Genomic DNA, 57,671 nt, shown 5'->3' with positions numbered 1-57,671 from the left:
GTCGCCCTCGCGACGGTTGGTGGCGGTCCGGGTCGACTTCGGCCGGAGAGCATCGCAGCTCAGTGCGCGCACCGAAGTCGGTGTCCCCAGAGGATCGGTCCGCGCTCGGCTGGTGTCGTGCGACCGTGTGAACGTAAGTGAGGGCTCGATGTTCTCGCTAACAATCGTCGATCCGTCGCCGGGGCCGCGGCGCTGGGCGCTCCTGCCCCCGGGCCCCCGCCAAGCAGGCGCCGGCACCCCGTCCAGGCAGCCGGGAGCGCGAGGATGATGACCGCGAGTGATGCCTCTGGATCGGGCCACACGCTCCGCCTATCCTTCCGTTACTGAGCTGTTGTCGGCCGACGTCTTGACGGCGCTGTATGTGAGCGTTAACACTATGCCGGTCATTGATCGGAGGTGGACATGAGCAGTGTGGACGGTGCGGACGAGCGGTACGTGGTCGGAGTCGACTACGGCACCCTCTCCGGGCGGGCCCTGGTGGTCCGGGTTCGCGATGGTGCCGAGGTCGGGACCGCGGTGCACGAGTACCGCCACGGCGTGATCGAGGCCGTGCTCCCCGACGGCGGCCCGGCACTGCCCCCCGACTGGGCCCTGCAGGACCCGGAGGACTACCGCGACGTCCTGCGGCACGCCGTCCCCGCCGCCATGGCCGACGCCGGTGTGGACCCGTCGCAGGTCATCGGCATCGGCACCGACTTCACCGCCTGCACCGTCCTGCCGACGCTCGCCGACGGCACCCCGTTGTGCGAGGTCCCGGAGCTGCGCCACCGGCCGCACGCCTGGGTGAAGCTGTGGAAGCACCACGCCGCCCAGTCGCACGCCGACCGCATCAACGCGTTGGCCCACGAGCGGCACGAGCCGTGGATCGGCCGCTACGGCGGCAAGATCTCCGCCGAGTGGCAGTTCGCCAAGGGTCTGCAGATCCTCGAGGAGGACCCCGAGGTCTACCGCCGTGCCGAGCGATTCGTCGAAGCCGCCGACTGGATCGTGTGGCAGTTGTGCGACGAGGAGACCCGCAACGTCTGCACCGCCGGATACAAGGGCATCCGGCAGGACGGCCGGTACCCGTCGACCGACTACCTGAGCGCCCTCAACCCGGGCTTCGCCGACTTCGTGACCAAGTTGGACGGTCCGCTCCTGCCCCTGGGCGAGCGGGCCGGCGCCCTCAGCGCCCGCGCCGCCGCCTGGACCGGGCTGCCGGCAGGCATCGCGGTCGCGGTCGGCAACGTCGACGCCCACGTCACCGCCGCCGCCGCCCAGGCCCTGAGCCCCGGTCGACTGGTCGCCATCATGGGCACCTCCACCTGCCACGTCCTCAACGGCACCCAGCCCGCCGAGGTGCCCGGCATGTGCGGTGTCGTCGACGGCGGCATCAGCGCGGGCGCGTGGGGCTACGAGGCCGGGCAGAGCGGGGTCGGCGACATCTTCGGCTGGTTTGTCAGGAACGCCGCGCCGGCCGGGATCGCGTCGCACGAGCGGTTGACCGAACTGGCTGCCGACCAACCGGTCGGGGCCCACGGCCTGATCGCGCTGGACTGGTGGAGCGGCAACCGCTCACCGCTGGTCAACCACGACCTCAGCGGCCTGATCGTCGGGCTGACCCTGGCCACCCGGCCGCAGGACGTCTACCGGGCGCTGCTGGAGTCCACGGCGTTCGGCACGCGGATGATCATCGAGGCGTTCGTCGAGGCCGGGATACCGGTCACCGACCTGGTCGTCGCCGGTGGTCTCGCCTCGAACCGGCTGCTCATGCAGATCTACGCCGACGTCACCAACCGCCCGCTGGGCATCATCGGCTCCGCCCAGGGACCGGCGCTCGGCTCGGCGATCCACGCGGCTGTCGCCGCCGGGGCGTACCCGGACGTCCACCGGGCCTCGGCGGCGATGGGCCGGGTGGACGAGGGCGTGTACCAGCCGGACCCGGACAAGGCGCGGGCGTACGACGCCCTCTACGCCGAGTACCGCGCGCTGCACGACCACTTCGGCCGCGGCGGCAACGACGTCATGCTCCGCCTGCGGGCGATCAGGAACACGGCCCTGGAAGTGGCCGCGGCGCGGACCGACACGGTTCTGGAGGCGATCGGATGAGCACCGACGTGGCGCAGCAGGTGAGCGTCCTGCGGGAGACGGTGGCCCGCCTGCACGGCGAGTTGACCCGGTACGCGCTGGTGGCCTGGACCGCCGGCAACGTCTCGGCGCGGGTACCGGGCCAGGACCTCATGGTGATCAAGCCCAGCGGTGTCGACTACGACGCCCTGACGGCGGACACCATGGTCGTGTGCGACCTGAACGGGACGGTGGTCGACGGGGGCGGCACGCCGTCCAGCGACACCGCCGCGCACGCCTACGTCTACCGGGCCATGCCGGAGGTCGGTGGCGTCGTGCACACGCACAGCAGCTACGCCACCGCCTGGGCGGCCCGGGGCGAGTCCATCCCGTGCTGGCTGACCGCGCAGGCCGACGAGTTCGGCGGGGAGATCCCGGTGGGGCCGTTCGCCCTGATCGGTGGTGACGACATCGGCAAGGGGATCGTCAGCACCCTGTCCGGGCACCGCTCGCCGGCGGTGCTCATGCGCAACCACGGGGTCTTCACGATCGGCAGGGACGCCCGGGCGGCGGTCAAGGCCGCGGTGATGTGCGAGGACGTCGCCCGCACCGCGCACCTGGCACGGGCGCTCGGGCAGCCGCTGCCGATGGCGCAGGCCGACATCAGCTCGCTGCACGACCGGTACCAGAACGTCTACGGCCAACGCCCGGCACCCGACTGACCGGGAACGGCCCCTTCCCCGTACCAACCTCACCACCACACCGGGACACGCGCGCGCCACGTGTCCGGACCACCCCACCGAGGAGAACCGATGAGAACCAGGAGAACGGCACGCACCCTGCTCGCGGTCGTCGCCACCGTGCTGCTCACGGGCAGCGTGGCGGCCTGCGGCAACAGCGACACCGGCGGCGGCTCCGCCGACGACGGCAAGATCACGCTGGGCTTCTCGCAGGTCGGCGCGGAGAGCGGCTGGCGGACGGCGAACACCACCTCGATCAAGGAGGCCGCCGCCGCGGCGGGGATCGAGCTGAAGTTCGACGACGCCCAGCAGAAGCAGGAGAACCAGATCAAGGCGATCCGGAACTTCATCCAGCAGAAGGTCGACGTCATCGCCTTCTCGCCGGTGGTGGAGTCCGGCTGGGACACCGTGCTCAAGGAGGCCAAGGACGCCGGCATCCCGGTGGTCCTGACCGACCGCTCCGTCGACTCGGCCGACAAGTCGCTCTACAAGACGTTCCTCGGCTCGGACTTCGTCAAGGAGGGCCGGCTGGCCGGCGAGTGGCTGGTGGAGCAGACCAAGAGCGCCAGCGGGCCGGTGAACGTCGTCGAGCTTCAGGGCACCACCGGCTCGGCGCCGGCCAACGACCGCAAGGAGGGCTTCGCCAAGGCGATCGCCGCCAACCCGAACCTGAAGATCGTCGCCTCGCAGTCGGGCGACTTCAAGCGGGCCGACGGCAAGCAGGTCATGGAGCAGTTCCTCAAGGCCAACCCGAAGATCGACGTGCTCTTCGCGCACAACGACGACATGGGTCTGGGCGCGCTGGAGGCGATCACCGCGGCCGGCAAGGTACCCGGCAAGGACATCACCATCATCACCATCGACGCGGTGAAGGACGGCATGCAGGCCCTCGCGGACGGCAAGTTCAACTTCATCGCCGAGTGCAGCCCGCTGCTCGGCCCGCAGCTGATGGACCTGGCGAAGAAGGTCCATGCCGGCGAGGAGGTCCCGGCCCGGATCGAGACCGAGGAGACCACCTTCACGCAGGAGCAGGCCAAGGAGGCACTGCCCAACCGCAAGTACTGACCGACGCCGGGGTCGCCGTCCACTGACGGCGACCCCGGTACGTCGCTCGCTCCTGTCCTACCGACACCATCCAGAAGAGGTCCGATGGGATGACGGATAGCCGTCCGGTCCTGACCATGACCGGGATCAGCAAGACCTTCCCCGGGGTACGCGCGCTCCACGACGTCGACTTCCGGCTGTTCCCGGGCGAGGTCCACGCCCTGATGGGCGAGAACGGTGCCGGCAAGTCGACCCTGATCAAGGTGTTGACCGGCGTCCACGCCCTCGACGAGGGCACCGTCGTCCTCGACGGCGAGCAGGTCGCCTTCACCGGCCCGATGCAGGCGTCGGCCTCCGGGGTGAGCACCGTCTACCAGGAGGTCAACCTCTGCACCAACCTGTCCGTGGCGGAGAACATCTTCATCGGCCGGGAGCCCCGTCGTCTCGGCGCGATCCGCTGGGGCGAGATGCGCCGCCGGGCGCGGGCACTCCTGGCCCGGCTGGACCTCGACATCGACGTCACCGCGCAGCTCGGCACGTACTCCCTGGCGGTGCAGCAGATGGTCGCCATCGCCCGGGCGATCGACGTACGGGCCCGGGTGCTGATCCTCGACGAGCCGACCTCCAGCCTGGACGCCGGTGAGGTCGCGCAGCTCTTCCGGATCATGCGGCAGCTGCGCGACGAGGGCATCGGCATCCTCTTCGTGACGCACTTCCTCGACCAGGTCTACGGCATCGCCGACCGCATCACGGTGCTGCGCAACGGCACCCTGGTGGGGGAGTACCGGACGGAGGAACTGCCCCAGCTCAGCCTCGTCGAGAAGATGATCGGCAAGGAGCTCGACGTCCTGGAGCGCCTCGACGAGCAGCAGAAGCGGACCGCCGCCGTCCGGTCCGACGAGGCCCCGCTGGTGGACGCGTCGGAGCTGGGGCGCAAGGGCGCGGTCGCCCCCTTCAGCCTGCGGATCCACGCCGGCGAGGTGGTCGGGCTGGCCGGCCTGCTCGGCTCCGGTCGCACCGAGGTGGCGCGGCTGCTGTTCGGCGCCGACCGCGCCGACCACGGCACGGTCGTCGTCGACGGCGGCGGGACGCAGGTGCGCAACCCTGTCCAGGCCATCGACCGCGGCATCGCGTTCTGCTCCGAGAACCGCCGCGCGGAGGGCGTCGTCCCCGAGCTGTCGGTGCGGGAGAACATGATCCTCGCGATGCAGGCGGCACGCGGTTGGCTGCGGTCGATCCCCCGCCGCCGGCAGGACGAGCTGGTCGAGAAGTACATCAAGGCGCTCAGCATCCGGCCGGCGAACCCGGATCTGCCGGTGCGCAACCTCTCCGGCGGAAACCAGCAGAAGGTGCTCCTGGCCCGCTGGCTCATCACCGAGCCGCGCCTGCTGATCCTCGACGAGCCCACCCGGGGGATCGACGTCGGCGCGAAGGCCGAGATCCAGAAACTGGTGGTCCAGCTCTCCGACGACGGCATGGCGGTGCTGTTCATCTCCGCCGAGCTGGAGGAGGTGCTGCGGCTGAGCCACCGCGTCGCCGTGATGCGTGACCGGACGATGGTCGCCCAGCTCGACAACGACGACACCCTCGACGCCGACCGCGTCATGCGGACCATCGCCAGCGGCACCACCGGTGCGGAGGTGATCCGGTGAACGCCGTCGCCGACCGCCTCCGCCCGCTGACCGGCCACCGCCTGTTCTGGCCGGCGCTCGTGCTGGTGGTCATGATCCTGGCCAACACGATCTACCGGCCCGGCTTCCTCTCCATCGAGGTCAAGAACGGGCACCTCTACGGCACCCCGGTCGACATCCTCCGGCTGAGCGCACCGCTGATGCTGGTGGCGCTGGGCATGACCCTCGTCATCGCCACCGGCGGCATCGACCTCTCCGTCGGATCGCTCTGTGCCATCAGCGGCGCCATCGCCTGCCTTTACATCAGCGAGGCGCCCGACCAGAACAGCCCGGCGACCGTGCTCACGGCGCTCGCGCTGGCCTTCGGCGCCGCGCTCGCGCTCGGCGCCTGGAACGGGGTGCTGGTCGCCGTCATCGGCATCCAGCCCATCATCGCCACGCTGATCCTCATGGTGGCCGGCCGAGGGCTCGCGCAACTGGTCACCGAGGGCCAGATCATCACGATCAACTCCGGTCCGTACCGGGCGATCGGGCTCGGGCACTTCCTGACCCTGCCGCTGGCCGTCTTCATCGCCCTCGCGGCGGCCCTGCTCATCGCCGCCTTCACCCGGCGTACCGCGCTCGGTCTGATCGTCGAGTCGGTCGGCGGCAACGCCGAGGCGAGCCGGCTGGCCGGCATCCGGTCCAGCCGCGTCGTCTTCCTCGTGTACGTGGTCAGCGCCGCCTGCGCCGCGATCGCCGGGTTCATGATGACGGCGAACGTGTCCAGCGCCGACGGCAACGCCGCCGGCCTCTGGGTGGAACTCGACGCGATCCTCGCGGTGGTCATCGGCGGCACCGCACTCGCCGGTGGCCGGTTCTCCCTCGCCGGCACCATCCTCGGCGCGCTGATCATCCAGACCCTCACCACCTCGGTGTACGCCATGAACATCTCGCCGCAGACGGCCCTGCTGTTCAAGGCGGTCGTCGTCATCGCCGTCTGCCTCATCCAGGCGCCGGCGTTCCGGGCCAGGTTCAGCCGCCGCCGTCGCGGAAGCACCCCCGGGCCCACGGCGCGGCGACGGGAGAAGGAGCAGGTGCCGGCATGAGCAGCACGTCACTGACCACCGGTCGCGCCTGGCGACCCGGGGTGCCCCGGCGGCACGTCCCGGTCCTGGCCACCCTCGCCCTGCTGCTGGTCATGTACGGCGTCGGCGTGTCCCAGTACCGGGCGTTCTCCAACGTCCAGGTCGTCTTCAACGTCTTCATCGACAACGGCTTCCTGCTGGTCGTCGCGGTCGGCATGACCTTCGTGATCCTGACCGGGGGCATCGACCTGTCGGTCGGCTCCGTCGTCGCGATGACCGCCATGGTGTCGGCGTCGCTGCTCCAGGACGGGTTGCCCGCGGCCCTGGTGCTGGTCGTCGCGCTGCTGATCGGCCCGACGCTCGGGTTCCTGATGGGCTGCGCGATCCACTTCTTCGAGATCCAGCCGTTCATCGTCACCCTCGCCGGGATGTTCTTCGCCCGCGGCATGTGCACGTTCATCAGCGACGCGTCCATCCCCATCACCGACGGCTTCTGGACGGCGGTGTCCCAGGAGCGCATCGGCGACCCGCGCGGCAACTTCGTGTCGATCATCGTGCTGATCGCGTTCGCGGTGGTGCTCGTCGCCGCGTACGTGCTGGCGTACACCCGCTTCGGCCGCACCGTGTACGCGATCGGCGGCAACCCCCAGTCGGCGCTGCTGATGGGCCTGCCGGTCGGCCGTACCCGGATCGCCGTCTACACGGTCAGCGGGTTGTGCTCGGCCATCGGCGGCATCCTGCTGTCGTTCTACACGCTCTCCGGCGCACCGCTGATCGCCATCGGCATGGAGCTGGACGTGATCGCGGCCGTCGTCATCGGCGGCACCGTGCTCACCGGCGGGTCCGGCTACGTCTTCGGCACCGTGCTGGGCGTGCTGGTGCTGGGCGTGATCCAGACCCTGATCACCTTCGACGGGAGCCTCAACTCCTGGTGGACGAGGATCGTGATCGGCGGCCTGCTCTTCGCCTTCATCCTCCTCCAGCGCCTCATCGGCATCCGCTTCAAGTGACCGCCCATCTCGCGGAAGGCAACTGCATGGCAACGCACCCCCAACCCGAGGTCTGGTTCCTCACCGGAAGCCAGGGCCTGTACGGCGAGGACACCCTCCGGCAGGTCGCCGAGCAGTCCCGGCAGATCGCCGCGCAGCTTGACGACGCGCCGGGGATCCCCGTCCGGGTGGTCTGGAAGCCGGTCCTGACCTCCAGCGCCGACATCCTCAAGGCCTGTCGGGACGCCGCCGCGCAGGGTGTGGTCGGGGTGATCGCCTGGATGCACACCTTCTCGCCGGCCAAGATGTGGATCGCCGGCCTGGACGCCCTGCGGACGCCGCTGCTGCACCTGCACACCCAGGCCAACGTCCTGCTGCCCTGGGACGAGATCGACATGGACTTCATGAACCTGAACCAGGCCGCGCACGGCGACCGCGAGTTCGGCTTCATCCAGACCCGGCTCGGCGTCGCCCGCAAGACCGTCGCCGGGCACGTCAGCGACCCCCGGGTGACCGCTCGGGTCGGCGCCTGGGCCCGGGCCGCGCTCGGCTACTCGGCGATGCGGTCGCTGCGGCTGGCCCGCTTCGGCGACAACATGCGCGACGTCGCCGTGACCGAGGGCGACAAGGTCGAGGCGGAGCTGCGCTTCGGTGTCTCGGTCAACACCTACGGCGTCAACGACCTCGTCGCGGTCGTCGACCAGGTGGCCGACGCGCAGATCGACGACCTGGTCAAGGAGTACGACGACACCTTCCGGGTCGACCCGCAACTGCGGCCCGGCGGGACGCGCCACGACTCGCTGCGCTACGCCGCACGCCTCGAACTGGGCCTGCGCGCGTTCCTCGACGAGGGCGGCTTCCGGGCCTTCACCACGAACTTCGAGGACCTCGGCGGTCTGCGCCAACTGCCCGGCATCGCCGTGCAGCGACTCATGGCCGACGGCTACGGCTTCGGCGGTGAGGGCGACTGGAAGACCTCGGTGCTGGTGCACTCGCTCAAGTCGATGGCGGTCGGGGTCGAGGGTGGGACGTCCTTCATGGAGGACTACACCTACGACCTGACGCCCGGGAACGAGCTGGTGCTCGGCGCCCACATGCTCGAGGTCTGCCCGACGATCGCCGGTGACACCCCGAAGGTCGAGGTCCACCCGCTGAGCATCGGCGGCCGCGAGGACCCGGTCCGGCTGGTGTTCGACGCCGCGCCCGGCCCGGCGGTGGTGCTCGGCCTCGCGGACATGGGGGAGCGCTTCCGCCTGGTGGCCAACGAGGTCGACGTGGTGGCGCCGCCGCACCCGCTGCGCCGGCTGCCGGTCGCCCGGGCCGTGTGGCGGCCCCGCCCGCACCTGGCCGGCTCGGCGGAGGCCTGGATCACCGCCGGCGCCCCGCACCACACCGTGCTGTCCCAGGCGGTGGGCGTGGAGGAGCTGCACGACCTGGCCGAGATGGTACGCACCGAGCTGGTCGTCATCGACGAGCACACCGAGCCACGCCGCTTCGCCGACGAGATCCGCTGGAACCAGGCCTACTACCGCCTCGCCCGGGGGTTCTGACCCGCGCAGGAGGGCAACCACCAGCGCGCCCGTGACCTGGCCCGCCGGTCGATTCCGTCGGTGATACCGGGTGGTCCTCCCGTGCCGGGAGGGCCACCCGTCGGCGTTCCGGTCGCTGTCCCGCCTCGTGCGTGACGTCTTGACGAACGTCATGTTATCGCTCACAGTCGATGGATGGGGCGGTCGGCCTCCAAGGGCATGCCGGCCGAAGGAGTCCTTGCCGGGATCGTGCGAGCCTGCGTGTCATGACGGCGATGCGCGCCTGTGAGCGATCACATCCCACCCGGATGGCCGCCGCGGTGGCCGCAGGCGCCCGGGTCGCGCTCCCCGACGGATGACGTTCCTGTCAGCGCTCTCGAAGGAGGATCATGGTTGCCATCGGTGGGCCCTCGCGGGCTGTGCCCCGACGGCGTGGTTGGTTGTCGCGGGTTTCGGCCGCGGTGGTCGCGGTGCTCGCGGCGAGCGGGCTCGTCGCGGTGTCTCCGGGGCCGGCTTCGGCGGCGACGGTGGACACCAACGCGTGGTACGTGTTGGTGAACCGCAACAGCGGCAAGGTGCTGGACCTGTACAACGGGGCCACGAACGACGGGGCGCGGATCACGCAGTGGTCGCGCAACAACGGCAACGGGCAGCAGTGGCAGTTCGTCGACTCCGGCGGCGGGTACTACCGGTTGAAGTCCCGCCACTCGGGCAAGGTGCTCGACGTCTACAACTTCTCCACGGCCAACGGCGCCAGCATCGTGCAGTGGAGCGACGGCAACGGGACGAACCAGCAGTTCCGGCTGGCGGACTCAGCCGACGGGTACGTGCGGCTGATCAACCGGAACTCCAACAAGGTGGTCGAGGTGCAGAACGCCTCCACCGCCGACGGCGGCAACATCGTGCAGTACGACGACTTCAACGGTGGCCATCAGCAGTGGCAGTTGGTCCGGGTCGGCGACAGCGGCAACCCCGGCGGCACCTTCACCAACCCGGTCGTCTGGCAGGACTTCGCCGACGTCGACATCATCCGGGTCGGCGACGTCTACTACATGTCGGCCTCGACCATGCACTACTCGCCCGGTGCCCCCGTGCTGCGGTCGTGGGACCTGGTGAACTGGGAGTTCGCCGGGCACTCGGTGCCCCGGCTGGACTTCGGCACGAAGTACGACCTGGCCAACGGCGGCCACGGGTACGTCGACGGCATCTGGGCCTCCACGCTGAACTACCGGCCGAGCAACCGCACCTTCTACTGGGCCGGCTGCATCGACTTCGCCCAGACGCACATCTACACCGCGTCCGCCGTCGACGGCACGTGGAGCCGCCACACCACCATCCCCAACTGCTACTACGACGCCGGGATGCTCGTCGACGACAACGACACCATGTACGTCGCGTACGGCAACGGCACGATCAGCGTGGCCCAGCTGTCGGCGGACGGACGCACCCAGGTGCGGGCCCAGCAGGTGTACCAGACACCGTCGAGCATCGGCACGCTGGAGGGAGCGCGCTTCTACAAGCGCAACGGCGCCTACTACATCTGGCTCACCCGCCCGGCCAACGGCCAGTACGTGCTGAAATCGACAAACGGTCCGTTCGGCCCGTACGAGCAGCGCCAGGTGCTGCTCAACATGCCGGGCCCGATCTCCGGCGGCGGGGTGCCGCACCAGGGCGGACTGGTGCAGACCCAGAACGGCGCCTGGTACTACATGGCGTTCACCGACGCGTACCCCGGTGGCCGGATGCCGACGCTGGCCCCCATCACCTGGACCAGCGACGGCTGGCCCCAGGTGCAGACGGTCAACGGCTCCTGGGGCGTCAACTATCCCAACCCGCTGCCGTCGCGTCCGGTCAAGCCGCTCACCGGGACCGACACCTTCCCCGGCACCACCCTCGGCGTCCAGTACGAGTGGAACCACAACCCGGACAACAACCGGTGGTCGGTGGACAACGGGCTGCGCCTGCAGACCGCGACGGTGACCAACGACCTCTACCGGGCGCGCAACACGGTGACCCACCGCATCCAGGGCCCGACCTCGACGGGCACCATCGAACTGGACTACTCCACGATGCGCGACGGCGACCGGACCGGGTTGGCGATGCTGCGCGACACCTCGGCGTGGATCGGCGTCAAGCGCGACAACGGGGCCACGCGGGTGGTCATGACCAACGGCCTGACCATGGGTACCGACAACTGGAACACCACCGGCACCGGAACCGAGATCGCCAGCGCACCGGTGTCCGGCGGGCGGATCTGGTTGCGCGCCAACGCCGACATCCGGCCCGGCTCGGGGCGCCAGGCGAGGTTCTCGTACAGCACCGACGGGGTCACGTTCGTCCCGCTGGGCAACGCCCTGACCCTCAACAACGCCTGGCAGTTCTTCATGGGATACCGGTTCGGCATCTTCAACTACGCCACCCAGTCGTTGGGCGGCCAGGTGACGGTGCGCCGGTTCACCCTGACGACACCATGACACCGACGACCGTTCCCAGGCGTACGAGAGCCTGAGGATCGTACGGCGAATGCTCCGGGGCGGGGTGCGGGGAACCATCGGAAACCGCCCCCGCCCCGGGCGCGCGCCGCCGACAGCCCCGTCTGGTGCGCCGGCTCAGCCGCACCCTGGCCGACGGGACAACTGGCGTAGACTGTCGGCGTTTCCACCGGTCACCCGGCACACGTCGCCGTGGCGGAGGCAGCAACACGATGGCCGCTCCCGTCGACGGCGACGTGTGCGGTCGTCGACGGGCAGGCGGGGGAAGTGAGGTGGCCGTGCGCAGTCCCGCGATGACGGACGTGGCTCGCCTCGCAGGCGTCTCCCACCAGACGGTGTCCCGGGTCCTCAACGGGCACCCCAACGTACGCGAGCAGACCCGGCTGCGGGTCCAGGCGGCCATCGCCGAACTCGGCTACCGGCCCAACCGGGCCGCGCGGGCGCTGGTCACCGGCCGGTCCCAGGTGATCGGCGTGGTCGCGCAGAACACCACCCTCTTCGGCCCGGCGTCGCTGCTGACCGCGTTGGAACAGGCGGCCGCCGAGGCGGGCTTCGCGGTCAGCGTCGGCAGCGTCAGCGACCTCGACCACCAGTCGATCTCGGCGGCGGTGGAGCGGCACCTCGCGCACCGGGTCGCCGGCATCGTGGTGATCGCGCCTGTCGAGTCGGCCGGGGAGGCCCTCGAACGGCTCCCCAAGGACGTACCCCTGGTCACCGTCGACGGCGACCCGCGGCGGCCGATCCCGCTGGTGACGGTCGACCAGGTCGCCGGTGCCCGCGCCGCCACCCAGCACCTCCTCGACGCCGGGCACCGGACGGTCTGGCACGTGTCCGGCCCGCCGGACTGGTTCGACAGCGCGGGCCGCATCGAGGGGTGGCGGGAGGCCCTGCGGTCGGCGGGCGCCGAGGCGCCGCCGTTGATCCCGGCGGACTGGTCCGCGGCGGCCGGCTACCGGTGCGGGCAGATGCTCGCCCGGATACCGGAGGTCACCGCGGTGTTCACCGCCAACGACCACCTGGCGCTGGGCGTGCTGCGGGCGCTGCACGAGCACGGCCTGCGGGTGCCGGACGACATCAGCGTGGTCGGCTTCGACGATGTGCCCGAGGCGGCGTACTTCATCCCGCCGCTGACCACCGTACGGCCCGACTTCGCCGCGGTCGCCCGGGCGAGCCTGGACCTGCTGCTCGCCCAGATCGAGTCGTCGCAGGTCGCCGGCCCCCTGCGGCAGACGGTCGCGCCCTCCCTGGTCTCCCGCCGCAGCGTCGGAGCGCCGCCGCGCCGTTAGGGCCGGGTGGAGGTCCCGCGACACGGTTCATACGAACCGCCAACGCTGGTCGGCGGCCCCGCTGTCGGTGCCGAGGACGATCTGCGCGCCCTGGCTGCCGGAGCCGCCGCTCACCCCGAGGACCCGGCCGCCGTTGGCGCACTGGACGCGGAAGTAGCCGTTGCCGCCGTACCGCAGCCGCCACCGGTGGTCGTTCGCGCCGTTGTCGGCCCACTGCACGATCCGGGCGCCGGCGGCGCTGGCGCCGCCCTCGACCCCGAGCACCCTGCCGCTGTGCGAATTGCGCAGCCGCAGGTAGCCGCCGGTGTCCACGATCGCGGTCCACAGGTGGTCGGCGGTGCCGTTGTCGCCCCACTGGATTACGAGGCCGCCGTCGGCGGTGGACATGTCCCGCACCCCGAGCACGAGCCCGCTGGCGAGGTTCTGGATCCGGCGGGCGCCGTTGGGCACGAACCGCCACAGGTTGTCCGGGCTGCCGTTGTCCTGGTCCTGCACCGCCTGGGCGCCCTGGATGGTGGCGGCGCCGGAGATGGCGAGCAGCTTGCCGGTGTGCGCGTTGCGCAGCTTGTGCGTGCCGTCGCCCACGTCGACGGGCGTCCAGTCGTGGTCGGCGGTGCCGTTGTCGGCCCACTGGACGATGCGGGCGTTGTCGGCGGTGGACATGTTCTCCACGCCGAGCACCTTGCCGCTGTGGACGTTGCGCAGCCGGATCGTCGACCCGCCGGGCAGGAGCTGCCAGTCGTGGTCGGCGGTGCCGGTGTCGCCCCACTGGAGGGCGGGGCCGCCGTCGGCGGTGGACATGTCCCGGATGCCGAGCACCAGGCCGCTGGCCGCGTTGACCAGGCGGAAGCTCGCGTCGCCGCCGCCGTTGCCGGAGACGCTCCAGTAGACGGTGTAGTTGTGCCCGTGCGCGTCGTGGAACGGCCCGAGGGCGACCGGGGCGCCGTTGGCGACGGCGGTGAACGCGAGGGCGCTGGTGCTGGTCCGCGTGATGGAACCGGTGTTCAGCGCAGGCAGCCCGCTCAGGGCGGTGTTGCCGTAGTTGCCGGAGAGCACCACCGGGCCGTACGTGACGGCCTGCACCGCGGCGTTGTCGTTGGCGGCCGACATGACGACCCGCATCGGCAGCCGGACCGTGACCACGTCGCCGGAGGCCCAGGAGCGGGCGAGGCTGGCGTAGCTGCCGGGGGTCGTGGCGATGTTCTGCGGCGTGCCGTTGACGCTGACGCTGGCGCCGCTGGTCCATCCGGGGATCCGGATCCGCATCGTCCACGCTCCGCCGGCCGGGCCGGTCACGGTCAGGGTGGTGGTGTCGCTGACCGGGTACGAGGTGCTCTGGGTGACCGTGATCCCGCGCTGCGTCCAGGTGAGCACCGATGGCATGAACAGGTTCACCGTCAACGTGGTGCCGTCGTGGAAGTAGATGGAGTCCGCCAGCGTGGTGTTGGTTTCCAGGCCGGTGCCCTGGCAGCACCAGAACGAGTCGTAGTCGGTGCTCCAGGTGCCCCCGCCCCACGCCGGACCGACCCCGCGCCGGCCGCCCGGGTTCAGCGGCGTGAAGTACGTGACGTGGCCGTGGTCGTCGGCCGGGTTCTGCTGGCCGATCATGTGGTTGAGCAGCGCCCGCTCGTAGAAGTCGAAGTAGGCGGCCCGGTTCGGGTCCAGCAGCCACAGCTCCCGGGTCAGCTTCAGCATGTTGTAGGTGTTGCACGCCTCGCAGGTGTCGGTGCGCAGGTACCCGGCGATGGCGTTCGGGGCGCGGAAGTGCTCGGCCTGGCTGTTGCCGCCGATCACGTAGCTGTGCGCGTCGACGGTGAGGTTCCAGGCGTTGCTGGCGATGGCCCGGTAACGGGTGGTGCCGGTGGCCTTGAACTCCCGGGCCGCGCCGATCCACTTCGGCACCTGCGTGTTGGCGTGCAGCCCGTTGAGCTGGTCGGAGTTGGCGGCGAGGGGGTTGAACACGGCGTCGTGGTCGAACCGCTGGGCGGCGGTGAGCCACCGGGCGGTGCCGGTCTGCTGGTACAGGTCCGTCAGGACGGCGTTCATGCCGCCGAACTCGGTGCCCAGCATGGCCTGCGTCTGGGCGGTGGTGAGCCGGGCGGTGCGCCAGTCGACCCAGCCGGCGAGCGCCAGCAGTACGTCGCGGGCCTGGGTGTTGCCGACGAGGCGCCAGACGTCGAGCAGCCCGGCGAGTGTCTTGTGGACGCAGTAGTACGGCACGTTGCCGTTGCTCAGCGTCCGCGCCTCCAGGGCGGTGAAGTCGGACTCCGGGAAGCCGGACAGGTATCCGGCGTTGAAGCCGGCGGCCGCGTTGTTGGCCTGGCACTTCGCCAGCTCCGCCACCATACGGTTGGCCTTGTCCCGGCAGGTGGTGTCCCCGAGCACCGCCCAGGCGTGGGCCCAGGCGGTCAGGAAGTGCCCCTGCACGTGGGTGCGGAACGGGAACGTCGGCGCGTCCCAGCCGCCGGTCGGCGCGGCGCCGGCCGTGGAGAGGCGGTGGTTGGCGCGGAAGTTGTAGAGCAGCCGGTCGACGTCGACGAACCGCAGGTAGTTCAGCGTGCGGCTCTGGTTCTCCTGCCAGCGGCTCGCGGACAGCCGGACCTGGCCGGGCTCGAACGCGTGGGCGGACACGCCGATGTCGGGCCGGGCCGGGGGCAGGGCCGCGCTGGCCGTACCGCCGCCGGTGAGGGCGCCGAGGGCGGACCCGCCGGTGCTGGCGACGGCGACCACGCCGGCGGACCTGAGCAGGAGTCGACGGTTGAGGAAGGGAGTGGGCATCAGGGCCTCCGGGTGCGGCGGTCGGGGTGCTAGGGCGTGATCCGGAAGGTGGCGTCCTGCCGGTCGGCGACGCTGGACGAGGCGCTCAGCGGGTCGATGCGCAGCAGGTAGCCGGAGTGCCGGAGGTAGCGGTCCGGGAAGTTGTGGGAGCGCAACGACGTCCACGAGGAGTCGGCCAGGCCCGGCGTGCGGTGGAACGTCGCGTCGGCGCGGAACGTCGCGGTGCCGTTGTTCGGTTCGAGCCGGACGGCGTAGCCGCTGTGGCGCAGGAAGTTGCCGGGGCGGTTCACCGACTCGAACGACACCCCGGCGGGGTCGGCCAGGCCGGGCACCAGCCGCCACAGCTGGTCCTGGTACGGGTCGAAGGGGTACGCGTCGAGACGCCCGACGCCGTTGAGGTGCCGCACGAACCGGTCCGGGAAGTTGGTGGACTTCAGCCGGACCCAGTTCGGGGTGCCCCACCGGCTGATCGCGCCGGCGTACTCGGCCTCGGTGATGCCGAGGATCGAGCCGTGCTTGCCGTTCAGCGGCGGGGCGTAGTCGCGCTGGTTCAGCGGGGCCCACGCGTTGGCGGTGATGTTGCCGCTGGACCAGGCGTAGTAGTCGGCGTTCACCGGGGCGAACGAGTCGCCCCACAGGTACCAGCCGTTGCCGTCGTTGCGCTTGACCAGCAGCGGGGCCTCCATCGCGTCGCCCTGCCGCAGGCCGCCGGTGTAGGTGGTGAAGCTGTTCGGGGCGCCGGTCGACGAGCGGGCGCCGTACAGGTTCCCGTTGGCGAGGTTCTTGTAGTACAGGTAGGTGACGCCCCCGTCGACCACGATGTCGCCGTCCAGGACGCCGAATCCGGGGCTGAAGAAGACCTGCGGGGAGCCGACCGAGTGGAAGTCGGACGTGTGGTTGACCAGGAAGACGTCCCCGCTGCTGGTGTTGCAGGAATAGACGATGCCGTACTGCCCGCGGTTGGCGTCCCAGAAGACCGTCGGCGCCCAGGTGTGCGCGTTGTAGGTGTGCATCCGCAGCCGCCGGTACCCGGTGAAGCTGGTCAGGTTCGTCGAATCCCACACGTGCAGGTACTGGCTGTTGACGCCGAAGTCCGTGCCGCGCAGGTCCGTGGCGATCACGATGAACGTGCCGTCCTGCTTGCGGAAGATGAACGGGTCGCGAAGCCCCAGTTGGCCGGCCGTCGGGGTGACCACCGGGTTGTTCTGGTTGAGCGGGGTCCAGTTCAGACCGTCGCGGCTGACGGCGAGGTGCAGGCCGTAGTCCGCCCCGACGAAGTTCGGCGACTCGGTGAAGTAGGTCATCACGTAGCCGGTGTAGGTCGCAGCCGAGGCCGCCCGGGGGGCGATCGTCAGGCCGGCGGCGGTGGCCGCGCCGGTGGCGACCGCACCGAGGGTGAAGGCTCGTCGGGTCAGGGCCATGGGGGTGACCTTTCTCGATGGTGGCGGCGGAGCGGCGGTTGGCGGGCCGGCTCCGCGAATGCCCTTACGTCCTGGTTCTTCCGGGCGCTGGTATTGGGCCGGCCGAGTCAGGACGGGCCAGCCGTCGGCGGGTGTTCCGGCCGGCCGAAGGGCCCGGCGGCACGCCGTCGCCGGGGCGGGCGTGACGTCGGGGGAGAGGTGCGGGACGGGTGGTGCGTGCCACGGGCGCGGCGGTCGGAACGGCCGCGCGACCGTCCAGACGATCCATGGGAAAACATCGATGTTATCGATAACATAGTTTCCGCGTGACGCCCGCGCAAGACTCCTCGGACGGGACCGGGTACGAGATCGACCAGAAATATCCGGACGGCGATGTCGAGAACCCGGGACCGGCTCCGTCCCCGTGGTGGACGCGATCAGAATGGGTTCGCACCCGCACCGAGAGGGGAAACAGATGGCCAAGTACCTGCTGCTCAAGCACTACCGGGGCGCACCGGCCGGGGTCAACGACGTACCCATGGACCAGTGGACGCCGGAGGAGATCTCGGCGCACATGCAGTACATGCAGGACTTCGCGACCCGGCTCGAGGGGACCGGCGAGTTCGTCGACGGTCAGGCGCTCGCCCCCGAGGGGACGTTCGTCCGGTACGACGGTGAGGGGCGCCCGCCGGTCACCGACGGCCCGTTCGCCGAGACCAAGGACCTGATCGCCGGCTGGATGGTGATCGACGTCGACAGCTACGAGCGCGCCGTCGAGCTGGCCGGGGAGCTCTCGGCCGCCCCCGGGGCGGGCGGGAAGCCGATCCACGAGTGGCTCGAGCTGCGCCCGTTCCTGACCGCGCCGCCCACCATCACGGAGTGACCTGATGCAGGAGGCCCTGCTCCGGAGCCTCACCCCCGGCGTGCTCGGGGTCCTCGTCCGCCGCGGAGCCGACTTCGCGGCGGCCGAGGACGCCGTACAGGACGCGCTGGTCGAGGCGGTGCGCACCTGGCCGGCCGACCCGCCGCACGACCCGAAGGCCTGGCTGGTCACCGTGGCCTGGCGGCGGTTCCTCGACGCTACCCGGGCGGACGCCGCGCGCCGTCGACGCGAGGACCTCGTCGACGAGGAGCCCGCGCCCGGGCCCACGCCCACGGTGGACGACACGCTTCAGCTCTACTTCCTGTGCGCCCACCCGTCGCTGACGCCGGCGTCGGCGGTCGCGCTCACGTTGCGTGCCGTCGGCGGGTTGACCACCCGCCAGATCGCCCAGGCGTACCTGGTGCCCGAGGCGACCATGGCGCAACGCATCAGCCGGGCCAAGCGCACCGTCTCCGGCGTGCGGTTCAACCAGCCCGGCGACGTCGCGACCGTACTGCGCGTCCTGTACCTGGTCTTCAACGAGGGCTACTCCGGCGATGTCGACCTCGCCGCCGAGGCCATCCGGCTCACCCGGCAGCTCGCGGCCGCGATCGACCACCCCGAGGTGGCGGGGCTGCTCGCCCTCATGCTGTTGCACCACGCCCGGCGCGCCGCGCGGACCGCGCCCGACGGCAGCCTGGTGCCGCTCGCCGAGCAGGACCGCGGCCGGTGGGACACCACGTCGATCGCCGAGGGCATCGAGATCCTGCAGGCCGCCCTCGCCCGCGACCGGCTGGGCGAGTTCCAGGCCCAGGCAGCCGTCGCGGCGCTGCACGCCGACGCGCCCACCGCCGGGGAGACCGACTGGGTGCAGATCGTCGAGTGGTACGACGAGCTCGTGCGGCTGACCGACAGCCCGGTCGTCCGGCTCAACCGCGCGGTGGCCGTCGGCGAGGCCGACGGACCGCGCGCCGGCCTGGCGGCGCTCGCGGCGCTGGACGACTCGCTGCCCCGCCACGCGGCGGTGGCGGCGTACCTCCACGAGCGCGACGGTGACCTGGCGACGGCGGCACGGCTGTACGCCGAAGCGGCCCGGAAGGCGCCCAACCTCGCCGAACGAGACCACCTGACGCGCCAGGCCGCCCGGCTCAACGCCCGCCGGCGCCCCTGACCGGCCCAGGACGTCGCCGTGGAACCATTGTCCTAGGACGCTCTAGGGGGTGTGCGCCAGCGGGCACCGGAACAACAGGCTCTACGGGGTGTGCGCCAGCCGGCACCGGAACGACAGGCCGAACGATCGCCCCGGTGGGGGCGCCGCCGTCGACTCGACGGGCCCTAGCATTGCCGGCGTGGCGACGCGGCTGGTGCAGATCAACATGAAGGCCCGGGACGACTCCGCGCTTGGCGGCTTCTGGGCGGAGGCGCTCGGCTGGGGAGTCTCCAGCGAGGGGCCCGGCGTGACCAACCTCGAACCCGAGGGCTTCGTCTACCCCGACCCCGTCGCGGTCTGCATCGACCTCATCGTCTCCCCGGAACCCAAGACGGTGAAGAACCGCGTGCACGTCGACCTCGCCACCACCTCGGCAGCCCACCAGGTCGAAATGGTCGCGCGCCTGAAGGAGCTCGGCGCGACACCTGCCGACGTGGGCCAGGGCGACGTCCCGTGGACGGTGATGGCCGACCCGGAGGGCAACGAGTTCTGCGTGCTGGACCCCCGACCGCTCCACCGCGACACCGGACCGATCGCCGCGGTGGTGGTCGACTGCGCGGATCCGCGAGCCATGGCGCGCTTCTGGGGCGAGGCGACGGACTGGGCCGTGCACGAGGTGACCGACCACAGGGCGGTGCTGCGCTCCGCCAAGGGTGTCGGCCCGTACCTGGAGTTCATCCGTACGCCCGACGTGAAGACCGGATGGAACCGCGTCCACCTCGACGTCCGCCCGTACCCGGGTGACGACCTGGAGGCCGAGGCGGTCAGGCTGCGGAATCTCGGCGCCACCGCCGTCGACCTGGACCGCGATGTCCCGTGGACGGTCCTCGCCGACCCGGAAGGCAACGAGTTCTGCGTCCTCACCCCAGGCTGACCCGGCCAGCCGTGCGGGTACCGGGCGCGGAGGTCGGCGGTGGTCAGGTGGCGGCGGTCGCGGCCGGCCGCGGGTAGTTGTGGAAACCGCTGCCGCTCTTGCGCCCGTAGCGGCCCGCGTCCACCAGCTCCCGCAGTGTGCGCCCGGGCCGGAAGCGGGGGTCACCGGTGCATTCGAGCAGCACCAGGAGCGTGTCGACGACGGTGTCCAGGCCGATCAGGTCGGCGGTACGCAGCGGACCCGTCGCGTGGCCTAGGCACTCCTGGAAGATCCGGTCGACGGTCGCGGCGTCGGCGGTGCCCTGGCCGACGACCTCGGCGGCCTCGTTCACGGTGAGCATCAACACGCGGTTGATCACGAAGCCCGGCCCGTCGGCGACCACGATGCCGGTCTTGCCGATCGCGGCGAGCAGGTCGAGGGTGCGCTGGAGAGTGTCCGCGCTGGTCCGTGGCGCCCGCACCACCTCGACGCTGTCCCTGAGGGGCGCGGGGTTCATGAAGTGCGTCCCGACCACCCGGTCCGGCCGGCGGGTGCTGGCGGCGAGCCGGTCGATGGGGATGGCGGAGGTGACCGACGCGAGCACCGTCGTCGGTGGACAGGCGGCGTCCAGCTCGCCGAAGATCCGTTCCTTGAGCGGGATGCGTTCCGGTGCGCACTCGATCACGTACCCGGCCCGGTCGAGCCCGGCGGTCCGGTCGGTCCAGCTGATCCGCTCGACCACCCGGGCCACCGGCTCGCCCGCGCGGTGCGGGGCCAGCAGCCGGGCCTGCCGCAGCCCGGTACGCAGCCGGTCCACCGCCGCCGCCACGCCGGTCGCCGACCCGAGCGCCGGGTCGGCCACGACCACGTCGTACCCGCCCTCGGCCAGGCACTGGGCGATGCCGAGTCCCATCGTGCCGGCGCCGACCACCCCGACGGTTCCGCTCATGCTTCCCCCTCGCCGCGCCTGCTGATCCGTCCGCTGTGCCCGCTCACGCCGTCACCACCCGCACCGGGTGTGCCCGCGCGGCCGGCGGCCGGGCCGGGTCGATCGCAAGCGTCCACCGGTCGCCCGCGTCGTCCTCGACGGCGAAGCCGGCGAACCGCAGGGTGACCAGCATCTGCCGGTTGACCGCGGTGGGCACGAACTCCGCCACCGGCCGCCGGCCCGCAGCGAGCGCGGTGTGCACGAGGTGGTCGAGCAGGGCCGCGCCGGCGCCGCGGGACAGCACCCGGCACGACATCAGCAGCAGCCGCAGTACGGTCGCGGCCGGCCGCAGCTCGGTGACGGCCAGCCCGACGGTGCCGTAGGAGCCGAACCTGTCCCGCAGCCGCGCCACCAGCACCTCGTGCCGCGGCGACGCGCAGAGCGCGTGCAGCTCCGCCAGGCTGAACGTGACGCCGGTGCTGTTCAGCTGGTGGGTGCGTACGGTCAGCTCGTGCGCCCGGGCGAGGTCGGCCGGGCCGGCCCGGCGCACCTCCAGAACCAGCCCGAGCGAGGCGAGGAAGTCCGCGGGCGGCCCGGCATGCGTGGCCTCGGCGGCCCGGCGTCGCTCGTCGGTCCGGTAGAGCTGGCGGCGCTGCCGGGACTCCTCGGTGACGAACTCGCGGGTGAACTCGGGCAGGGCCGGCAGTTCGGCGACGGCGTCGGCCGGGTGGCAGCGCACGACCGGCAGCGCGGCGGCCACCTCGGCGCGCTCCACCGGGTCGTTGTCGACGAACGCGACGGTGTCCAGGCCGATGCCCAGGTCGGCGGCGATCCGGGTGACCGCGAGGGACTTGGCGCCCCAGCCCACCTCGACCCGGGTGAACAGGTCGAGCAGGCCGTGCGCGGCCAGGTGGGCGGTGGCAGCGGCACGCTCGCCCCGGCTGGCCACGGCGTGCAGGACGCCGCGCCGGTCCAGGGCGTGCAGCGTGCGTACGGCGTCGGGGAACGGCACCGGCTCGTCGCCCTCCAGCACGACGCCGTCCCACAGCGTGTCGTCGAGGTCCCAGACCAGGCACTTCACCAAGCTGGTCACGGCCGCCCTCCCGGCCCCGCCGCGCGGGCGCGCCGCAGCAGGTGGTCGGCGATGTGCAGCTCGGCCACCTGGGAGGAGCCCTCGATGATCTCCATGACCTTGGCGTCCCGGTAGAACCGGCCGGCCCGGCTGTCCGGGGCGCAGCCGGCCGCGCCGAGGACCTGCACGGCCGTGCCGGCGACCCGGGCGGCGGTGCGCGCCGCCGCGTACTTCGCCGCGACCGTGCCGGCGATCGCGTCGGGGGCACCGGCGGCCCGCCACCGGGCGGCCCGGGCGGCGAGTTCCCGCGCGGCGGCCGTCTCCACCGCGGCGCGGCCCAGCAGCCCCCGTACGGTCTGGTGCTCGGCGAGCAGGATGCCGCCCTGCCGGCGGGTGAGCACGTGGTCGGTCATGTCGCGCAGGCACGCCTCGGCCATGCCCACGCAGCCCCAGCCGACCGTGAACCGGCCGTGGTCCAGTGCGGTGGCCGCGACGTGCGACAGGCCGAAGCCGGGCGGTGCGACGCGGTTCGCCGCCGGGACCCGTACGCCGTCGAGCTGGATGTGGGCCAGCTGGGCGGCCCGCAGGCCGAGCTGGCCCACGACCGGCTGCCGCGTCACGCCGGCCCGGTCGGTCTCGACGAGCACGGCGGTGTGCCGGCCGTCCAGCACCCCGAGCACCAGCAGCACGTCGGCGACCTGGCCGAACGTCACCCAGCGCTTGGCCCCGGTCAGCTCCAGGGTCGGCTGCCGGCCCCCGCCGACGGCACGGATGCGGGTGTCGACGGCGGTCAGGTCGCTGCCTGCGCCGGCCTCGGTGGCGGCGAAGCCGGCGAGCAGCTCACCACGGGCGAACGCGGGCAGCCAGCGCGCCCGCTGCTCGGCGGTGCCCCAGCGCAGGACGGCCGCGGCGACCATGGCCTGCACGGTGACCAGCGCGCGCAGCGCGCCGCACACGCCGCCGAGCCGGGCGCACAGCTCACCGACCTGCGCCGGTGTGGCGCCGAGGCCGCCGTGCCCGACCGGCAGGTCAGCGGTGAGCAGCCCGGCGGCCGCCGCGGCGCAGCGTACCCCGGCGGGCAGCGCGCCGTCCCGGTCCCAGCGGGCCGCCTCGTCGCGCGTTGCCGCGGCGAGGTCGTCGCCGAGACCGTCGAGGGCCGGCGGCGCGACCGCGGCGGTCACGCCGGGATCCCGGCGCGGCCGGCGGTCTTGGCCAGCACGAAGTCGGTCAGCCGGGAGATCGTGCGGAAGTGGTCGAGGTCGAGGTCGGCCACCTCGACCTCGATGTCGAAGCGCCGCTCCACGAACACCACCAGTTCGATCGCGAACAGCGAGTTGAGCAGGCCGAGCGCGAAGTAGTCCTCGTCCGGGCCGATCGGTCCGGACACCGCCGGGGCGATGAAGTCGTGCAGCTCCCGCGCCACCGCGGGCCGGTCCGGTGCTCCCATCCCCACTCCCATCTCAGTCTCCCGCGACGGCCGCGACGGGATCGCCGTCGAACTCGACAAGCACCATGCTCCAGGCGGCCACGGGGCTGGAGCTGACCAGTACGGCCCGCTCGCCGGCCCGCAGCCGCCCGGTGCCGATCTCGGTCGCCAGGTTGAGCAGGACGTCGTTCGCGCCGAGGTGGCCCAGGTCGCGCAGGTTGTCGCGGCAGGTCGGGGCGACCGTCACCCCGAGCGTCTCCTCGACGAACCGGAACGCGCCCGCCGACAGGTTGTGGCTCACGTGCCGGGCGACGTCCGCCGGCGTCAGCCCGTTGCGGTCCAGCAGGCTCCGGTACATCGCGCGCAGCCGGTTGCGGCTCTCCAGCGCCAGCTGGAAGGAGTACTCCCGGGGGTCGCGGCACTGCTCGGTCCAGCGGGCCGACGGGCGGTCCCGGTAGTCCACCCGGAACAGGTCCCAGTAGCGGCCGTCGGTCTCCTGGAGCACGTCGCGCACCCGCAGCGGCCCGTCCCGCGAGACGACCACGGCCATGCCCCCGTCGCCGCTGACGGTGACGGGGTGCCGGTAGCGCCGGGGCGTGGCCGGCGTACTGCCGTGCACGACGAGGACGTCGGTCAGGTCCGGGTCGGCGGCCAGCAGGCCGCGCGCCACCAGCAGCGCCGGCGTGGTCGACACGCAGCCCAGCCCGCCGACGGCGAAGGTCAGGGCCCGGCCGGCGCCGAGGTACGCCTGTAGCCGGGTCTCGGCGGAGCTCATCAGGGTGGCCGGCGCGCGGGACTCCACCACGACCAGCGCCCCGATGCGTGCCGGGTCCAGCCCGGCGGCGCCCAGCGCCCGGGTGGCGGCTCCCGCGGCCAGGTCGAACGCGTCCAGCTCCGGGTCGGTACGCACCCGGTCGATACCGAGCCCGGCGCAGAGTTCCCGCTCGGCCGGCCCCAGGTACGCCAGCTCCGGCAGCTCCGCCACCGGGACCGACCGTTGCGGCAGGAACGACGCCATCGTCCGTACCGCGATCGTTCCGGGCATGTCGCCGCGCCTTTCGGTAGCAGGGGCCGTCGTCGGTGTCCCGTCCCGGGCGTCCGGACCCGCTCCTGCGTCCGGTGTGCCGCGCGCCGACTCGATGCCACTCTGCCGATCGCGGCTCGTGCCGGGACAGAGAAGGACCGGCAACGCCTCTGCCGGTCCTTCTCTGGTTCCGGCCCGCTCGCGTCCACCAGTCTCGATCCGACGCCGACCGCCGGTGAAGGGGAGACCGCCGATGCCGAGCCGGATGCCCGACCAGACGAACGCCCCGCCGCCGGGCGGCACCCGGATCCGGCCGGTGCCGCGCACCGGCGCGCTGCGGCTGTCGCCCGGACAGGAGCGGCTGTGGTTCCTCGACGGGCTGCACGGCGACGGCACCGAATACCTCGTCTGGCTGCGGATGCGCCTGCGCGGGCCGTGGGATCCCGCGGTGTTCGCCCGCGCCGTGACCGCGGTCGTCGGCCGGCACGAGGTGCTGCGCACCCGGTACCGGGACAGCGACGGCGAGCCGGTGCAGGTCGTCGACCCGCCCGGCCCGGCCGACGTGACGGTCGTGGACCTGACCGGGGGAGCGGACGCCGCGACCCGGGCGGCGGCGCTGCTCGACACGGTGGCGGGCCGGCCGTTCGACCTGCGCCGGGAGCACCCGCTGCGGGTCGTGGTGGTACGGCTCGCGCCGACGGAGCACCTGGTCGGCCTCACCCTGCACCACATCGCCGCCGACGCCTGGTCGTGCGACGTGCTGCTGCGCGACCTGGACCACGCGTACCGCGCGTTGGCGGCCGGCCGGCCCGTGCCGGCGCCGCCGACGGTGCAGTACGCCGACGTCGCGGCCTGGCAGCGGGCCCGGCGCGAAGCGGCCGGCGCGGCCGGCGTCGGCTACTGGCGCGACCAGCTCGCCGGGCTCGAACCGGTCCTGCTGCCCACCGACCGCCCGCGCGGCACCCGCCGCGACCCCAGCGGCGGCATGCTCACCGTGGACGTGCCGCGGCGCGTCGCCCGGCTGGTCGCCGCCGCCGGCGAGCGGCACGGCACGACCGCGTTCATGACGCTGCTGGCGGCCTTCCAGGTGCTGCTGGCGCACCGGACCGGCCGCACCGACATCGCCGTCGGGATGCCCGCCGCCGGGCGGGACGTGCCGGAGACCGAGGACCTGATCGGTTTCTTCGTCAACACCCTGGTGCTGCGGACCGACCTGGCGGGCGAACCGTCGTTCACCGAGGTGCTGGACCGGGTGCGCACGACGGTGCTGGCCGCGCTCCTGCACAACGACGTGCCGTTCGAGGACGTGGTGGCGGCGGTCCGGCCCCGCCGCGACCCCGCCCGCAACCCGCTGTTCGAGATCATGTTCCAGGTCCTGCACACGGCGGAGACGCCAGGCACGCTCGGCGGCGCCACGGTGTGGCCGCTGCCCATGAGCCCCACCGACGCCAAGTTCGACCTGGTGTTCACGGTCTGCCGCACCGCGGCCGGCGACCTGCGGTGCGTTCTCGAGTACGCCGGGGGCCTGTTCGACCGGACGACGATGCTCCGGCTCGCCGAGGACTACGTGGCGCTGCTGGAGCGGTCGACCCGCGAACCGGAGGCCCCGGCGGTCCGGCTGGCCCCGGCGTCCGGCGCGCCGGCCGGGCCGGCGTCTGCGGCCGTGCCGGCGGGTGCCCCCGTTCCGCCGGCACCCGCCCCGGCGGCGCCGGCCGGCCCGGTCGAGCAGGTCGTCGCCGGGATCTGGTCGCGGCTGCTCGGCGTCGACGACATCGCCGCCGACGACGACTTCTTCGACCTCGGCGGCCACTCGCTGCTGGTCGCCCGGGTGCGTACCGCGCTGCGGCAGACGTTCGCCGTCGATCTCCCTTTGCAGGTCCTGTTCGAGGCCACCTCCGTGGCCGGACTCGCGGCCGTGGTCACCGCCGCGGTCCGCGCCGACGTCAGCCGACTCTCCGACAGCCAGGTGCAGGACCTGCTGTCCCGAGCCGCCCGGGAAGGAACCCGATGACCGAGATGCTGGAGTCGCCCACCCCGCACGAGAAGCTGCTGGAGCGCCGGCTGCTCGGCCTCGCGCCGCTCCCCGAGCCGGGCATCCCCCCGGCGTCGCGGGCGGACCCGCCACCGCTGTCGTACGCCCAGCGCCGGCTGTGGATCCTCGACCGGCTTCGCCCCGGTGGCGTCGAGTACCTGGTGCAGATCGCGCTGCACATGACCGACCGGCCGGGCAGCCGGCTGGACGTCGACGCGCTGCGGGCCGCGCTGGACGGGCTGGTGGCCCGGCACGAGGTGCTGCGCACCCGCTACCCGGTCGGCCCCGACGGCGAGCCGGTGCAGCTGATCGACCCGCCCGCCCCGGTCCCGCTGCCGATCCGCGACCTCACCCACCTGGACGGCGACACCCAGTGCGCGTTGCTGAACCGGCTCGTCTCGGTCGACCGCGAGCCGATCGACCTGGCCGGCGGGCCGGTCCTCCGTGCGCTGCTCGTGCGGCGGAAACCCGACCAGCACCTGCTGCTGCTCACGACCCACCACATCGCGATGGACCTCTGGTCGGAGGGCCTGCTGCGCGACGAGCTGCGCCACCGCTACACCGCCGCGCTCGACGGTCGCCCGGCCGACCTCCCCCCGCTGCCCGCCCAGTACGCCGACGTGGCCGCCTGGCAGCGGCAGCGGACCGCCGAGCTGCGCGAGACCCAGCTGCCGTACTGGCGCCGCCAGCTCGCCGGCGCCACGCCGGTGGACCTGCCGGCCGACCGGCCACGGCCGGCGGTACGGGACTCCGCCGGCGACGTCGTGCCGTTCACCGTGCCCGCCGAGGTGGCGGCGGCCCTCGGTGAGCTGGCCCGTCGCCACCGGGCCACGCCGTTCATGGTCCTGCTGGCGGCGTACGCGGCCGTGCTCGGGCGGTGGAGCGGCCGGACCGACGTCACGGTCGGCACCCCGGTCGCCGGCCGTGGGCACGACGACGTGCAGGGCCTCATCGGGCTCTTCGTGGACACCGTCGTGGTGCGGGCCGACCTGGCCGGCGATCCGACGTTCGGCGAGCTGGTCGAGCGGGTCCGCGGTACGTCGCTGGACGCCTTCGCCCACCAGGAGCTGCCGTTCGAGCAGCTCGTCGAGGAGCTGGCGCCGGTCCGCGACCCCGCGCGGACGGCGCTCTTCTCGACGATGTTCGTCTGGCAGGAGGCCGGGTCGGACGACTTCCAGGCGCCCGGACTGGACGTCCTGTCGGTGCCGATCCCGTTCGCCGACGCCAAGTTCGACCTGACCCTGTCGATGGGCCCGGGCCCGGACGGCTCGCTCGCCGGCGCCGCCGTCTACGCCACCAGCCTGTTCGACCGCGCCACGATCGAGCGCCTCGTCGCACACGTCGGTCGGCTGCTGGCCGGCGTGGCGGCGGCCCCGGACGTCCCACTGGCCGACATCGACATCCTCCCGCCGGCCGAGCGCGAGCAGCTGCTCGACGGCTGGAACGACACCGCGACCGACGTGCCGGCCAGCACGCTGCCCGCGCTGTTCCGGGCCCAGGTGGCGGCCAGCGGGGACGCGGTGGCCGTGCGGACTACGGAGCGGAGCCTGTCGTACGCCGAACTCGACGCCCGCGTCACCGCGCTGGCGTCGCGGCTGCGCGCGGCCGGCGTCGGCCCCGAGTCGGTGGTCGGGGTGTGCCTGGAGCGCGGCCCGGACCTGGTGGCCGCGCTGCTGGCCGTGCTCACCGCCGGCGGCGCCTACCTGCCGCTGGACACCGAGAGCCCGCCGCAGCGGCTGGAGCAGCTGCTCACCGACGCCGCGGTACGGGTCGTGGTGACCGACCGGGACAGCGTCGGCACCGCCACGCGCACGCTGCTCCGGCCCGACGCGGACGCCACCGCCCCGCACGGGCCGCCGCCCGGCGACCCCGACCCGGACCACCCGGCGTACGTGCTGCACACCTCCGGCTCGACCGGCCCGCCCAAGGGCGTCGTGATCACCCACCGCGCGCTCGTGAACCGGCTGGCCTGGATGCAGCGCGAGTACCCGCTGAACGCCACCGACCAGGTGCTGCACAAGACCCCCTACGGCTTCGACGTCTCGGTCTGGGAGCTGTTCTGGCCGCTGGTCACCGGCGCGACGCTCGTCGTCGCCCGCCCCGACGGGCACCGGGACCCGGCGTACCTGGCCGCGGCGATCGCCGAGCACGGCGTCACCACGCTGCACTTCGTACCGTCGATGCTGCGCGCCTTCCTCGACACGCCCGTCGGCGAGCTGCCCTCGGTACGCCGGATCTTCGCCAGCGGCGAGCCGCTGACGGCCGAGCTGGCGGCGGCCGTGTCCGAGCGGATCGGCTGCGAGCTGCACAACCTCTACGGCCCGACCGAGGCGACGATCGACGTGACCGCGGCGCGGTGCCTGCCCGGGGAGCCGGTCACGATCGGCCGGCCGGTCGCCAACACCCGCGCCCACGTCGTCGATGCGGACCTGCGGCTGCTGCCGGTCGGCGTGCCCGGCGAGCTGGTGGTGGCCGGCGTCCAGCTCGCCCGCGGCTACCTGGGCCGCCCCGCGGCCACGGCCGACCGGTTCGTGCCGGACCCGTTCGGCACGCGGCCGGGGGACCGGCTCTACCGCACCGGCGACCTGGCCCGGCACCGCGCCGACGGGACGATCGAGTACCTGGGCCGGCTGGACCGGCAGGTGAAGCTGCACGGCCACCGGATCGAGCCGGGCGAGGTCGAGGCGGTGCTCACCGCGCACCCGGACGTCGCCGCCGCCGTGGTCACCGTGCACGACGACCGGCTCGTCGCGTACCTCGTCGGCCCGGCCGCCGAGGCCGGCGCCGGGCAGGTCGGGCCGGCGGTCGACCGGGACGGCGTCGCCGCGTACGCCAGGGCCCGGCTGCCCCGCCAGCTGGTGCCCGCGCGGTGGGTGGTGCTCGACGCGCTGCCGCTGACCGCCGCCGGCAAGGTCGATCACCGCGCGCTGCCCGCGCCGCCGAGCGACACCGCGCCGGTGGCGGAAGCGCCACGCACCCCGCTGGAGCGGACGATCGCGCGCGCCGTGGCCGACGCGCTCGGCGTCGACGCGGTGGGCCGGCACGACGCGTTCTTCGCGCACGGCGGCGACTCGATCCGGGCGATCCGCGCCGTCGGGGCGTTGCGGGCGGCCGGCCTGCCGGTGTCGGTGCACGACCTGTTCAGCCACGCCACGGTGGCCGAGCTGGCCGAACTGGTCGGCACCCGGGCGCCGGAGCAGCCGGCCGAGGTGACCGAGCAGCCGGTCGTGGCGCCGTTCGCGCTGCTGTCCGAGGCCGACCGCGCGCTGCTGCCGCCGGGCCTGGTCGACGCGTACCCGATGGGCGAGATCCAGGCCGGAATGGTGTACGAGATGCTGGCCGCGCAGCGGCCGGTCTACGTGAACGTCAGCTGCTACCGGATCGAGGACGAGGCGCCGTTCGACCTGGCGGACCTGCGTGCTGCCGCGGCACTGCTGGTGCGCCGGCACGAGATCCTGCGTACCTCGTTCGCGCTCGCCGGCTACACGCGGCCGCTGCAACTGGTGCACCGCACCGCCGAGCTGCCGGTGGACCTGGACGACCTGCGGGACCTGCCGCCGGCCGCGCGGCGCCAGGTCCTCGACGACTTCCTGCTCGCCCAGCGTGCCGCGCCGTTCGACCTGGCCGTGCCGCCGCTGCTGCGCTACACGGTGCACCAGACCGGCGAGCGCGAGTGGTGGCTCACCCACGTCGAGTGTCATGCGATCCTCGACGGCTGGAGCCACACGTCGGTGATCGCCGAGCTGCTCGGCTACTACCGGACGCTGCGCCGGGGCGACGTGCCCCGGCCGGCGCCGCTGCCGGCCGTCCGGTTCGCCGACTTCGTCGCCGCCGAGCAGGAGTCGCTGCGCTCGGCGGCCGACCGGGACTTCTGGGCGGCCACCATCACGGCCGCCGACAAGCTGGAGATCCCGGCCGAGTGGGGCGGTCAGGCGGACGGGGCCGAGGGGCCGGCCGGCGCCGACGATGCGCCGGAGCAGGTCGTCGTCGAGTACGCCGACCTGGAGCCGGCGCTGCGCCGGCTCGCGGACGACGCGGGGGCGTCGCTGAAGAGCGTGCTGCACGCCGCCCACCTCGCGGCCTGGGGCGTGGTCACCGGGCGGCAGCGCTTCTTCACCGGGCTGGTCGGCAACGGCCGGCCGGAGCGGCTGCGCGGCGACGAGGTGATCGGCATGTACCTGAACACGGTGCCGTTCCCGGCAGACCTGACCGCCGCGAGCTGGCCGGAGCTGGTGCGGGCGGTCTTCACGCGGGAGGCGCGGATGTGGCCGCACCGGCGCTATCCGATGGCCGCGATGCGGCGCGACGGCCGGCACGCGTCGGCGCTGGTCGACGTCAGCTTCACGTACCTGGACTTCCACATGCTCGACTGGAACTCCGGCATCGACCTGGAGGCCGACTTCAGCCCGAGCGAGCAGCCGTTCTCCGCGGTGTCGTTCCCCGGCCACCTGCGCCTGCTCGGCCGGCCGAGCAGGATCGACCGGCCGTACCTGGAACTGGTCGGCCGCACCTACCGGCAGGTGCTGGCGTCGATGGCCGCCAGCGCGGCCGGGCCCGGTGCCGCCCGAGACCCCGGCGCCGGTCCCGACGCCACCCCGGCTGTGTCGCCGTCGCCGCGGACCGTGACGCTGGCGCCGGCCGACCGCGAGCGGGTGCTCGTCGACCCGAACCGCACCGACCGGGCGTTCCCCACCGATGAGCCGGTGCACCGGCTCATCGAGCGGCAGGCCCGGTCCGCGCCCACCGCCGTCGCGCTGCGGCAGGACGTCGTCAAGGTCTACTACGCCGAGCTGGAGCTGCGCGCGAACCGGCTGGCGCACCGGCTGCGCGCGCTCGGCGTCGGCCCCGGCACGGTCGTCGGCATCTGCCTGCCGCGGACGCCCGACCTCGCCGTCTGCGTACTGGCCGTGCTGAAGGCGGGCGGCGCGTTCCTGCCGCTGGATCCGGCGTACCCGGTCGAACGGCTGCGGTTCATGCTCGACGACACGGCAGCCGCGGTGCTGCTCGCCGCCGGGCGGCTGCCGGTCGGCCTCGTCCAGGCCGGTCCGGCGGGCGTGCCGACGGTCGACGTGACCGACGAGTCGGCCCAGCTCGACATGCCTGTCACCGCGCCGGAGGTGACGGTGGCGCCGGACGACCTGGCGTACGTCACCTACACGTCCGGCTCGACCGGCCGGCCCAAGGGGGTCGCCGTGCCGCACCGGGCGCTGCTCAACCTCCGGCACGCCCAGCAGGAGGTCTTCGACGTCCGGCCGGGCGACCGGATGCTCCAGTTCTTCGCGGTGGGCTTCGACGCGTCGGTGTCCGAGCTGGTCGCCGCGCTCACCGCCGGCGCCGAGCTGGTGCTGCCCGCGCCCGACCGCGACCCGGGCGACCTGCGCGCCGAGGCGGCCACGCTGACCCACCTCTTCCTGCCGCCGTCGATGCTGAGCCGACTGGACCCGGCCGACTTCCCGCGGCTGCGGGTCACCCTGGTCGGCGGCGAGGCGTGCCCCGCCGGGCAGGCCGACCGGTGGGCGCGGCACGCCGCGTTCGTCAACCTCTACGGCCCCACCGAGACGTGCGTCGCCGCCACGTACGCGCCGGTCGCCCCCGGCTCGCCGGACCGGATGCCGTCGATCGGCACCCCGCTGGCGAACGTGCGGTGCCACGTCCTGGACGTCGACGGCCGGCCGCTGCCCGCCGGGGTGCGCGGCGAGCTGCACGTCGCCGGCGCGGGCCTGGCCCGCGGCTACCTCGGCCGCCCGGCGCTGACCGCCGACCGGTTCGTCCCGGACCCGTTCGGACCGCCCGGCAGCCGGATGTACCGCACCGGCGACGTGGTCTCCCGCGCCGCCGACGGCTCGCTGCGCTTCCACGGGCGCGGCGACCAGCAGGTCAGCGTCCGCGGCTTCCGCATCGAGCTGGGCGAGGTCGAGCACGCGCTGGAGGCGCACCCCAGCGTCGCCGCCGCGGCCGTCGCCGTCGCCGCGGCGGGCACCGAGGAGGCGACTCTCGTGGCGTTCGTCCGGCTCACCGCCGGCAGCTGCGGCGCCGCCCCGTCCCCGGCCGAGCTGCGCGAGCACGTACGCCGCCGGCTGCCGGCGCACATGGTGCCGACCCGTTGCCACGTCGTCGGGCAGTTCCCGGTCACCGCCTCGGGCAAGGTCGACCGCGCCGCGCTGGTCGCGGCCGAGCCCAGGCCCGCCGCCACGCGGATCGCGCCGGTGGCGCCCCGGACACCGCTGGAGCAGACCATCGCCGAGGCCTGGGCGCAGGTGCTGCGACTGGACCGGGTCGGCATCGACGACGACTTCTTCGACCTCGGCGGGCACTCGATGGCGATGATGCGGGTCATCTCGCTGTTGCGGGAGTCGCACGGCGTGGAGCTGACGTTCCGGGCCTTCCTGGAGCACCAGACCGTCGCGCGGCTGGCCGCCGCGATCACCGACGGCGCGGTCGGCGGCCCCGAGGCGCCGGCCGCGCCCGGCAGCCGCAACCGGGCACTGCTGTGGCTGCGGCGCGGCAGCGCCACGCCGCTGTTCTGCATCCACCCCGGCGGCGGCAGCGCCCACTGGTTCCAGCGCTTCCTGCCGTACCTGGACCCGGAGCTGCCACTGGCCGCGTTCGAGTGGCCGAAGCCGCACGGCGACCACGCCACGATCCCCACCGCCGCCGAGATGGCCCGCCGGCACTTCGACGAGCTGCGGGCCGCCCAGCCGCACGGGCCGTACCGGCTGTTCAGCTGGTGCGGCGGCAGCACCATCGCGGCGGAGCTCGCCACCCTGCTGCTGGACGCCGGTGAGGAGGTGACCTTCATGCTCCTCGACCCGGTGCTGGACGCGCAGACCCGGCCGAAGTTCTACGAGCAGATGGGCTTCGTGCGCCGGCTGGAGAAGCTGGTGCTGGAGATCGACCGGGGCGGGCCGGAGGCGGACACGCCCGAGCGGCGCGCCGAGATCATGGACCTCTACGAGCGGGTGGCCAACGACATCGACGAGAAGGAAGGCATGGCGCTGCCCGAGCGCGGCGTCGGCGCCGCCTGGCCACGGATGGTCCGGGTCTGGCGGGAGTCGTTGCAGGCGCTCATCGAGTACCCGAACCCCCGCTACGCCGGCAGACTGCACCTCATCGCCAGCGACGCGCTCGCCAACGGCCAGCACGTGGTGTCCTCCGGCCAGACGTTCGCCGACTACCTCGAACGCTGGGAGGAGCTGATCGGCGGCGGGATCGAGCTGCACCGGGTGCCGGGGGACCACATCGGAATCATGAAGCCGCCGCTCCTGGTGCACCTGACCGACGTGATCACCGCCGTGCTGGCCGGCAGCCGATGACCACCACGCCGGGCCGCCCGTCGACCGACCCGGCCGTGCCCCGACCTGCCGCATCCGACCCGGCCGCGCAGCAGCGCGCGTGGAACGCCACCGCCCGCGCGTACGCCGCGGACGGCCCGGTGCACCGGCTGTTCGAGGCACAGGTCCGGCTCCGCCCGCACGCCGTGGCGGTGCGCTGGGCCGGCGGCGCGCTCAGCTTCGCCGAGCTGGACCGGCTCGCCAACCGGCTGGCCTGGGCGCTGCGCGACCAGGGAGTCGGACCCGAGACGCCGGTGGGCATCCGGGTGCCGCGCGGCCCGCTGCTGGCGGTCGCCGTGTACGGGGTGCTGAAGGCGGGCGGCTGCTACGTGCCGGTCGAGCCGGCGCTCCCGACCGAACGGGCGCACACCCTACTGGCCGAGGCCGGTGTGCGGCTGCTGGTCGGCACGGCGGGCGAGGACGGCTGGTCGGCGCCGCCGGGGGTGCGCACGGTACCCGCCGACGCCCCGGTCCCGGACCGGCGCGAGCTGCGGAGCCCGGAGCCCGGCACCGGCGCGGACTCCACCGCCTACGTGGTCTTCACCTCCGGCAGCACCGGCCGGCCCAACGGCGTCGCCGTGGCGCACCGGTCGCTGCACAACCTCTTCGCCTGGTGCCGCCGCACGCACGGCTTCGGCCCGCACGACCTGGGCCTGTCGGTCACCTCGCTCGGCTTCGACCTGTCCGTCTTCGACCTGCTCGGCCTGCCCGCGTACGGGGCGGGCGTCTACGTCGCCGACGACGCGCAGCGGTGCGACCCGGAACTGCTGCTCGACGTGCTGCTGCGGGAGCCGGTGACGTACTGGAACTCGGCGCCGACCACGCTGGCCCACCTCGCGCCGCTGCTCGGCGCGCACCGGGGCGCCGCCGGAACCGGCGACCTGCGGCTGGTCTACCTCAGCGGCGACTACACGCCGTTGACGTTGCCGGACGAGGTGCGGTCGGTCTTCACCGGGGCGACGATCGTCAGCCTCGGCGGCGCTACCGAGGCGACCGTCTGGTCGAACTGGTTCGAGGTCGGCGCGATCGACCCGGCCTGGCGGAGCATCCCGTACGGGCGGCCGATCGACAACGCGCAGTACTGGGTGGTCGACGAGGACCTGCGACCCTGCCCGGTTGGGGTGCCGGGTGACCTGCTCATCGGCGGCGACGTCCTCGCCCTCGGCTACCACCGCCAGCCGGAGCTGACCCGGCAGCGGTTCGTCCCGGACACGCTCGGGCCCGACCCGCGCGGCCGGCTCTACCGCACCGGCGACCGGGCGAGCTTCGGCCCCGACGGGGTGCTGACCTTCCTCGGCCGGGTCGACGGTCAGGTCAAGATCCGTGGCGCCCGGGTGGAGCTGGCGGAGGTCGAGCACCGCCTGCGCGGGCACGCCGGCGTGAAGGACGTGGTGGCGCTGGCCCGGCCGGACCGCGACGGCGAGCGCGCCCTGGTGGTCTACGTCGTGCCGGCCCCCGGCTGCCGTCCGACCGTGCGGGAGCTGCGCCGGCACGTGGCCGCCGCGCTGCCGGACTACATGGTGCCGGCCGCGGTGGTGTTCGTGGACGGCTTCCCCGCCACCGCCAACGGCAAGCTCGACCGTGCGGCGCTGCCGTGGCCGGCGCGCACCGGCAGCACGCACGTGCTCGGGGTGCCGGGGTGAGTCGCCGGCCGGCCGCCGGTGGACGCACCGGGGGGAGAGGTGCGCGCACGACCGCGGGCCCGCGCCGTCGCCCCAAATCACGACGGCGCGGGCCCGCTCACCGGGTCAGCATGGGTGGATGTACCAGATCGGGTCCCAGTCGACGGAGACCGGGATGTTGTCCGGGTTGATCGCCTGTTTCGTCACGCTTTCTCTGTCGCTGAGGTGCGCGACCGCGTCGTCCGTCTGGTGGTTGACGGCGGCGCCACGGCCCAGGAAGTTCGTCAGGTTCCGATCGTCGCAGTAGTAGAGCTCGAAGAAGGTGTGCTGACCGTCGCCCTCTCCCACGGCGTAGCAGGAGTAGCCCGACCGGCAACTGCGCAGGTACTGGTTGCGGGCCTCCGTGCTCAGGTTGCGGGTCACGTACTCCCGCGGTCCGCTGCCGTTCCTGCCGTCGGAGAAGAACGGGCTGAGACCCGGTCTCACCTCCAGCGTGGTGTCCGCCCGCGCCGGGGACGCGGCGGCGGTGAGCAGCGCGACGGCCGCGGTGGCGATCGCCAGTACCCGGGTTTTCCGTAGATCTGCCATGGGTTCCTCCCGTCTGTCACGGACGTTGTGGAACGAGCATGCTGCCGCGGCACACGGCTGTCCTTACTGGCGCGTGCACACCTGTTGCGTCAGGGCGCACTCCTCGGTACCGCTGGGGTGTGTGCGTGCACCCGGTTGACGCCGTAGTCCCACTCTCACACTTACCAACCTATCGCTTGGTTGGTAGGCTCGGCATCAGGCGGGCTCCCAGATTCGCGCCGGGGAGTCGCCTCACTACGCAAGGAGACCTCACGATGAAGGTGCTCGTCGTCGGTGGAACCGGCATGATCGGGGCCCACGCCGCCCTCCACCTGCGGGACCGGGGAGACGACGTCACCGTCGCTGCCCGGGGGGCGGTCGACGCGGACTCGCCCGTCGCCGACCTGCCCGCCCTGGTCGGGGACTACACCCGCCAGACCTTCACCCGCAAGGACCTGGCCCCCTTCGACGCGGTCGTCTTCGCCGCCGGGCAGGACGTACGCCATCTGCCCCGCGACGTGGACGAGACCCAGTTCTGGAAGGAGACCCAGAGCGGGGGAGTGCCGGCCTTCGCCGCGCTCGCCAAGAGCGCGGGTGTATCCCGCTTCGTCCAGGTCGGCAGCTACTACCACCACCTGCGACCCGACCTGGCCGACTCCAACGCCTACGTCGCCGCCCGCCGCGACGCCGACGAGGGAGCCCGGGCGCTGGCTGACACCTCCTTCACGGTCTGCACCCTCAACCCACCCTCGATCATCGGTGCCATCCCCGGCGTCACGGCCAAGCGCTACCGCCGCATGGTGTCCTGGGCGGCCGGCAACGAGCCGCAGATCCCCGACCACGCACCGGCCGGCGGCACGAACTACCTGTCGGCCCGGTCCCTGGCCGAGGCGATCGGCGGCGCGCTCGACCGCGGCACGGCGGGCGCGGCGTACCTCGTCGGTGACGCCAACCTCACGTTCGCGCAGTTCTTCCAGTTGCTCGTCGACGCGGCCGGGGGCAACCGCACCATTGCCGAGCGCGACGAGCCGCACCCCTTCATGCCCGACTCGCTGATCGTCCAGGGCCGGGGCAACGTCCTCGCCTACGAACCGGATCCGGCCGAGACCGCACTGCTCGGCTACACCCGCGGTGACTGCGAGCGTGCCGCCGCCGAGCTCGTCGAGGTCGTGCGCGCGGCGACCGCTCCCAGGTCGTGACCGGCCTCGACGCGGCCCACCTCGCCGCGCTGCGCGTACTCTCCGAGACGTATGCGGCGGCCGCCGACGACCGTGACGCCGCCGCGGTCGGCGCGCTCTTCGTCCCGGACGGCGTCCTCGTCGTCCCCGATCCGCCGGCTCACCTCGACCCCCACGTGTCCCACGCCGGCCGCCCCGCCGTCGTGGCCGCGCTCGGGGCACTCGCCGGCACGCTGGCGACGACCCACGTCGTGGCCGGGGCCCGCTACCTGCCGACGCCGACCGGGGCCCGTGGCCGGGTCCGCGGCACGGCCCACCACCTGCTGCCCGGTCGCGAAGGGCCCTCGGACCTGGTCTGGTTCCTGCACTACGACGACGAGTACGCGCGCACCGACGACGGATGGGCCTTCACGCGTCGCGCCGTGACCATCGACTGGATCGAACGCCACCGCGTCTCCGCGATCAGGACCGACCAGGAAGGCGCCGGCGGATGAGCGCCACCCGCAGGCTCGAGGACCGGATCGCGGTCGTCACCGGCGGTGCCCTCGGGATCGGCGGCGGCATCTCCCGCCGGCTCGCCGCCGCGGGCGCCCACGTCGTCCTCGTCGACATCGACGGGGCGGCCGCCGTCGACACCGCCGCCGACATCCGTGGCGCCGGCGGCGAGGTCGAGGTCGTCCTCGCCGACATACGCACCGCCGACGGGGTCGCCGCCGCGGTCGCCGCCGCGTCGGCCCTCGACTCGGGGCGGGTCGACGTGCTCGTCAACAACGTCGGCGACTTCCGTCCGGCCTCAAGGACCTTCCTGCACTCCACCCCGCAGCAGTGGCAGGCCCTCTACGAGGTCAACCTGTGGCACGTTCTCGCGATGACCCACGCGCTGCTGCCCGGCATGGTCGAGCGGGGCCGTGGCGCCATCGTCAACAACTCGACCGTCGAGGCCTTCCGGGGCATCCCGGCGTGCGCCCCGTACTCCGCCTACAACGCCGGGGTCAGCGCCTTCACCAGGAGCCTCGCCGTCGAGGTCGCCGGCCACGGGGTGCGGGTCAACGCGATCGCGCCCGACCTCGCCGACACGCCCCAGACGCCGGCCGCGGCGATGCTGCGCGGACGCGACCCGGAGCTCATCCGCACGTGGATCCCCGTCGGGCGCTTCGGCGAGCCCGACGACTACGCCGCCGTCGTCGAGTTCCTCGCCAGCGACGACGCCCGCTTCGTCACCGGGCACACCATCCCCGTCGACGGCGGGACCCTGGCCGCCTCGGGCTGGTACGCGCGGGCCGACCGCAAGGGCTGGTCGAACATGCCCAACGAGGCCTGACCGGGGCCGCCGGACCCCACGCGGGGGTCCCGGGCCCGGGGCGCTGCGACCGGTGCGGGCGGACTCAGGCCTCGGACTCGACGGCGCGGGCGAGGATGTCGCGGCCCTCGTCGGTGCCGTCGAGTTGGCGGTTCCAGCGGTGGGTCACCTTCCAGCCCTCGTCGGTGCGGGTGAACTCCCACCGGTTGGAGCCGGTGCGCCAGATCCGGTAGCCGTTCTCGTCGGGAGCGCGGAGCACGAGCTGCGAGTAGTTCGTCACGACGGCCCGGTCGCCGTCGACGACGATGTGCGGCAGGCCCATGAGGTGGGCGGCACCGGAGTGGATCAGGGCCTGGTGCCGCTCACCGGTCACCATGCCGCGCAGCGCGTCCCGGCCGTCGAGCACGACCGGGTAGGTGTCGTACACGCCCTCCTCGGTCCACATCCGGGCGGTGACCTCGGCCGAGCCGCTGTCCACGGCGGGGCCGTAGCCGGCGACGATCCGCCACAGGGCGAGCTGGTCCTCGGCGGCGGCGAGGCGCCGTTCGGCCTGTTCGAGGCGGGCTTCGAGCCGGGCGAGCCGGTCGGGCTGCGAGTCGGTCATGGTGGGTTCCTTCCGAGCGGGCTTCTCGCGGGCCGATCCGGCCGGTGGCCGGTCAGGTCGTGGCCGCGTTCGTCTCGAAGCGTTCCGGGGTGAGCTCGCGCAGCGCGGCCATCTGCGCGAGGTGGTGGGCCGCCGAGGTGGCGACGAGGCTCGCGTTGACCGCGGTCGCCCCGACGGCATCGGCCGTGCGCAGGTGCTCGCGGGCGCCGTCCGGGTCCCCGAGCGGGTCCAGCGGCGGGATCTGCAGCACGAGGTCGAAGTCGTCCGGGCGCTCCACGGAGTTCCACAGGCGGGTCAGGTCCTGCGGCCCGAGGCCGAACGGCACCCACCCGGTGCCGTACGCGACGGCGCGGCGCAGCGAGCGGCGGGTACGCCCGCCGAACCACAGCGGCACCGTGGTGCGTGGCGCGTGCGGTTCGACGACGAAGTCGGTGAACGTGAACCGGGGCCCCTCGTGGTGCGGCACGGCCCTGCCCCAGGCGGCGCGCAGGGCCGCGATCGCCTCGTCCGCGACCGCGCCGCGCCCGGCGAATTCGGCGCCGAGCAGGTCGAACTCCTCCTCGAGGCTGCCGACCCCGACGCCGAGGATGACGCGCCCGCCGCTGAGCAGGTCGAGGGTGCCGTAGGTCTTGGCGAGGGCCAACGGGTGGTGGTAGCCGATGACGACGACGTTCGTCGCGAGCCGGACGCGGCGCGTCGCCGAGGCGAGGAACGACAGCGTGGCCACGGGGTCGAAGTACGTCCCGCCCCGCTCGGCGGCGATCGGGGCGGGCACCGCGACGTGCTCGCTGCACGTCAGGTGGTGGTAGCCCAGGTCGTCGGCGGCGCGGGCGATCGCCAGCAGCGCACCGCCGACGTCGGGGCCGGCCAGGACGTCCCGCTCCCAGGCGGCTGCGGTGCGCGGGTGCTGGACGACGACCGGGGTGAGCAGCCCGACGCGTGCGGTCATGACAGGGTCTCCGATCCGGTGCCGCCGCGCGTCGCGCCGGTGGCCTCGTCGCTGGGGCCGCCGGTCGCGGGCGGGTCGCCGGCCGCGGTACTCGTCGGGATGCGCCGGAGGCGTTCGAGCAGCGCGCCGAAGTCCTCGTCGTCCGCCGGGTCGAGCGGCAGCCCGAGCCCGAGCCCGTCGGCGAGCCCGCCGTAGGCCTGCTCGAGCACGTCCGGCAGCTCGGCGTAGGTGCCGTGCGGGATGAGCGTGGCCAGGGTCTCGTCGTCGAGGGTGTCGGCGAGTCCCGCCCAGCGCCCGGAGGCGGCCATCCCGGCGAGCCGTTCGCCGACCCGGCCCAGGCCGAGCCGGTCCAGGGTCGTCCGGTAGGCCGGGGTGGAGAAGAGGAACGCCAGCTCCTGGCGGGCGGAGTCGCGGCTCGCGGCGAGTGCGGCCGGCGTCCGCCCGGTGATCGACTTGGAGACGACGACGACCCGGGGGATCCCGGCGCGTCCGGCCCGCTCGGCCCCGGCGCGGAGTGCGGGGAGCACGACCGTGCGCAGGTGGCTCGGGTGCGAGTTCGTCGCGTGGGTGACGAAGCCGTCGGCGAGCTCGCCGGCCACCTCGCAGACGCGCCGGTTGACCCCGCCGGTGTAGAGCGCCGGGGCCGCGGTCGGCAGCGGGCCGGGGTTGAAGTAGGGCTGGAGCCGGGTGAAGTGGTAGTGGCTGCCCTCGTGCTCCAGGGGCCCGCCCGTGGTGAACGCGGCGAAGATCGCCCGGATCGAGGCAAGGTAGTCGCGCAGGTTCTCGGCCGGCCGGTCCCACGGCACCGAGAAGCGGCCGACGATGTTGCCGCGTACCTGGGTGGCCAGACCGAGCTGGAAGCGACCCCCGGAGAACCGCGCGAGGTCCCACGCGGCGTACGCGGTCACCATCGGGCTGCGGGGGAAGGCCAGCGTCATGCTGGTGCGTACGGTGATCCGGCTGGTGTGCTCGGCCGCGAGCAGGGCAACCGCCAGGGAGTCGTGCGTCGTCTCGGGGACGTGCACGGTGTCGAAGCCGAGCCGTTCGATGCGCGCCGCGACCGTGGGCACCTCGCGCAGCGCCGTCGTCGGCGGCAGCGTCGTGGCCAGCTCCATCCGGGCGGCAGGCGCCTGTGCCGCCGTCACGGGATGCGGCCCGCCAGGGCGGCGTCGACGACCTCGTCGCCGCTGACGATCCGGGCGAGCTTCTCCAGCCGGGGCGCGCGGCGCAGGTGCGCCCCGCCCTCGACTGGCAGGCACGCGCCGGTGACCCACGACGACTCGGGGCCGCACAGGAAGCGGACCGCGGCGGCGACGTCCTCGGCGCGTCCGACCCGCGCCAGGGGCTTCTCGGCGACGGTCGCGGCGGCCAGCTCGGGGTCGGCCAGCAGCAGGCCCGGGTTCTTCCCGTCGGTGGCGACGATGCCGGGGCGTACGACGTTGACCCGCACCGCGAGGTGGCCGAGCTCGTCGGCGGCGACCCGGACGAGCGCCTCGAGCGCGGCCTTGCTCACCGAGTACGACGGCATGAACGGGAAGGAGTGCCCGCCCGCGCTCGACGAGGTGCACACGATCGAGCCCCCACCACGCGCGGCCAGGGCCTGTCCGCCGTGCCGGATCGCGTGCAGCGCCGTCGTGACGTTGCGCCGGAAGTCGTGCTCGAGGGTCTCGGCGTCGAGGGCGAGCACGGGCCGGAAGGTGCCGCCGCCGACGGTCGTGACGACGGCCGCCAAGGGGGTCTCGTCGGCGACGCGCACCGCGGCGGCCACGTCCTGCTCGTGGGCGGAGTCGCCGACGCTGAGCCGCACCGGCGGCGCCCCGGGAGCGGCTACGGCGATCGTCGTGGCCGCCGCCCGCAGCGTCGCCTCGGTGCGCCCCATGATCGTCACGGTGGCCCCGTCGGCGGCCAGCGCGGCGGCGATGGCGCGGCCGAAGCCGCCACCCCCGCCGATGACGAGGGCTCCGCGGCCGGCGAGCGGACCGGGTGGGGCACTGGTCGGGTCGGGACTCGTGCTCATGCGTGCTCCCTCGGGAGTCGTCGGAACCTGTCCCGCGTCGACGGGTCGTCCATGAGCACGAAGGTGCCCGTGGCCGTGACGCACGTGAGGTCCCCGACGCGCAGCTCGCCGGAGCTGCGTACCTTGCGCCCGTCGCGCCCGTCGTGCCGGGCCAGGATCGTGATCGTCGAGCCGATCGGGATGGCCGCGCGGAAGGAGACGTCGAGCCCGACGGTCACCGCGGCGTACCCGGCGCGGGCGTTGGCGATGCCGAGGGCGTGGTCCATGAGCATGGCCGAGGTGCCGCCGTGCACGTGCCCCGGCGGGCCCTGGAAGGCCAGCCGCAGGGTGACCTCGCCGCGCAGTGAGCCGTCCGGCTCGACCCAGAGGCTCACCGGCGGCGACAGCGGGTTCTCGGTGCCGCCGGCGGGGTCGAAACGGCCCGGGCCGGGCTGGCGCCACATCGTCGCGATCCGCTCGGAGAGGTCCGGGGCGTGGGCGTCGATCCGGGCGGTGAGCCCGTCGAGGTCGGCCACGATCCGGTCGGCGTCGGCGTCGATGGCCCCACCCGCGCGGGTGATGGCGTCGACGAGCCGGCGGGTGGCCGAGGCGACGGCGTCGATGCCGGCGTCGCGGGGCTGTGCCGTGGCGAGGGTGGCTTCCACCGGGCGGACTCCTTCGGCCGGTCAGGGGCAACCAAGCGCTTGCTTGATCGCACCTTAGCGGCCCGGTGGCGTGCTGGCAACGGTGGCGTCCGCCCATTGACGCGCCCGCAGCCTGCCCCTACCGTCCCAATCGAGCGCTTGGTTGGCTCGCGGGGGCGCCGCATGCCGGCAGCCTCGGGGACGCCGCGTGCCGAGCAGCTCCAGGCGGGCAGCATGCCGCCGACGCCAACCACCACCCACCGTGACCACCGCGCCCGTACGGCCACTGCCGAACGGCCCGCCGGCACCCCGGCCGCGCGCCCCAGGCACCCGGGCACCCGCCACCGGCCCCGGAGCCGCTCCCGGCTCGGGCCGCAGGTCAGGAAGGAGCACCTTGTCCCGCCTCCCGTACCACCGACGCCTCGCCGTCGCCACCAGCCTGCTCGCCACCCTCGCCCTCGGAGCCTGCTCCGGCACTCCGACCAGCGACCCCGGCGCCACCGGCGCCGGCACGGGGGAGATCGACCCCGACGCCGTCCTGCGGGTCACGGCCTCGTCCCCGTTCCAGAACCTCGACCCGGCCCAGCCGGCCCCCGGCGGTTACCCCTACCTCACGCTGATCTACGACCGGCTGACCATGGTCGACTCCAGGGACGGGATCGTCCCCGGCCTGGCGACCTCGTGGACCTACGCCAAGGACGGCTCCCACCTCGAACTCGCCCTGCGCGACGACGTCTCCTTCCACGACGGGACGCCCTTCGACGCGACCGCCGTGAAGGTCAACATCGAGCGCGGCCAGACGCTGCCGACGAGCACCATCAAGCAGGACCTCGCCGCCATCACCGGCGTCACCGTCGTCGACGCGCACACCGTGCGCCTCAACCTCACGCCGGGCACCGGCGCGGTGCTCCCCTCGGCCCTGGCCACCGCCGCCGGCATGATGGTCTCGCCCAAGGCGATCGCCGACGGCGTCGACCTCAAGCGCGCCCCCGGCAACGCCGGCTCGGGCCCGTACGTCGCCACGGAGTTCGTGCCCAACGAGAAGTACGTCGTCAAGCGCGCCGAAGGCACCTACTGGGACCCGAACGCCGGGCGCCTCGCCGGGATGGAGATCACCCGCGTGCCCGAGGGCGCGACCAGACTCAACGGCGTCATCAGCGGTCAGACCGACCTCAGCTTCGTCTCCTCGGCCAACGAGGTCGTCCAGGCCCGCCAGCTCGGCGAGGCCGGCCAGCTCAAGGTCACCACCCGCCCGTTCCGCAACGTCCTCGGCATCCTGCTACGCGCCGACATGGGCGACCTCAAGGACAAGCGGGTCCGGGAGGCCATCGCCCGCTCGATCGACCCGGCCGCCATCCGCGCCCTCTTCGCCGACACCTGCACGCCCACCCGCAGCATCTACCCCGACAGCCCGTGGGCGGACCCGGCGGCGACCTACCCGTACGAGTTCGACCTGGCCAGGGCCAAGGCGCTGATCGCCGAGGCCGGCGGGGCCAAGGTGTCGATCAGCTTCTCCGCCGGCACCAACACCGAGCAGCCCGCCACCGCCATCCAGGCCGCCATGGCACAGGCCGGCATCGACGCGAAGCTCAACCCGACGCCGAACTCCGAGACCGAGGCCCGCTTCATCGCCGGCGACTTCGAGTTGGAGGTGTCCAACACCTTCAACCCACGCCTCGACCCGGCGGGCACGGTGGACAACTACCTCACCGGCAACTACAAGCTCGCCACCGACCCGGAGAGCGTCGCCCCGATCGCGGCCAAAGCCGCCGACCCCCGCTCCAGCGTCGGGGAGCGCGCCACGCAGTACCACCAGCTGTGGCAGCGGCTGTTCACCGAGGCGTGGTTCATCCCGCTCTGCAACCTCACCAGCGCCACCATCGCCTCCCCGAAGGTCGTCGGGGCCGAGCAGCTGCCGTGGACCAACCTCGGCCTGTTCGACCTGCGCACCGTCGCGATGACGAAGGGCTGAGCGCCAGGTCCCCACCCGTCGGCCGGCCGGTCGGACACCCGACCGGCCGGCCCGAAGAAAGGCAGCCAGAGCCAGTGACCCGTCCCACCGCCGCCACCCCCCTCCTGCCCGCCCTGTCCCGCCTGCTCGACGAGCAGCCGGACCTCGCCCTCACCCTCGCCGGCACCCCGTTCACCGTGGCTGAGCTCGATGCCGCGTCGCGTCGTCTCGCCGGGTTCCTCGCCGACCGCGTCGCTCCCGGCGACCGGGTCGTCGTCCTCGCCCGCAACGGCCGCCTGGCCCTGCTCGCCTGGTGGGCGACGACGCTCCGCGGCGGTTTCGTCGTCCCGCTCAACACCAGCAACCGTGGCCCCGTACTGGCCCACCAGGTGCTCGACGCCGACCCGGTCGCGATGATCGTCGAGGACGAGTTCGTGCCCGTCCTCGACGACGCCCTCGCCGGCACGGGGCTACGGGCGCCGGTCCTCGTCGGCGCTCCCGCAGCCGGCCGGTTCTCCTCGGGCCCGGCGCCCGCCTGGGCCACCGAGGTCGTCGACTTCGACACCGCCGTCGCCGAGGGCTCGGCGGTGACGACCACCCCGGACCTCGACGCGTACGCCACCAGCCACCTCATCTACACGGCCGGCACGACCGGACCGTCCAAGGCGTGCCTGGTCAGCCACGGCTACGTGGCGAACATGGCCCGCCAGATGCGCGAGAACCTCGAGCGGCACCCCGGTGACGTCCTCTGGTCGGCGATGCCGCTGTTCCACATGGCCGCCGTCGGGCACGTCATGGGCTCGCTCCAGATCGGCTCGGCCATGGACGTCGCGCGGCGCTTCTCGGTCAGCGGATTCTGGGACGAGATCCTGCGCTCCCGCGCGACGATGGCCGCGCTCATGGGCTCGATGCTGCCGATGATCGCCGGCGCCCCCGAGTCCGAGGCCGCCCGCAGGGCCTTCGGCCAACTGCGCGTCGTGTCCGGCTCGCCGGTCACCGCCGACCTCGCCGCCCGCTGGACCGAGCGGTTCGGCGTCGAGCGGGTCGGCTCGGGCGCCTACGGCCTGACCGAGGCCAGCCTGATCACGCTCACCCCGCCGGGGGGTTACCGCGCCGGGGCCGCCGGCAAGGTCAACGACTCCTTCGAGGTGCGCATCGTCGACGAGCACGACAACCCGCTGCCCGTCGGCGCGGTCGGCGAGATCGTCGCCCGCCCCACCCGCCCGGCGATCATGTTCAACGGCTACTGGCGCCAGCCGGAGAAGACCCTGGAGGTCTTCCGGGGCCTGTGGTTCCACTGCGGCGACTACGGCCGTCTCGACGAGGACGGCTACCTCTACTTCGTCGACCGCGGCAAGGACTACCTGCGCCGCGGCGGCGAGAACATCTCCAGCTTCGAGATCGAGGGCATCGTCGCGGCCCACCCGGCCGTCGGCGAGGTCGCCGTCCACGCGGTCCCCTCCCCGCTGGCCGAGGACGACCTCAAGGTGACGGTCGTGCCGGCGTCCGGCGCGCGGATCGACCCCGCGGAGCTCTTCGAGTGGCTGCACCCCCGGCTCCCGCGGTACGCCGTCCCCTCCCACATCGAGGTCCGCGCCGAGCTGCCCAAGAACGCCGTCGGGCGGGTCCTCAAGCGGGTCCTGCGCGAGGAGGGCGTGACCCCGCAGACGTGGAGCACGGACCCCCGCGCCGTGACGCGCACGCCGGTCCCGGCGAGCGCCGGGGAGCAGGCGTGAGTGCCGCCCCCGGCCCGGTCACCGGCCAGCGGTCCGCGGGGCCGCTGACCGGCCTGCGCGTCCTCGAACTCGGCGGGCAGGGGCCGGTGCCGTTCGCCACGATGATGCTCGCCGACCTCGGTTCGCAGGTCGTGCGGGTGGACCCGCCCGGCGAGCCCGACCGGCGGGAGCGCGCGCAGGTCAACGCGATCGACCGTGGCCGTACGACCGTCACGCTCGACCTGAAGTCCGAGGCCGACCGGCCGCTCGTGCACCGGCTGCTCGCCGACGCGGACGTGCTGCTCGACCCGTTCCGTCCCGGGGTGCTCGAGCGTCTCGGACTGGACCCGGCCGAGCTCACCGGGCGGTACCCGCGCCTCGTCGTGGCGCGGATGACCGGCTGGGGCCAGGACGGCCCCCTCGCCTCGGCCGCCGGGCACGACCTCAACTACATCGCCGTCTCCGGCGTGCTCGACACGATCGGCCTGCCCGGGCACGGCCCCGTCGTGCCTCCGATGTACCTGGCCGACTTCGCCGGCGGCGGCATGGTGCTGGCCTTCGGCGTCCTGGCCGCCCTGCACGAGCGCGTCTCCTCCGGGCGCGGGCAGGTCGTGGACTCCTCGATGCTCGAGGGCAGCGGGCTGCTCACCGTGGTCATCCGCTCGATGCTCGGGCGGGGCGCCTGGAACCTCACCCCCGGGACGAACTACCTCGACGGCGGGGCGCACTTCTACCGGGTGTACCGCACCGCCGACGACAGGTTCATGTCCGTCGCGGCCATCGAGGCGAAGTTCTACCGCGCGTTCCTGCTCACCCTCGGCCTCGAGCCGGAGGACGGGCCGGGGCAGTTCGACGAGTCGGGGTGGGCCGGCTGGGCCGAGCGGATCGAGGCGGTCTTCGCCGGACGTACCCGGCAGGAGTGGACCGGCGTCTTCGAGGGCGTCGACGCGTGCGTGCACCCGGTGCTGGACGTCGCCGAGGCGGCCGGGCACCCGCAGGTGCGGGCCCGACGCGCCGTCGTCGAGGTCGAGGGGGTCGCCCAGCCGGCCCCGGTGCCCCGCTTCTCGCGGACGCCCGCCGGGATCCCGCGGGCCCCCCGGCGCCGGGGTGAGGACACCGACCGGGTCCGCTCGGCGCTCGCCGGGGCCAGCCCGTGGGAAGCCCTGTCCAGGCCTTGACCTGCGTCACACCCCACCCTACGATCTCGACCAAGCGCTTGCTTGTTGCCGCTGGTCCGCATCCGACGACGAACGAGACGGAGCGACGTCAATGAAGACTCAGACTTCGATGGCCCGGACCTCGGGGCCCGCCGTCTTCGGCGACATCGTGCGCGGGCGTACGGGTGACGACCATCCGGGCCTCCTCTTCGAGGGCCGCACCATCACGTGGGGCCAGGTCGTGCAGGAGGCCGCCGACCGGGCCGCCGCCCTGGCCGAGGTGCCCCGGCCCGAGGGCAGGCCGCTGCACCTGGGGGTGCTCCTGGAGAACACCCCCGACCACGTGTACTGGATCTGCGCGGCGGCGCTGACCGGCGCCACCGTCGTCGGGATCAATCCGACCCGACGCGGCGCCGAGCTGGCCCACGACGTGCGGCACACCGACTGCGACCTGCTCATCACCGAGGACCGCCTCGCCGGCCTCGTCGACGGGCTCGACCTGGGCATCCCCGCCGAGCGGGTGCACAACACCGACTCCCCGGAGTACGCCGCCTGGCTGGCCCGGCACGCCGGCGCGCCGGTGCCCGTCGACGCGGTCGACCCCGGCGCCAACCTGCTGCTCCTGTTCTCCTCGGGCTCGACCGGGGCCCCGAAGGCGGTCATCTGCTCGCACGGGCGCCTCGCCGCGGTCTCCGAGGCGCTGCTGGCCCGCACCGAGCTGACCCGCGACTCGGTCAGCTACCTGTCGATGCCGCTGTTCCACGGCAACGCCGTCATGCTCAACCTCGGGCCCGCCATGGTCTGCGGCGCGACGATCTGCATGGTCCGCAAGTTCTCCGCGTCCGGCTTCGTACGCGACGTGCACGAGCACGGCGTCACCTACTTCAACTACGTCGGCCGGGCCCTCGCCTACGTCCTGGCCCAGCCGGTCGACCCGCGCGACGCGACGAGCACACTGCGTCGCGCCGTCGGCACCGAGGCCTCGGCCACCGACATCGCCCGCTTCACCCGGCGCTTCGGCGCCGTCATCTCCGAGGGCTACGGCTCCAGCGAGGGCGTCATGCGGATCAACCGCACCCCGGAAACGCCCGACGAGGCGCTCGGCGTGGCCGTCGCCGGCGCCGAGATCAAGGTCATGAACGAGGCCACCGGGCTGGAGTGCCCGCCGGCCAGGCTCGACGGGACCGGGCGGCTCGTCAACGCCGAGGAGGCCATCGGCCAGCTCGTCGGAGTCGGCATGGCCGCCCGGTTCGAGGGCTACTACAAGAACCCCGAGGCCGCCGCCGAGCGGATCCGCGGCGAGGACTTCTGGTCCGGGGACCTGGCCTACCGCGACGCCGACGGCTACTTCTACTTCGCCGGCCGCTCCTCGGACTGGATCCGCGTCGACAGCGAGAACTTCGCCGCCGGGCCGGCCGAGCGGATCATCGAGCGCTGGGACCGGGTGGCGGTCGCCCCCGTCTTCGCCGTGCCCGACCCGCGCACCGGCGACCAGGTCATGTGCGCGCTCCAACTGCGTAACGGCGCCAGCTTCGACCCCGAGGCGTTCACCGCCTTCCTCGACGCGCAGGCCGACCTCGGCACCAAGTGGCGGCCCCGCTTCGTGCGGATCGTCACCGAGATCCCCACCACGGGCAACAGCAAGGTCGCCAAGCAGGTCCTGCGCCGTGCCGCCTGGGTCACGACCGACCCCGTCTACGTCCGCGACGGCGCGTCCACCGCGTACCGCCGGCTCACGGCGGCGGACGTCCAGGACCTCGAGAAACAGTTCGCCGACAACGGGCGCACCGCGCTCCTGCCGGCCACCTGACCCGCCGGCCCGCCCGGCCCGCCGACGGGCGCCCCACGCCCCGAGAAGAGGACATCCATGTACCTGGAGTACACCCCGGAGCATCGAGAGCTGAGCCGGGAGCTGCGCGCCTACTTCGCGCGCCTGCTCACGCCCGAGGTCCGCGAGGCGCTGGGCGGCACCAACGAGGACCGCCCGGCCTACCGCGAGATCATCCGCCAGATCGGCAGGGACGGCCTGCTCGGGCTCGGCTGGCCCAAGGAGTACGGCGGCCAGGGCCGCCCGGCGCTCGACCAGTACATCCTCTTCGACGAGATCAACCGCGCCCAGGCGCCGTTCCCCTTCGTCACCATCAACAACATCGGCCCGATGCTCATGCGCTACGGCACCGAGGAGCAGAAGCGCACCTACCTGCCGGGCATGCTCACCGGCGACGTCATCTTCGCCATCGGCTACAGCGAGCCGGGCTCCGGCACCGACCTCGCCTCGCTGAAGGCCAGGGCCGAGGCCACGCCCGAGGGGGGCTGGGTCGTCAACGGCCAGAAGGTCTTCACCAGCGGCGTCAGCCAGGCCGACTTCGTCTGGATGGCCGTGCGCACCGACCCCGCCGCCCCGAAGCACAAGGGCATCACCATCCTCATCGTGCCGACCTCGGACCCCGGCTTCAGCTGCACGCCGATCGCCACCAGCGGCATCACCCACACCAACGCCTCCTACTACGAGGACGTACGCGTCGGACCCGGGGCCCTCGTCGGCGAGGTCAACGGCGGCTGGCGCCTCATCACCGGCCAGCTCGGTCACGAGCGGGTGGGCCTGGCCGCCATGGGCGGGCGCACCGAGCAGTTGTGGACCGACGTCGCGGCGTGGGCCGCCGAGCCCGACGCCGACGGCGTCCGCGTACTCGACAGGCCGTGGGTGCGCACGGAGCTGGCCCGCGACTACGCCGAGCTGACCGCGATGCGCCTGCTGAACTGGAAGATCGCCGTCGTCGCGGAGGGCCAGAACCCGGCCCCCGCCGCCGCGTCGGTCGCCAAGGTGTACGGCACGGAGACCCACGACCGGGTCTGCCGCAATCTCGTCTCCGTCGTCGGGCCGCGCGCGACCCGGCGCCCCGGCGCCCCGGACGCCGTCCTCGGCGGACAACTGGAGGCCTACACCCGTGGCTCCTACATCAACACCTTCGGCGGCGGCACCAACGAGGTGCTGCGCGACATGATCGCGGTCGCCGGCCTCGGCATGCCGAGGAAGGGACGGTCCGCATGAGCACTACGACGCGGACCGCGGCCCCCGCCACCGACGAGGACGCCTTCCTCGCCCGCCTGCGCGAGTTCGTCGGCCTCGAGGCCACGCCCACCCGCCACGCCCAGGACGCCGTCAACCAGGCGATGATCCGCCACTTCGTCGAGGCGATGGGCGACGAGAACCCCGTCTACGTCGACGAGCGGGCCGCCCGTGCCACCGGCCGCGAGGGCGTCGTCGCCCCGCCGCCGATGCTGTCCACCTGGCTCATGGTCGGCTACAAGGCCCACACGGCCGCCGCCGCCGGCGCCGTGGCGGACACCCCCATGGCCCGGCTGCTCGCGATCCTCGCCGAGGCCGGCTTCGTCGGGGTCGTCGCGACCAACGACGAGCACGAGTACGTGCGCGAGCTGCGCCTGGGCGACGAGATCAAGATGACGACGGTCATCGAGGACGTCTCCCCGCGCAAGACCACGGGCCTGGGCACCGGCCACTTCATCACGACGCTGCGCACCTACACCGACCAGGACGACGAGGTCGTGGCCCGCCAGCGCTTCCGCATCCTGCGCTTCGACCCGTCCCGCGCGAGGCCCCCGGCACCGGCCGCCGCCGACCCGGCGCTGCGGCACAGGCCGTTCGTCCTGCGCGACAACGCCTTCTGGTTCGAGGCCGCCGCACAGCGTCGCCTCGTCATCCAGGCCTGCACCGACTGCGGCACGCTGCGCCACCCGCCCGGCCCGACCTGCCCCTCCTGCCACTCGTACGCGTGGCACGAGGTCGAGGCGAGCGGACGCGGCACGGTGCACAGCTACGTCGTCAGCCACCACCCGAAGGCCCCGGGGTACGACTACCCGCTCACCGTCGTGCTCGTCGACCTGGCGGAGGGCACGCGGCTCGTCGCCGACTTCGTCGGGGACGCCGACGAGGTCGAGATCGGCATGCCCGTGCAGGTCGACTGGCTCGCCTACGACGAGAACCTCACCCTGCCGCGTTTCCGGGCCGCGGCCTCCGCATCGGAGCCCGCCGGAGAGGAGAACTGATGGACTTCCAACTCGCCGAGGACCAGGTCACGGTCAACGACCTGGCGCGCGACGTCTTCTCGCGCAACGGCGACCCGCAGCGCCTCTTCGACGTCGAGGCCGGGCAGGACCGCTTCGACCGCGTCCTGTACCGCGACCTGGCCGGGTCCGGCGTCCTCGGGCTGCTCGTGCCCGAGGAGCACGGCGGTGCCGGGCTGGGCCTGTGGGAGGTCGCCGGGGTCTTCGTCGAGCAGGGCCGCACGCTGGGCACCGTCCCGCTGTGGGAGACCCTCGTCGGCGGCGTCCTGCCGCTGGTGCGCTACGGCGACGCCAAGCAGCAGGCCGAGTGGCTGCCCCGCGTCGCCGCCGGGGACGCGGTCCTCACCGTGGCCGTCGACGACCTGGCCGACGCCCGGCCGTACGGCGCCCGCGTCCGCGCCCGGTCCGGCGCCGGGCCCGACGGTGCGGGGGTCACCCTGAGCGGCACCGCCGTCGGCGTCCGCTCGGCGCACCTCGCCGACGCGATGGTCGTCCCGGCCACCGACGAGGAGGGCACGGTCGGGCTCTACCTCGTGCCGACCGCCGGCGCGGGGGTGCGCCGCGACACCTTCGAGCGCACCGACCGGGGGCTCGCCTCCGACGTGCACCTCGACGGCGCCGCCGCCGAGCCGCTCGCCGAGGGCCCGGGGGAGGACCGGCTCGACTGGCTGCTGCGCCAGGTCTGGATCGCCGTGGCCGCCCTGCAGAGCGGCGTCAGCCAGGCCGCCGTGCGCCAGGCCGCCGACTACACCTCGGGGCGCGAGCAGTTCGGTGTGCCGATCGCGACCTTCCAGGCCGTCGCCCACCAGATCGCCGACTGCCACATCGACACCGAGGCGATGGAGGTCACCCACCTCAACGCGCTCTGGCGCGAGACGACCGGGCGGCCGGCCCGCGCGGCCGTGCACGTGGCGAAGTACTGGGCCGCCGAGGCGGGCGACCGCGTCGCGCGCACCGTGCAGCACGTGCACGGCGGCATCGGCGCCGACGTCACCTATCCGATCCACCGCTACATGCTCTGGACCACCCAGCTGGCCAACACGGCCGGCTCGGGGGCCTGGCACCTGCAGCAGCTCGCGGACCTCGTCGACGCGGGGGAGCAGCTGTGAGCGGCACGCAGATCACCATCGCGCAGGTGAGCGTCGGCGACACGCTGCCGGAGCTCGAGATCCCGCTGACCCGGACCCTCATCGTCGCCGGCGCCCTCGCGACCCGCGACTACGAGGACGTGCACCACGACCCGGCCCAGGCCGAGCGGCGCGGCACCCCCGACACCTACATGAGCATCAACAACACCAACGGGCTCGTCGGCCGCTACGTCACCGACTGGGCCGGCCCCGCCGCGCGCATGGTGCGCCTGAGCACCCGCCTCGGGGTGCCGAACTTCCCGGGTGACGTGATGCGGCTGACCGGCGAGGTCGTCGGCGTCGAGGAGGACACCGTGCGCGTCGCGGTGCGTGGCACGAACAGCAAGGGCGCGCACGCCGTCTCCGAGGTGACCGTGCGCCTGCCCCGCGGAACGGAGCAGTGACGTGACGTCCAACTTCCTGTCGGGGCGCACCGCGATCGTCGGCATCGGCGCGACGGAGTTCTCCAAGGACTCCGGCCGCAGCGAGCTGCAACTGGCCGTCGAGGCGGTCTCGGCCGCCCTGGCCGACGCGGGCCTGAGCCCCGCCGACGTCGACGGCATGACGACCTTCACCATGGAGACCAACCCGGAGAACATGGTCGCCCGCAGCCTGGGCATCCCCGAGCTGAGGTTCTTCTCCCGGATCCCCTACGGCGGTGGCGGCGCCTGCGCCCCCGTTCAGCAGGCCGCCATGGCCGTCGCGAGCGGCGTCGCCGACGTCGTCGTGGCCTACCGCGCCTTCAACGAGCGCTCCGGCGTCCGCTTCGGGCAGGGGCCGCCGCCGGCGAAGACCCAGGCCACCTCGGACAACGAGTACCGCTCCTGGGTCAACCCGTACGGCCTGCTCACCCCGGCCCAGCACACGGCGATGTTCGCCCGTCGCTACATGCACGAGTACGGCGCGACCAGCGAGGACTACGGCCGGGTCGCCGTGCTCGCCCGCAAGCACGCCGCGAACAACCCCAGGGCGTGGTTCCACGGCAAGCCGCTCACCCTCGAGGAGCACCAGGCCTCGCGCTGGATCGCCGAGCCGCTGCACCTGTTCGACTGCTGCCAGGAGACCGACGGTGGCCAGGCGATGGTCGTCGTCAGCGCCGAGCGCGCCAGCGACCTGCCCGCCACCCCGGCCTACATCGTCGGGGCGGCCCAGGGTCTGGGACCGGACCAGTACCAGATGGTCAGCTACTACCGCGAGGACCTCACCCGGATCCCCGAGGTCGAGCTCTGCGCCCGGCAGCTATGGGCCCAGTCGGGCCTCGGACCCGCCGACATGGACGCGGCGATCCTCTACGACCACTTCACCCCGTACGTGCTCCACCAGCTCGAGGAGTACGGCTTCTGCGGTCGTGGTGAGGCCAGGCACTTCATCGCCGACGGCAACCTCGAGGTCACCGGGTCGCTGCCGACCAACACCCACGGTGGCCAGATCGGTGAGGCCTACCTGCACGGCACGAACGGCGTCGCGGAGGGCGTCCGCCTCGTCCGGGGGACCTCGACCAACCAGCCCGACGGCGTCCGCAACGTCCTGGTGACGGCGGGCGTCGGGGTTCCGACAAGCGCACTGATCCTCTCCGCGGAAGTCTGAGCCGCCGGACGGGGCAGCACCACCACCGATCAGCCGGAACGACTCGGCTCGTCTTTTGGAAGGATGAGAATGGGCGTCAGGAACAAGACCAAGAAACGTGTGTTCGCGCTGATCGCCATCGGGGCTCTCGCCGTGGCCGGTTGCAGCTCACCGGACAACTCCGGCACCACCAGCGCTTCCGGGGGCGAGATCGACACCTCGGCCGTGCTCAAGTTCGCGTCGGCGGGTCCGCTGCGCGACCTCGACCCCGCCGTCCAGACGAGCTACGGCGCCTGGGGCTACCTGTTCCTCGTCTGGGACCGGCTGACCATGCTCGACAAGGACGACAAGATCGTCCCTGGCCTGGCCAAGGAGTGGAAGTTCGTCGACGGCGGCAGCGTCCTCGAGCTCAAGCTGCGCGACGACGTGAAGTTCCACGACGGCACGCCGTTCGACGCCGAGGCCGTCAAGGTCAACATCGAGCGCGGCAAGACCCTCGCGGGCTCGACCCTCAAGGGCGACCTCGCCGACATCGAGTCGGTCGAGGTCGTCGACGCGACGACCGCGCGCCTCAAGCTGGTCAAGGGCAAGGGCGTCCAGTTGCCCGCATCCTTCACCGGCACGGCCGGCATGATGGTCAGCCCGAAGGCCATCAAGGACGGCGTCGACATCAAGACCAACCCCGGCACCGCCGGTTCCGGCCCGTACGTCGCCACCCAGCTCGTACCCCAGGAGAAGCTCGTCCTCAAGCGGGCCGACAGCTACTGGGACCCGAACGTCGGCCGCCTCGGCGGCATCGAGCTGCAGCGCGTGCCCGACGCCGCGGCCCGCCTCAACGGCCTGCAGAGCGGCCAGGTCGACCTGGCCCCGCTCAGCTCGGCCGCCGAGATCGCCACGGTCGAGAAGATCGTCACCCCGGGCAGCGGCCTGCAGCAGCACCAGGTGAAGTTCAAGAACCTCGTCGGGGTCTACATGCGCGCCAACAAGGGCGCCGTCGCCAAGCCCGAGGTCCGCCAGGCGATCGCCCATGCGGTCGACCCGGCGGCGATCAGCGCACTGTTCAGCGGCTACTGCACGCCGACGCGCCAGCTCGTGCCCGAGACGGACCCGAGCCGCATCCCGAACTACACCTACCCGTACGAGTTCAGCGTCGACAAGGCCAAGGCCCTGGTGCAGCAGGCCGGCGGCGCCAAGGTCTCCGTCACCTTCGCCGCGGGTACGAACGCCGAGCAGCCGGCCAACGTCGTGCAGGCGTCGCTGCGGGCCGTCGGCATCGACGCGTCGCTCAACCCCGTGCCCAACACCGAGAACGAGCCGCGCTTCATCGCCGGTGACTTCGAGCTGATGGTCGCCACGTCGTGGAGCCCGAAGGCCGACCCGGCGGCGACGGTGAACACCTACCTGCTGAACACCTACAAGCTCGCCGCGGACCCCTCGCTCGTCGCGGCCAAGGCGGCCGAGGCCGGCAACCCCGCGCTGTCGATGGACGAGCGCGCCCCGCTGTACCACGACATCTGGAAGACGACGCTCGAGCAGGGCTGGTACGTGCCGCTGTGCAACCAGACCAACGCGAGCGTCGCGAAGGCGAACGTCGTCGGCCTCGACAACATCCCGATGTCGAACATCGGCATCTGGGATCTGCGCAACATCGCCGTCACGAAGTGACCGGTCGCTCCTGACCACCCGGTGGTGCCGCCGCCGGACCACCCGCTGCGGTGGGGGCCGGCGGCGACACGACACCGCCCGCGCCGCCACCAGGCCGGGCGAGGCTCCGTCCCAGGCACCACGCTCAGAGTCGAGGTAGGACATGCTCCGCTACGCCGGCAGGCGACTACTCGCGGCAATACCCCTGCTGTTCGTCGTCCCGCTGCTCGTCTTCGCCCTGATCGAGCTCGCCCCGGGAGACCCGGCCGTCATTCTCGCCGGCGACGAACCGACCCCGGAGCGCGTCGAGGCGATCCGCGAGGAACTCAACCTCAACGATCCGGTCCTCCTGCGCTACCTGATGTGGATCGGCGACGTCGTCCGCGGCGACCTCGGCACATCCTTCCTCTCGGACCAGACCGTGACCGAGCTGCTGACGCGGCGGATGGCCACGACGCTGTCGCTGGTGCTCGTCGCGATGATCTTCGCCATCGTGCTCGGGGCCACCCTGGCGCTCGTGGCCACGCTGCGCTCCGGCGGCATCGTCGACCGGATCGTCAACGGGTTCGCCTCGATCTCGATCGCCATCCCGGGCTTCTGGTTCGGCCTCGTGCTCGCCTCGGTCTTCGCGGTGGGGCTGCAGATGTTTCCGGCGTTCGGCTACCAACCGCTGTCCGACGGTTTCTGGCCGTGGCTCTCGCACCTCATCCTGCCGGGCATCGCCCTCGGTCTGCTCCCCGCCGCCGAGGTGACCCTGCAGCTGCGCTCGGCGCTCGGGCAGGTCATGAAGACCGACTACGTCCTCAACGCCGAGGCGAGGGGGCTGTCGCGCGCCAGCGTCGTGTTCAAGCACTCCCTGAAGAACGCGTGCATCCCCGTCATCACCGTCCTCGGCTTCCGCGTCGCGGAGGTCCTCGCCGGGTCGGTGACCATCGAGATGATCTACAACATGCCGGGCCTCGGGCGCACCGCCGTCGAGGCCGTGCAGGGGCGCGACGTCCCGGTGCTGCTCGGCTTCGTGCTGTTCAGCACGACGATCGTCGTGCTCGTCAACCTCATCGTCGACATCTCCTACGGCTACTTCAACCCGAAGGTGCGGTCATGAGCGCGAATCGGCCCCCCGCGTCCCCCGTGCCGGGGAGCGAGTCACCCGACGTCGGCGTGCCCGGCGACGGCCTCACCGACACCGTCCTCGCCGAGGTGCCCGCGGCGGCCGTCGGCACGGGTGACCCGGAGCCGGTCGCCGCCCCCGGCATCCTCAGGAGCATCGTGCGTCGCCCCGCGACGATCGTGGCGGCCGTCTTCCTGCTCGTGCTGACCCTCATCGCGATCCTCGCCCCGGCGCTGGCGCCGTACGACCCCGACGTGCAGAACCTGCTCCAGCGGCTCAAGCCGCCGAGCGCCGAGCACTGGCTGGGGACCGACGACTACGGCCGGGACGTGCTGAGCCGGCTCATCTTCGGGGCGCGGGTCTCGCTGTGGGCGGCGCTGCAGGCCGCGGCCGTCGCACTCGTGCTCGGCCTGCCCCTCGGCATGATCGCGGGCTACCGCGGCGGCTGGGTCGACGCGATCCTCACCCGCCTCATGGACGCGCTCATGAGCGCCCCGTCGCTCGTGCTGGCCATCACCATCGTCGCGGTCCTCGGCGCCGGCATCACCAACGCGATGCTCGCCATCGGCCTGGTCATGGCTCCGCGCTTCTTCCGGGTGGCCCGCGCCGGCACGATGGACGTGCGGCACGAGACCTACATCGAGGCGTCGATCGCCCTGGGCTGCAGCACCCTGCGCACCACCGTGCGGCACGTGCTGCCCAACGTGCTGCCGC

Annotated in this window: 43 protein-coding genes (1 of these 43 cut by a window edge); 30 read left to right on the top strand and 13 right to left on the bottom strand. The window is 73.1% G+C overall.

The features are described from left to right. Nucleotides 1-402: 402 nt before the first annotated feature. The 9 genes from araB to AC0OO9_RS03475 all read left to right on the top strand — a co-directional run bounded on the left by araB (nucleotide 403) and on the right by AC0OO9_RS03475 (nucleotide 12,824). Complete coding sequence (araB, locus tag AC0OO9_RS03515) at nucleotides 403-2,088, top strand: ribulokinase (RefSeq protein ID WP_484515518.1); 1,686 nt, start codon at nucleotides 403-405, stop codon at nucleotides 2,086-2,088. Further along, nucleotides 2,085-2,768 (top strand): L-ribulose-5-phosphate 4-epimerase, encoded by a 684-nt coding sequence (locus AC0OO9_RS03510; protein WP_484515516.1) that lies wholly within the window; start codon nucleotides 2,085-2,087, stop codon nucleotides 2,766-2,768. The genes araB and AC0OO9_RS03510 overlap by 4 nt, the downstream gene beginning before the upstream one ends. Before the next feature lie 90 nt (nucleotides 2,769-2,858). Beyond that, nucleotides 2,859-3,851 (top strand): ABC transporter substrate-binding protein, encoded by a 993-nt coding sequence (locus AC0OO9_RS03505; protein ID WP_484515514.1) that lies wholly within the window; start codon nucleotides 2,859-2,861, stop codon nucleotides 3,849-3,851. Between the two features lie 89 nt (nucleotides 3,852-3,940). Further along, nucleotides 3,941-5,482 (top strand): sugar ABC transporter ATP-binding protein, encoded by a 1,542-nt coding sequence (locus AC0OO9_RS03500; RefSeq protein WP_484515512.1) that lies wholly within the window; start codon nucleotides 3,941-3,943, stop codon nucleotides 5,480-5,482. Beyond that, a complete protein-coding gene (locus AC0OO9_RS03495) occupies nucleotides 5,479-6,549 on the top strand; it encodes an ABC transporter permease (RefSeq protein WP_484515510.1) in 1,071 nt (356 codons plus the stop codon). The genes AC0OO9_RS03500 and AC0OO9_RS03495 overlap by 4 nt, the downstream gene beginning before the upstream one ends. Next, nucleotides 6,546-7,538, top strand: a complete 993-nt coding sequence (gene yjfF, locus AC0OO9_RS03490) for a galactofuranose ABC transporter, permease protein YjfF (protein WP_311412505.1) — start codon at nucleotides 6,546-6,548, stop codon at nucleotides 7,536-7,538. The genes AC0OO9_RS03495 and yjfF overlap by 4 nt, the downstream gene beginning before the upstream one ends. A gap of 26 nt (nucleotides 7,539-7,564) precedes the next feature. After that, nucleotides 7,565-9,067: an L-arabinose isomerase gene (gene araA / locus AC0OO9_RS03485; protein ID WP_484515507.1), complete on the top strand. Its 1,503-nt coding sequence runs from the start codon at nucleotides 7,565-7,567 to the stop codon at nucleotides 9,065-9,067. Between the two features lie 368 nt (nucleotides 9,068-9,435). Further along, complete coding sequence (locus AC0OO9_RS03480; RefSeq protein WP_484515505.1) at nucleotides 9,436-11,520, top strand: RICIN domain-containing protein; 2,085 nt, start codon at nucleotides 9,436-9,438, stop codon at nucleotides 11,518-11,520. 311 nt (nucleotides 11,521-11,831) lie between these two features. Next, on the top strand, nucleotides 11,832-12,824 hold the full coding sequence (locus AC0OO9_RS03475) for a LacI family DNA-binding transcriptional regulator (RefSeq protein ID WP_484515503.1): 993 nt from the start codon (nucleotides 11,832-11,834) through the stop codon (nucleotides 12,822-12,824). Nucleotides 12,825-12,851: 27 nt separating this feature from the next. On the opposite strand, the gene AC0OO9_RS03470 is transcribed toward AC0OO9_RS03475, so the two are convergent. Together AC0OO9_RS03470 and AC0OO9_RS03465 are read right to left on the bottom strand one after the other, a co-directional pair. Further along, nucleotides 12,852-15,602: a beta-L-arabinofuranosidase domain-containing protein gene (locus AC0OO9_RS03470; protein ID WP_484515502.1), complete on the bottom strand. Its 2,751-nt coding sequence runs from the start codon at nucleotides 15,600-15,602 to the stop codon at nucleotides 12,852-12,854. Between the two features lie 29 nt (nucleotides 15,603-15,631). Continuing rightward, entirely contained in the window at nucleotides 15,632-17,023 is a 1,392-nt protein-coding gene (locus AC0OO9_RS03465; RefSeq protein ID WP_484515501.1) for a glycoside hydrolase family 43 protein, read from the bottom strand. 454 nt (nucleotides 17,024-17,477) lie between these two features. Here AC0OO9_RS03465 and AC0OO9_RS03460 point away from each other — a divergent pair, with 454 nt between their 5' ends. The 3 genes from AC0OO9_RS03460 to AC0OO9_RS03450 all read left to right on the top strand — a co-directional run bounded on the left by AC0OO9_RS03460 (nucleotide 17,478) and on the right by AC0OO9_RS03450 (nucleotide 19,948). Beyond that, nucleotides 17,478-17,885, top strand: coding sequence for a YciI family protein (locus AC0OO9_RS03460; protein ID WP_132236607.1), 408 nt, complete (start codon nucleotides 17,478-17,480; stop codon nucleotides 17,883-17,885). Nucleotides 17,886-17,889: 4 nt separating this feature from the next. Continuing rightward, on the top strand, nucleotides 17,890-19,035 hold the full coding sequence (locus AC0OO9_RS03455; protein WP_484515499.1) for an RNA polymerase sigma factor: 1,146 nt from the start codon (nucleotides 17,890-17,892) through the stop codon (nucleotides 19,033-19,035). Nucleotides 19,036-19,213: 178 nt separating this feature from the next. After that, nucleotides 19,214-19,948, top strand: coding sequence for a VOC family protein (locus AC0OO9_RS03450; RefSeq protein ID WP_484515498.1), 735 nt, complete (start codon nucleotides 19,214-19,216; stop codon nucleotides 19,946-19,948). A gap of 43 nt (nucleotides 19,949-19,991) precedes the next feature. On the opposite strand, the gene AC0OO9_RS03445 is transcribed toward AC0OO9_RS03450, so the two are convergent. From AC0OO9_RS03445 to AC0OO9_RS03425, 5 genes are read right to left on the bottom strand one after another with little or no spacing between them, the layout of a single operon-like run. Continuing rightward, nucleotides 19,992-20,876 (bottom strand): 3-hydroxyacyl-CoA dehydrogenase family protein, encoded by an 885-nt coding sequence (locus tag AC0OO9_RS03445; RefSeq protein ID WP_484515497.1) that lies wholly within the window; start codon nucleotides 20,874-20,876, stop codon nucleotides 19,992-19,994. Between the two features lie 43 nt (nucleotides 20,877-20,919). Further along, nucleotides 20,920-21,948: an HAD-IIIC family phosphatase gene (locus AC0OO9_RS03440; RefSeq protein WP_484515495.1), complete on the bottom strand. Its 1,029-nt coding sequence runs from the start codon at nucleotides 21,946-21,948 to the stop codon at nucleotides 20,920-20,922. After that, a complete protein-coding gene (locus AC0OO9_RS03435; RefSeq protein WP_484515493.1) occupies nucleotides 21,945-23,108 on the bottom strand; it encodes an acyl-CoA dehydrogenase family protein in 1,164 nt (387 codons plus the stop codon). The genes AC0OO9_RS03440 and AC0OO9_RS03435 overlap by 4 nt, the downstream gene beginning before the upstream one ends. Further along, nucleotides 23,105-23,374, bottom strand: a complete 270-nt coding sequence (locus AC0OO9_RS03430) for an acyl carrier protein (RefSeq protein WP_151452852.1) — start codon at nucleotides 23,372-23,374, stop codon at nucleotides 23,105-23,107. The genes AC0OO9_RS03435 and AC0OO9_RS03430 overlap by 4 nt, the downstream gene beginning before the upstream one ends. A 13-nt stretch (nucleotides 23,375-23,387) precedes the next feature. After that, entirely contained in the window at nucleotides 23,388-24,398 is a 1,011-nt protein-coding gene (locus AC0OO9_RS03425) for a ketoacyl-ACP synthase III family protein (RefSeq protein WP_484515492.1), read from the bottom strand. 232 nt (nucleotides 24,399-24,630) lie between these two features. Here AC0OO9_RS03425 and AC0OO9_RS03420 point away from each other — a divergent pair, with 232 nt between their 5' ends. Genes AC0OO9_RS03420 through AC0OO9_RS03410 form a run of 3 tightly spaced genes read left to right on the top strand, consistent with a single transcriptional unit; the run spans nucleotide 24,631 to nucleotide 35,383 of the window. Next, a complete protein-coding gene (locus tag AC0OO9_RS03420) occupies nucleotides 24,631-26,388 on the top strand; it encodes a condensation domain-containing protein (protein WP_484515491.1) in 1,758 nt (585 codons plus the stop codon). Beyond that, entirely contained in the window at nucleotides 26,385-33,722 is a 7,338-nt protein-coding gene (locus tag AC0OO9_RS03415; protein WP_484515490.1) for an amino acid adenylation domain-containing protein, read from the top strand. Before AC0OO9_RS03420 ends, AC0OO9_RS03415 begins: the two co-directional genes overlap by 4 nt. Then, nucleotides 33,719-35,383 (top strand): amino acid adenylation domain-containing protein, encoded by a 1,665-nt coding sequence (locus AC0OO9_RS03410; RefSeq protein ID WP_484515489.1) that lies wholly within the window; start codon nucleotides 33,719-33,721, stop codon nucleotides 35,381-35,383. The genes AC0OO9_RS03415 and AC0OO9_RS03410 overlap by 4 nt, the downstream gene beginning before the upstream one ends. A gap of 105 nt (nucleotides 35,384-35,488) precedes the next feature. On the opposite strand, the gene AC0OO9_RS03405 is transcribed toward AC0OO9_RS03410, so the two are convergent. Continuing rightward, nucleotides 35,489-35,950 carry a hypothetical protein gene (locus AC0OO9_RS03405; RefSeq protein WP_132236591.1) on the bottom strand — a complete coding sequence of 154 codons (462 nt, stop codon included), beginning with the start codon at nucleotides 35,948-35,950 and terminating at the stop codon, nucleotides 35,489-35,491. Nucleotides 35,951-36,204: 254 nt separating this feature from the next. On the opposite strand from AC0OO9_RS03405, the gene AC0OO9_RS03400 reads away from it, so the two are divergent. Genes AC0OO9_RS03400 through AC0OO9_RS03390 form a run of 3 tightly spaced genes read left to right on the top strand, consistent with a single transcriptional unit; the run spans nucleotide 36,205 to nucleotide 38,428 of the window. Then, nucleotides 36,205-37,128, top strand: a complete 924-nt coding sequence (locus tag AC0OO9_RS03400; RefSeq protein ID WP_484515488.1) for an NAD-dependent epimerase/dehydratase family protein — start codon at nucleotides 36,205-36,207, stop codon at nucleotides 37,126-37,128. Then, on the top strand, nucleotides 37,125-37,601 hold the full coding sequence (locus tag AC0OO9_RS03395; RefSeq protein ID WP_484515486.1) for a nuclear transport factor 2 family protein: 477 nt from the start codon (nucleotides 37,125-37,127) through the stop codon (nucleotides 37,599-37,601). The genes AC0OO9_RS03400 and AC0OO9_RS03395 overlap by 4 nt, the downstream gene beginning before the upstream one ends. Next, complete coding sequence (locus AC0OO9_RS03390; protein ID WP_484515484.1) at nucleotides 37,598-38,428, top strand: SDR family NAD(P)-dependent oxidoreductase; 831 nt, start codon at nucleotides 37,598-37,600, stop codon at nucleotides 38,426-38,428. The genes AC0OO9_RS03395 and AC0OO9_RS03390 overlap by 4 nt, the downstream gene beginning before the upstream one ends. A gap of 64 nt (nucleotides 38,429-38,492) precedes the next feature. On the opposite strand, the gene AC0OO9_RS03385 is transcribed toward AC0OO9_RS03390, so the two are convergent. Genes AC0OO9_RS03385 through AC0OO9_RS03365 form a run of 5 tightly spaced genes read right to left on the bottom strand, consistent with a single transcriptional unit; the run spans nucleotide 38,493 to nucleotide 42,621 of the window. Then, on the bottom strand, nucleotides 38,493-39,011 hold the full coding sequence (locus AC0OO9_RS03385) for a nuclear transport factor 2 family protein (RefSeq protein WP_484515483.1): 519 nt from the start codon (nucleotides 39,009-39,011) through the stop codon (nucleotides 38,493-38,495). A 52-nt stretch (nucleotides 39,012-39,063) separates the two neighbouring features. After that, nucleotides 39,064-39,960, bottom strand: coding sequence for an LLM class F420-dependent oxidoreductase (locus AC0OO9_RS03380; RefSeq protein WP_484515481.1), 897 nt, complete (start codon nucleotides 39,958-39,960; stop codon nucleotides 39,064-39,066). Beyond that, complete coding sequence (locus AC0OO9_RS03375; RefSeq protein WP_484515480.1) at nucleotides 39,957-41,105, bottom strand: TIGR03617 family F420-dependent LLM class oxidoreductase; 1,149 nt, start codon at nucleotides 41,103-41,105, stop codon at nucleotides 39,957-39,959. The genes AC0OO9_RS03380 and AC0OO9_RS03375 overlap by 4 nt, the downstream gene beginning before the upstream one ends. Next, nucleotides 41,102-41,977, bottom strand: a complete 876-nt coding sequence (locus AC0OO9_RS03370) for an SDR family NAD(P)-dependent oxidoreductase (protein WP_484515479.1) — start codon at nucleotides 41,975-41,977, stop codon at nucleotides 41,102-41,104. Before AC0OO9_RS03370 ends, AC0OO9_RS03375 begins: the two co-directional genes overlap by 4 nt. Next, a complete protein-coding gene (locus tag AC0OO9_RS03365) occupies nucleotides 41,974-42,621 on the bottom strand; it encodes a PaaI family thioesterase (RefSeq protein ID WP_484515477.1) in 648 nt (215 codons plus the stop codon). The genes AC0OO9_RS03370 and AC0OO9_RS03365 overlap by 4 nt, the downstream gene beginning before the upstream one ends. Before the next feature lie 373 nt (nucleotides 42,622-42,994). Here AC0OO9_RS03365 and AC0OO9_RS03360 point away from each other — a divergent pair, with 373 nt between their 5' ends. The 12 genes from AC0OO9_RS03360 to AC0OO9_RS03305 all read left to right on the top strand — a co-directional run. After that, nucleotides 42,995-44,572, top strand: coding sequence for an ABC transporter substrate-binding protein (locus tag AC0OO9_RS03360; RefSeq protein WP_484515475.1), 1,578 nt, complete (start codon nucleotides 42,995-42,997; stop codon nucleotides 44,570-44,572). A gap of 74 nt (nucleotides 44,573-44,646) precedes the next feature. Beyond that, nucleotides 44,647-46,287, top strand: a complete 1,641-nt coding sequence (locus AC0OO9_RS03355; RefSeq protein ID WP_484515473.1) for an AMP-binding protein — start codon at nucleotides 44,647-44,649, stop codon at nucleotides 46,285-46,287. Further along, nucleotides 46,284-47,444: a CaiB/BaiF CoA transferase family protein gene (locus AC0OO9_RS03350; protein ID WP_484515471.1), complete on the top strand. Its 1,161-nt coding sequence runs from the start codon at nucleotides 46,284-46,286 to the stop codon at nucleotides 47,442-47,444. The genes AC0OO9_RS03355 and AC0OO9_RS03350 overlap by 4 nt, the downstream gene beginning before the upstream one ends. A 91-nt stretch (nucleotides 47,445-47,535) precedes the next feature. Next, nucleotides 47,536-49,233, top strand: coding sequence for an AMP-binding protein (locus tag AC0OO9_RS03345; protein ID WP_484515469.1), 1,698 nt, complete (start codon nucleotides 47,536-47,538; stop codon nucleotides 49,231-49,233). Nucleotides 49,234-49,290: 57 nt separating this feature from the next. Further along, complete coding sequence (locus AC0OO9_RS03340) at nucleotides 49,291-50,475, top strand: acyl-CoA dehydrogenase family protein (protein ID WP_484515467.1); 1,185 nt, start codon at nucleotides 49,291-49,293, stop codon at nucleotides 50,473-50,475. Then, on the top strand, nucleotides 50,472-51,491 hold the full coding sequence (locus tag AC0OO9_RS03335; RefSeq protein WP_484515465.1) for a bifunctional MaoC family dehydratase N-terminal/OB-fold nucleic acid binding domain-containing protein: 1,020 nt from the start codon (nucleotides 50,472-50,474) through the stop codon (nucleotides 51,489-51,491). The genes AC0OO9_RS03340 and AC0OO9_RS03335 overlap by 4 nt, the downstream gene beginning before the upstream one ends. Further along, nucleotides 51,491-52,618 carry an acyl-CoA dehydrogenase family protein gene (locus tag AC0OO9_RS03330; RefSeq protein ID WP_484515463.1) on the top strand — a complete coding sequence of 376 codons (1,128 nt, stop codon included), beginning with the start codon at nucleotides 51,491-51,493 and terminating at the stop codon, nucleotides 52,616-52,618. Before AC0OO9_RS03335 ends, AC0OO9_RS03330 begins: the two co-directional genes overlap by 1 nt. Next, a complete protein-coding gene (locus AC0OO9_RS03325) occupies nucleotides 52,615-53,040 on the top strand; it encodes a MaoC/PaaZ C-terminal domain-containing protein (protein ID WP_207914272.1) in 426 nt (141 codons plus the stop codon). Before AC0OO9_RS03330 ends, AC0OO9_RS03325 begins: the two co-directional genes overlap by 4 nt. Nucleotide 53,041: 1 nt before the next feature. Further along, entirely contained in the window at nucleotides 53,042-54,223 is a 1,182-nt protein-coding gene (locus AC0OO9_RS03320) for a lipid-transfer protein (protein WP_484515461.1), read from the top strand. Nucleotides 54,224-54,292: 69 nt separating this feature from the next. Then, entirely contained in the window at nucleotides 54,293-55,867 is a 1,575-nt protein-coding gene (locus AC0OO9_RS03315) for an ABC transporter substrate-binding protein (RefSeq protein ID WP_484515459.1), read from the top strand. Nucleotides 55,868-56,009: 142 nt separating this feature from the next. Next, on the top strand, nucleotides 56,010-56,951 hold the full coding sequence (locus AC0OO9_RS03310) for an ABC transporter permease (protein WP_311410287.1): 942 nt from the start codon (nucleotides 56,010-56,012) through the stop codon (nucleotides 56,949-56,951). Next, nucleotides 56,948-57,671 carry the 5' portion of an ABC transporter permease gene (locus AC0OO9_RS03305; protein WP_484515458.1) on the top strand. 254 nt of this gene lie beyond the right edge of the window, so only the first 724 of its 978 coding nucleotides appear in the window; the start codon lies at nucleotides 56,948-56,950; its stop codon lies off the right edge, out of view. Before AC0OO9_RS03310 ends, AC0OO9_RS03305 begins: the two co-directional genes overlap by 4 nt.

The sequence above is a fragment of the Micromonospora sp. USAFONa4 genome (genome assembly GCF_057197825.1).
Note: the sequence above shows the minus strand (reverse complement) of the source record. Positions and strands in the feature narration are given on the sequence as shown.

What these genes read in the sequence shown, in the direction of transcription:
- araB (WP_484515518.1), top strand. Translation starts at nt 403, where the DNA reads ATGAGCAGTGTGGACGGTGCGGACGAGCGGTACGTGGTCGGAGTCGAC.
- AC0OO9_RS03510 (WP_484515516.1), top strand. Translation starts at nt 2,085, where the DNA reads ATGAGCACCGACGTGGCGCAGCAGGTGAGCGTCCTGCGGGAGACGGTG.
- AC0OO9_RS03505 (WP_484515514.1), top strand. Translation starts at nt 2,859, where the DNA reads ATGAGAACCAGGAGAACGGCACGCACCCTGCTCGCGGTCGTCGCCACC.
- AC0OO9_RS03500 (WP_484515512.1), top strand. Translation starts at nt 3,941, where the DNA reads ATGACGGATAGCCGTCCGGTCCTGACCATGACCGGGATCAGCAAGACC.
- yjfF (WP_311412505.1), top strand. Translation starts at nt 6,546, where the DNA reads ATGAGCAGCACGTCACTGACCACCGGTCGCGCCTGGCGACCCGGGGTG.
- araA (WP_484515507.1), top strand. Translation starts at nt 7,565, where the DNA reads ATGGCAACGCACCCCCAACCCGAGGTCTGGTTCCTCACCGGAAGCCAG.
- AC0OO9_RS03480 (WP_484515505.1), top strand. Translation starts at nt 9,436, where the DNA reads ATGGTTGCCATCGGTGGGCCCTCGCGGGCTGTGCCCCGACGGCGTGGT.
- AC0OO9_RS03475 (WP_484515503.1), top strand. Translation starts at nt 11,832, where the DNA reads ATGACGGACGTGGCTCGCCTCGCAGGCGTCTCCCACCAGACGGTGTCC.
- AC0OO9_RS03470 (WP_484515502.1), bottom strand. Translation starts at nt 15,602, where the DNA reads ATGCCCACTCCCTTCCTCAACCGTCGACTCCTGCTCAGGTCCGCCGGC.
- AC0OO9_RS03465 (WP_484515501.1), bottom strand. Translation starts at nt 17,023, where the DNA reads ATGGCCCTGACCCGACGAGCCTTCACCCTCGGTGCGGTCGCCACCGGC.
- AC0OO9_RS03460 (WP_132236607.1), top strand. Translation starts at nt 17,478, where the DNA reads ATGGCCAAGTACCTGCTGCTCAAGCACTACCGGGGCGCACCGGCCGGG.
- AC0OO9_RS03455 (WP_484515499.1), top strand. Translation starts at nt 17,890, where the DNA reads ATGCAGGAGGCCCTGCTCCGGAGCCTCACCCCCGGCGTGCTCGGGGTC.
- AC0OO9_RS03445 (WP_484515497.1), bottom strand. Translation starts at nt 20,876, where the DNA reads ATGAGCGGAACCGTCGGGGTGGTCGGCGCCGGCACGATGGGACTCGGC.
- AC0OO9_RS03430 (WP_151452852.1), bottom strand. Translation starts at nt 23,374, where the DNA reads ATGGGAGCACCGGACCGGCCCGCGGTGGCGCGGGAGCTGCACGACTTC.
- AC0OO9_RS03425 (WP_484515492.1), bottom strand. Translation starts at nt 24,398, where the DNA reads ATGCCCGGAACGATCGCGGTACGGACGATGGCGTCGTTCCTGCCGCAA.
- AC0OO9_RS03420 (WP_484515491.1), top strand. Translation starts at nt 24,631, where the DNA reads ATGCCGAGCCGGATGCCCGACCAGACGAACGCCCCGCCGCCGGGCGGC.
- AC0OO9_RS03415 (WP_484515490.1), top strand. Translation starts at nt 26,385, where the DNA reads ATGACCGAGATGCTGGAGTCGCCCACCCCGCACGAGAAGCTGCTGGAG.
- AC0OO9_RS03410 (WP_484515489.1), top strand. Translation starts at nt 33,719, where the DNA reads ATGACCACCACGCCGGGCCGCCCGTCGACCGACCCGGCCGTGCCCCGA.
- AC0OO9_RS03405 (WP_132236591.1), bottom strand. Translation starts at nt 35,950, where the DNA reads ATGGCAGATCTACGGAAAACCCGGGTACTGGCGATCGCCACCGCGGCC.
- AC0OO9_RS03400 (WP_484515488.1), top strand. Translation starts at nt 36,205, where the DNA reads ATGAAGGTGCTCGTCGTCGGTGGAACCGGCATGATCGGGGCCCACGCC.
- AC0OO9_RS03390 (WP_484515484.1), top strand. Translation starts at nt 37,598, where the DNA reads ATGAGCGCCACCCGCAGGCTCGAGGACCGGATCGCGGTCGTCACCGGC.
- AC0OO9_RS03385 (WP_484515483.1), bottom strand. Translation starts at nt 39,011, where the DNA reads ATGACCGACTCGCAGCCCGACCGGCTCGCCCGGCTCGAAGCCCGCCTC.
- AC0OO9_RS03380 (WP_484515481.1), bottom strand. Translation starts at nt 39,960, where the DNA reads ATGACCGCACGCGTCGGGCTGCTCACCCCGGTCGTCGTCCAGCACCCG.
- AC0OO9_RS03370 (WP_484515479.1), bottom strand. Translation starts at nt 41,977, where the DNA reads ATGAGCACGAGTCCCGACCCGACCAGTGCCCCACCCGGTCCGCTCGCC.
- AC0OO9_RS03345 (WP_484515469.1), top strand. Translation starts at nt 47,536, where the DNA reads ATGAAGACTCAGACTTCGATGGCCCGGACCTCGGGGCCCGCCGTCTTC.
- AC0OO9_RS03340 (WP_484515467.1), top strand. Translation starts at nt 49,291, where the DNA reads ATGTACCTGGAGTACACCCCGGAGCATCGAGAGCTGAGCCGGGAGCTG.
- AC0OO9_RS03335 (WP_484515465.1), top strand. Translation starts at nt 50,472, where the DNA reads ATGAGCACTACGACGCGGACCGCGGCCCCCGCCACCGACGAGGACGCC.
- AC0OO9_RS03330 (WP_484515463.1), top strand. Translation starts at nt 51,491, where the DNA reads ATGGACTTCCAACTCGCCGAGGACCAGGTCACGGTCAACGACCTGGCG.
- AC0OO9_RS03315 (WP_484515459.1), top strand. Translation starts at nt 54,293, where the DNA reads ATGGGCGTCAGGAACAAGACCAAGAAACGTGTGTTCGCGCTGATCGCC.
- AC0OO9_RS03310 (WP_311410287.1), top strand. Translation starts at nt 56,010, where the DNA reads ATGCTCCGCTACGCCGGCAGGCGACTACTCGCGGCAATACCCCTGCTG.